This is a genomic window from Pseudoflavonifractor hominis (assembly GCF_014288125.1).
GTDB classification, from domain to species: domain Bacteria; phylum Bacillota; class Clostridia; order Oscillospirales; family Oscillospiraceae; genus Pseudoflavonifractor_A; species Pseudoflavonifractor_A gallinarum.
The window spans coordinates 56,175-112,083 of record NZ_JACOPR010000001.1 but is presented as its reverse complement, the minus strand read 5'-3'; the positions used below and the strand labels follow the sequence as shown (position 1 = coordinate 112,083).

Here is a 55,909-nt window from a genome sequence, read left to right as displayed (position 1 = left end):
AACAGTCCAAGGGATATCGGGCATTCGCCTTTGTCATCCTCTTCCTCCTGGCTGTCTTCTTCATTTTCCCGCTGTACTGGATCATCACCGGTTCCTTCAAGACCGCTGCGGCCATCAATGCCCAGCAGCCCCAGTGGTTCCCGCTGGAGCCCACCCTGATGAACTACACCAAGCTCTTCAGCCAGCCGGCCTTCCAGTGGCTGGCCAACACGGTGATCATGGCCGTGGGCGCCATGGTGCTGACCTGCCTGACTGCCGCTCTGGCCGGCTATGCCCTGGCTAAGAAGCGCTTCTATGGGCGCAAGATCCTCTTCAGCCTGCTGGTGTGCGCCATGGCTCTGCCTAAGCAGGTCATCGTCATCCCCCTGCTGCAGGAGATGAACTTCCTGCACCTGCATGACACCCTCTCGGCCGTCATCCTGCCCACCGTAGGCTGGCCCTTCGGTGTGTTCCTGATGAAGCAGTTCTCCGAGACCATCCCCACCGAGATGCTGGAGGCTGCCCGGGTGGACGGCGCCGGCGAGCTGCGTACCTTCTTCAGCGTGGTATTCCCCATGATCAAGCCCGGCGTGGGTGCGCTGGCCATCTTTACCTTCGTCAACTCCTGGAACGACTACTTCCTGCAGTTGATCATGCTCAACAGCCGCACCCAGTGGACCATCTCCCTCGGTATCGCCAGACTCCAGGGCGAGATGGCCAGCGACTTCGGCCTCATCATGGCCGGTGCTGCTCTGGCGGCTATCCCCATCGTGGCAATCTTCATCGCGTTCCAGAAATACTTCACACAGGGTATTGCCATGGGCGCGGTAAAGGGTTAAGATTACTGTGTTTGGAGTCCCTTTCAGACGATGTCTGATCCGGTTATCCGCAACGTGCTGGAACTGACAGGAGGGCCCGCCCTGCAAAGCGGGGCGGGCCCTGTTTCCTGCCGGCTCACATAATTTATTGGAGTGAATCAAAATGAGCGATCTGAACAAGTACCAGGGTGTTATCCCCGCTTTCTACGCCTGCTATGACGACGAGGGCAATATCTCTCCCGAGCGTGTGCGCGGCCTGACCCGCCACCTGATCAGCAAGGGCGTCAACGGCCTGTATGTGGGCGGCTCCTCCGGTGAGTGCATCTACCAGAGCGTGGCCGAGCGCAAGGTGGTGCTGGAGAACGTCATGGCTGAGGCCAAGGGCAAGGTCGTGGTCATCGCCCACGTGGCCTGCAACAACACCGCCGACAGCCAGGAGCTGGCTGCCCATGCCGAGAGCCTGGGCGTGGACGCGATCGCCTCCATCCCGCCCATCTACTTCCACCTGCCTGAGTACGGCATCGCCCAGTACTGGAACGATATCTCCGCCGCTGCCCCCAACACCGACTTCATCATCTACAACATCCCCCAGCTGGCCGGTGTGGCTCTGACCCCCTCCCTCCTGAAGGAGATGAAGAAGAATCCCCGCGTGATCGGCGTGAAGAACTCCTCCATGCCCACCCAGGACATCCAGATGTGGCGTGACGAGGGCGTTATCGTCTTCAATGGTCCCGATGAGCAGTTCATCTCCGGCCTGGCCATGGGCGCCTGCGCCGGCATCGGCGGCACCTATGCTGTCATGCCCGAGCTCTTCCTGAAGGTGCGCGAGCACTTCCAGAAGGGCGAGATGGAGCCCGCCCGTGAGATCCAGAACGAGATCTGCCGCATCATCTATCAGATGTGCTCCGCCCACGGCAACCTCTACGCCACCATGAAGGCCATCCTGGCCAAGAAGGGCGTGGAGTGCGGCTCCGTCCGCAAGCCTCTGCCCGCTCTGGTGGAGAGCGATCTGGCCATTGTGGACGCCTGCGCGGCCCGGATCGACGCGGCCATTGCCAAATACTGCTGATGGGATGCCTGAGGGCACAACAGGAAGGAAGAGATTATCATGAGAATTTATCTGGCAGAAGATTATAAGTCCATGAGCCGTCGGGCCGCCAACATCATCTCGGCCCAGGTCATCACCAAGCCCGACAGCGTGCTGGGCCTGGCCACCGGCGGGACCCCCGTGGGCGCCTACCAGCAGCTGGTGGAGTGGTACAAGAAGGGCGACCTGAGCTTTGCGGAAGTCAAGTCGGTCAACCTGGACGAGTACTACGGCCTCTCTCCCCGTCATGAGCAGAGCTACCGTTACTTCATGCAGAGCAACCTCTTTGACCATATCGACATCAAGTACGAGAACACCCACGTGCTCAACGGCCTGGCCAAGAGCCCCACGGTGGAGTGCGCCGAGTACAATAAGCTCATCCGGGATCTGGGCGGCATCGACCTGCAGCTGCTGGGCATGGGCCACAACGGCCACATCGCCTTCAACGAGCCCGGCGACGACTTCGGTCTGGAGACCCATCTGGTCAATCTGACCGAGAGCACCATCGAGGCCAACAAGCGCTTCTTTGAGAGCAAGGACGATGTGCCCCGTCAGGCGCTGAGCATGGGCATCAAGAACATCATGCAGGCCCGCCGGATCCTGATCGTGGTCAGCGGTGCGGCCAAGGCCGACATCGTGTACAAGGCCTTCTGCGGCCCGGTCACCAAGGAAGTGCCCGCCTCCATCCTCCAGCTCCACCCCGATGTGACCCTGGTGGGCGATAAGGAAGCGCTGAGCAAACTGGTAGAGGCAGGTGTTCCCGTATGCGGCTGACCGGAGCAAAGGTATTTGACGTCCAGAACGGCTTTGTTTCCCGGGATGTGTGCATTGAGGGAGAACTGCTGGCCGACCACAGCTCCGACGGGAAGAGCGCCGACCTGTCCGGGTACTATCTGATCCCCGGTCTCACCGACGTGCATTTCCACGGCGCCAAGGGCCATGATTTCAGCGATGCGGATCCCGAGGGCCTCCAGGTCATGGCCGACTATGAGCTCTCCCGGGGTGTCACTCAGATCTGCCCCGCCGGCATGACCCTGCTGGAGGAGCAGCTCATCAAGGTCTGCAAGAACGCGGCCCAGCATCGGAAGAACAGCAAGAGCGGCGCTCTGCTGTGCGGCGTCAACCTGGAGGGGCCCTTCCTCTCCCGGGCCAAGAAGGGCGCCCAGAACGGCGATTGGCTCCATGAGCCCGATGTGGCCATGCTCCGCCGCCTGGAGGAGGCCTCCGAGGGTCTGGTGAAGCTGGTCTCGGTCGCCCCGGAGGAGCCCGGCGCGCTGGAGTTCATTAAGGAAGTCGCCGACGAGGTGACGGTCTCCATCGCCCACACCACCGCCGACTATGATACCGCCATGGCGGCCTATGCCGCCGGTGCCCGGCAGGCCACCCATCTCTTCAACGCTATGCCGCCCTTTACCCACCGGGCACCCGGCGTGGTGGGCGCGGCTTTCGACACCCCCGAGTGTATGGCTGAGCTGATCTGCGACGGCGTCCACATCCACGCCAGCGTGGTGCGGGCCGTGTTCCAGCTCTTTGGTGCCAAGCGGGTCATCCTCATCAGCGACACCATGCGGGCCGCCGGTATGCCCGATGGGGACTACACCCTGGGCGGTCAGCCGGTCCAGGTCAAGGGCAAGTACGCCACGCTGGAGGACGGCACCCTGGCCGGCTCGGTCACCGACCTGATGAACTGCATGAAGACCGCCGTCTCCTTCGGGATCCCCCTGGAGGATGCGGTCCGGGCCGCCGCGGTGAACCCCGCCAAGGCCATCGGCATCTATAGCCGCGTGGGCAGCATTGAGAACGGCAAGCTGGCCAACCTGGCCGTGCTGGATGAAAATCTGGAGCTCAAGGCCGTCTTCCTCAAGGGCGAATTGGTCCACGGGACTGTATAAAAGCACAAAAACACCCTTGCAAAAGGCTTGATTCTCTGGCATAATAGAGACAGCGGCGCGGCTGCGCCACCATTCCAGCCACCCTCTCCTACTCCATTTCCATAGGGGAGGGTGAGCGGTAAAAAAGGAGGAAATCCGCCGGACCGGCGGTGCGGCAGTGTGGAGACCTGCCGTAACGTCCCTGGAGTTTTGCTCTCCATGGACGAGGGAGTGCTTGCGGAGGCATCGCTCCTACGGTCCTCAACCTATGGCAACTGTCAGCCTGAAGAATGTCAAGAAGATCTACGACAACAAGGTCACCGCGGTGCACGACTTCAACCTGGAGATTGCGGACAAGGAGTTTATCGTCCTGGTCGGCCCCTCCGGCTGCGGTAAGTCCACCACCCTGCGGATGATCGCCGGCCTGGAGGATATCTCCGAGGGCGATCTCCTCATCGGCGACAAGCGCATGAACGATGTGGAGCCCAAGGACCGCGATATCGCCATGGTCTTCCAGAGCTACGCCCTGTATCCGCACATGACCGTGTATGAGAACATGGCCTTCTCCCTGAAGCTGCGCAAGCTGCCCAAGGCTGAGATCGACAAGCGGGTGAAAGAGGCGGCCGAGATCCTGGATATCACCCAGTACCTCCAGCGCAAGCCCAAGGCCCTCTCCGGCGGCCAGCGCCAGCGCGTGGCCATCGGCCGCGCCATCGTGCGTGAGCCCCAGGTCTTCCTGATGGACGAGCCGCTGTCCAACCTGGACGCCAAGCTCCGCAACCAGATGCGTGCCGAGATCATCAAGCTCCGTCAGCGCATCAACACCACCTTTATCTACGTGACCCATGACCAGACCGAGGCTATGACTCTGGGCGACCGTATCGTCATCATGAAGGACGGCTTCATCCAGCAGATCGGCACGCCTCAGGAGGTCTTTGATCATCCCGCCAACATCTTTGTGGCCGGCTTCATCGGCATGCCTCAGATGAACTTCTTCGACGCCAAGCTGGAGAAGAACGGCGACCAGTATGTGGTCCGCTGCCAGGGCGCTGTGATCACCCCCGGTGAGAAGATCCAGGCCGGTCTGAAGGCCCGGAACGTGGCTCCCATGGACATCACGCTGGGCGTGCGTCCCGAGCACATCTCCTTCGTGTCCGAGCCCTCCGAGACCAGCGTCAAGGGCGTGGTGGACGTGTCCGAGATGATGGGCTCCGAGGTGCACCTGCACGTCAATGCCAGCGGCAAGGACGTGGTGCTGCGTGTTCCCACCACCGACCTGCCCGAGGAGCATCGCGGCGGTATCAACTATGGTACCCAGGTCCACTTCACCTTCCGCAATGACCTGCTGCACCTCTTCAACCCCGAGACCGAGGCCAACCTGCTGGCTCTGGAGTAATAGAGGCGGGCGGACTGCGCATCTTTCAAAAGTGACTGTGTGTTGAGAAATGAGAACCCTGGCCCATTGGGCCAGGGTTCTTTTTGCGTCATGGCTCAATCCAGAAAAACCGTCTCAGCCGCCACACGGGTACAGCCCGCCGGGGCATAGCGCCAGTAGGCCATGCGTCCCTCTGTGATGAAATAGGGGAGGGGGGCAGGTGGCTCCGGAGGCAGATGGTCGATGACGAGAAGCTTGATCTTCATACGGTCGGGGGCAATGGACTTGAGAAAGACCGACACCCGCTCCCCCTCCGTGAGGTCGGTCCGCGCCTCGGCCAGCCCGGAGAGGTTGGGGGTGAGCTCGATAAAGGCCCCGTACTCCTTGATTCCCCGCACGATACCTGGCACCGTCATGCCCGGGTGAAAGGGGCGTACATTCTCCGCCCAGGTGCCCAGCAGCTCCTTGTGGGTGAGGTAGATGCGCTCCCGCTGGGGATCTATGTCCAGCACCACCGCATAGATAGACTGTCCGATGGTAAAGCGCTGTCCCGGATGGGAGATCCGGGAGACTGAGATATTTTCGATGCCGATCATGGAGGTGACCCCGCAGCCCAGGTCCACGAAGGCCCCGAAGGGCTCCAGGTGGGTCACCACTGCGGGAAGTACCATGCCCGGCCGGGCCTGGGTGAGCAGCAGGTCCAGGGCCATGCGCTGGGCTCTGCGCCGGGAGAGGATGGGCCGCCCGCCCGCCTCCGGTATGGAATCCACCAGGAAGGACACCGGCCGCCCGACCCGGGAGAGGATGGCGATGTCCCGGGTGGTCCCCTCCGCGATGCCCAGGGCGGCCTCGGTCCGGGGGATGGTGGCCAGGCGGCCGTTTCCCAGGGAGACCGTCAGGTTGTGTTCGGCGTCACAGAGCAGTGCGGTCCCTTCCAGTACGGTCTTTGTTTCCATGGCACGGCGCAGTCCCTCCGGCGAGGAACAGGCGGCACGGTTCTCTGGCGTGTGCAGGCGATGGCCCTCAGGCAGGAAAAAGCGTGTCAAAACGACCAGATCCTTTCAATATCCAATAGGGGTCTATAGAGCACTATATGCGCCCCGCAACCCGGAATTGACAGAAAAGAACGGGGAATTTATAATAATACCTACGGCTGTGTGGCCGGGAGGCCACGAGAATGGGGCTTGCGTCCGACCGCCTCATGGGATATAATAATGCAGCGAAGTAAAGTAATAAATGGAGAGGATGAACTGCCATGGATGTACGGGTGGGCGATGTGCTGGAGCTGAAGAAGCAGCACCCCTGTGGAAGCCGGGAATGGCTCGTCCTGCGGGTTGGCATGGATTTCAAGCTGCGCTGCGCCGGCTGCGGACATGAACTGATGCTCCCCCGCAGCAAGGCGGAGAAGAATATCAAAAAAATCAAGCGGAATGAGGGGCCGGAGACATGAAAGAATTTTGGAGCAGCCGCATTCGGGACATGGTCCCCTACACGCCGGGGGAGCAGCCCAAGGACCGGACGTTCATCAAGCTCAACACGAATGAAAATCCCTATCCGCCCGCGCCGTGGGCGCTGGAGGCGGCAAAACAGGCCGTGGGGGAGGGGCTGCGCCTGTACCCCGATCCGGAGGCCGGGCAGCTGCGCGCCGCACTGGCGGCCTATCACGGGGTGAAGGCGGAGCAGATTTTTGTGGGCAACGGCTCGGATGAGGTGCTGGCCTTCTGCTTCCAGGGGCTCTTCGATCCGGCGAGGGCCATTTGCTTTCCGGATATCTCGTACAGCTTTTACCCGGTCTACGCCGGACTCTTTGGAATCCCTTACCGGGAGATCCCTCTGCGGGAGGACTTCAACATCCCGGTAGAGGAATTTCTGGGGAACAACGGCGGCGTGATCCTGCCCAATCCCAACGCCCCCACCGGCATTGCTCTGCCTCTGGCGGAGGTGGAGCGGCTGGCCGCAGGCAATCCCACCGCCGCGGTGGTGGTGGACGAGGCCTACGTGGACTTCGGGACAGAGTCGGCCCTCTCCCTGCTGGACCGGTATCCCAATCTGCTGGTGGTGCGCACCATGTCCAAATCCCGCTCTCTGGCAGGGATGCGGGTGGGATATGCGGTGGGCAGCCCCAATCTCATCGCGGCCCTCAACTGTGTGAAAAACTCCTTTAACTCCTATACCCTGGACCGGATCGCCCTGGCGGCGGCCCAGGGCTCGGTGGAGGACGAGGCGTATTTCCAGGAAAACCGCCGCCGCATCATGGACACCCGGGAAAAGACGGCCGCCGCTCTGGAGGAGCTGGGCTTCCGGGTCTGTCCCTCCCAGGCCAACTTCCTCTTTGTCTCCCATCCGGAGCGGGGAGGGAAGGAGCTGCTGGACACCCTGCGGGCACAGGGCATCCTGGTCCGCTGGTGGGGCAAGCCCCGCATTGAGGACTATCTGCGGATTACCATCGGCACCGAAGAGGAGATGGAGCAGCTGATCCAGGTCCTGCGTCAGACACTCGGCCGTGACAAAGCACAGAAATAAGGAGGAAATCCCTTGCGTTACGAAGGAAATATCTACCGTCCCCCCGGAGAGTGGCGGAGCTATCTGCTCCAGGTCACTGTGGGGTGCTCCCATAATAAGTGTACCTTTTGCAGCATGTACAAGGACAAGCAGTTCCACATCCGCCCCATGGCCGATATCTTTGAGGACATCGAGATGGCCCGGGCCTACTATAATCGGATGGGCCGGCCGGTCAAGCGGGTCTTTCTGTGCGACGGCGACGCCGTCATTATGCGGACCGAGCAGCTGCTGGCCATCCTGAAAAAGCTCTATGATACCTTCCCGGAGCTGGAGCGGGTCACCGCCTACGCCGGTCCCCGCTCGGCCCTGACCAAGACCCCGGAAGAGCTGCGTGCCCTGCGGGAGGCCGGACTGTACCGGGTCTATCTGGGGGTGGAGACCGGCTCGGATGAGCTGCTTCACACCATCAAGAAGGGTGTGGGCGCGCAGGAGATGCTGGAGGCCGGCATCCGCCTGCGGGAGGCGGGCCTGGACCTGTGGGTCATGGTTCTGCTGGGACTGGCCGGTCCCGGGGAGCCCTCCCGCCGGCACATCCTGGCCACGGCGGAGATGATGAACCAGATGAAGCCCCGCCATCTCTCGGCTCTCACCTATATGCCTGAGCCGGGCACCGAGATGGGGGAGCAGGTGGAGCGGGGAGAGTTCCAGCTCATCACCGGGCCCCAGGCCCTGGAAGAGACCCGTCTCCTGCTGGAGCACCTGGACGTGGACCCGCTGCACTTTACCTGCGACCACGCTTCCAACTATCTGCCCCTCAAGGGTGGTCTGCCCGAGGACCGGCAGGCCATGCTCTCGGCCATCGATCTGGCCCTGGAGGACCAGGAGCTGCTGCGCAGCGAATACGGCCGCGGACTGTAATCGCTTGAAAAACGCTTCCGGACTTTTGTCCGGAAGCGTTTTTGTCATAGCGGAACCTGGGGATCCGAGGGTGGGGTTTCTCCTGTTACGGAGGAGGCCAGGGAGAGGGCGTCGTGTCCATATTTTCGGCGAACCTGATCCACTGCCCGCTCCAGCCGCTCCAGCCGGTCTCGGCGGGGGAGGGAGTCGGCGGAGAAAAAGTCCAGCTGTTCGGCGGCCTCGTCCTCCGGGATCAGGTGCTGGGCCGTGACCGTGAGGGCCCGCACCGGGGCCTCCGCCCGCCAGACACCCCGGAGCAGGGCAAAGGAGGCGTCCAGCAGCTCCCGGGTGACAAAGGTGGGGGCGTTCAGCCGGCTCTGGCGGCAGATGTCCCGGAAGGAGGGGTCCCGGATCGTGATCTGGACGGTGGTACACTTGAGACCCACCTCCCGCAGCCGTCCGGCCACGCTGTCGCACAGGAGGGCCAGTCCGGAGCGGAGCTCCTCCCAGCCCACCAGATTGTGGGGGAAGGTGATGCCGTTGCCCACTGACTTGGGGGGCGGCATATCCCGCAGCGGGACCACGGGACTGTGCTCCCGGCCGCTGGCATAGGCGTGAAGGGTCACGCCCTGACGGCCCAGGACTCGCACCAGAGCCTCCCGGTCAAATTGGGCCAGATCCCCGATGGTGTGTACGCCGTACTGCTCCAGGGTCCGGGCGGCGGCCCGGCCCACAAAGATGAGATCGGTGACCGGGAGGGGCCAGAGCAGCGTGCGGAAATTTTCGGGGGAGATGACGGTGGTGGCGTCCGGTTTCCGGTAGTCGCTCCCCATTTTGGCAAAGATCTTGTTGAAGGAGACCCCTGCCGAGAGGGTGAGCCCGGTCTCCCGGCGGACCACGGAGCGGATCTCATCGGCCACCGCCTTTCCGTCGCCGCCAAAGAGGTGGAGGGAGCCCGTCATGTCCAGCCAGCTCTCGTCAATGCTGAAGGGTTCCACCAGATCGGTATAGCGCTCATAGATGGCGTTGACGGCCCGGGAAAAGTGCCGGTATTTTTCCCGGTGGGCGGGGAGGAGGATGAGCTGGGGACATTTGCGCCTGGCCTGCCAGATGGTCTCGGCGGTCCGGACCTGGAAGCGCTTGGCGGGCTCATTTTTGGCCAGGATGATTCCGTGGCGGCTCTCCGGATCGCCGCAGACGGCCACCGGTTTTTCCCGGAGCTCCGGGTGGTCCAGAAGCTCCACCGAGGCGTAGAAGCTATTGAGATCACAGTGCAGAATGACCCGGTCCATGGCGCTCCCCCCTTGTTGTTCTGGATTCTATTATAAGAGATTCCGTGTCCTATGTCAAACGAATGTTCTATAACAAAAAAAGAGACGCCGGTCCCTTTTTAGGGGGACCGGCGTCTGGATCTTAGAACTGGTTGTAGTGGGCCCGCTCCTCAAAGGACTTGCGGGGCTTGGGCTCACCCCCCTCGGCGGGAACGCCCAGGGGGAGAATGGTACGCACCGTTTTTCCCTCGGGAACGTGGAGGAGGGAAGCGATGGCCGCACAGGCGGCGGGGGCCTTGGTCATGCCGTCCATCCAGACGGTGGCATAGCCCAGGGCGGTGGCGGCCAGGAGCATATTCTCCACGGAGGCGGCATAATCCTCCACCTCGAAGGCCATACCGCAGGGGGCCACCACGTGCTCACTCAGCACCACCAGGATGACGGGAGCCGTCTGGGTGGCGGGGGTGGAGAGGACCTCGGAGATGCGCTTGCGCAGGTCGGGATCGGTGACCACCACGAAGGACGTGGTCTGGCAATTCTGACCGGAGGGGGCCTGAATACCGGCCTCTACGATCTTGCGGACATCGGCGTCTGGCACGGGCTGGTCCAAAAAGGGCGTCCGGTGGCTGTAACGCTTGGCAACAGTTTCAAAGAATTCCATACAATCACCTCATGACAGAAGCGGCAGTGCCGCATTTAGATACATCCATTTTATACCTTTTTTCTGCAAAATGCAAATAAAAATCTCGGAGGGCCCGGTAAAACCGGACCCTCCGTCTGCTCAGCTATTGAGATACTGCTTCACCAGCTCCTGAAGAAGCTCGTCCCGATCCAGCTTGCGGATCAGCGCACGGGCATTGTTATAGTTGGTGATATAAGTGGGATCTTCCGAGAGGATGTAACCCACGATCTGATTGATGGGGTTATACCCTTTTTCCTGCAGAGAATTATAGACAGAGGTCAGAATGTCCTTGATCTCCTGATCCTTCTCATAATTGAGACTGAATCTGCGTGTATAATCCGTATGCATGACAATCACACCTCCTTATGCTTCTGTCCCCTATTTTAACTGAAAAAACGCGGAGTGTAAAGGGGCCAGACCAAAATTCACGAAACATTAAGAAGTAGTTTGTGGAATAGAAGGCGGTTTATTCTGTTCAGCGGAGCACGGCGCCCAGCTCGGTTTCCAGGGCCTTCAGGATGGCGGCCACATCGGCGTCGGCCTCCTCGGCGGTGAGGGAGCGGTCATCGGCACGGAGGACCAGGCTGAAGGCCACCGATTTCTTGCCCTCGTCTACGCCCTTGCCGCGGTAGATATCAAAGAGGGTGACCTCCTTGAGCAGACCCTTGGCGCCCCGACGGATGGAATCTTCCAGCGCGCCTACGGTGACGGCCTCGTCGCACACCACGGCGATGTCACGGGTGACGGCGGGGAACTTGGGCAGAGGCACATACTGGGGATCGGCCCCCTTGGCGGCAAAGAGAGCGGGGAAGGAGAGCTCTGCACAGTAGAGCTCAGCGTCCACCCCGTAGTTCCGGGCGGTGAGGGGATGGATCTGACCCAGCACGCCCACCTCGCGGCCGTCCACCAGGACCCGGGCACAGCGTCCGGGATGGTAGGAGGGGTTATCCGACACGGCCTCATAGGTCACATGCTCGGCCCGGATCGAGGAGAGGAGGGAATCCACCGCACCCTTGAGGGTGTAGAAGTCCATTCCGCCGCCGTAGGCGCCCAGGGAGAGGACCTTGGGCTCGTCGGCCATGCCGTCCTCCCGCTGGAAGTAGACCCGGCCCAGCTCATACAGGCGGGCGGACTTGTTGCGGTAGTTGTAGTTGCGGGTCAGGATCTCCAGCATGGAGGGGAGAATGGTGGTGCGCATGATGGAGGTATCCTCGCCCAGGGGGTTGCAGATGCGCATGGAGGCACGGCGGGGATCGTCGGGCGCCCAGCGGATCTTGTCATAGTAGGTGGGGCTGATGAAGGAGTAGGTGATGATCTCGTCATAGCCCAGGCTGCGGCAGGTCTGGCCCAGAGAGCGCTCCAGCTCCTGCTCGGGGGAGTAGCCGCCCCGGGTGGTCTGACCCCGCATGAGGGTGGTGGGGATATTGTTGTAGCCGTGGAAACGGGCCACCTCTTCGGCCAGATCGGCCATAGCCTCCACATCGCCGCGCCAGGAGGGGACAGTGACCATGCCGTCCTCCACTCCAAAGTCCAGCTTCTTCAGGATGGAGACCATCTCCTCGCCGGAGATCTCGGTGCCCAGCAGGGCGTTGATCTTGTCGGGCTCCAGGGGGAGAACACGGGGGTGGGGCACATAGTTGAGGATGTCGATGACTCCGTCCAGCACTTCGCCGGCCCCCAGCAGCTCCACCAGCTCACAGGCACGGTCCACGGCGGGGAGGGTATTCATGGGGTCCAGGCCCTTTTCAAACTTGGCGCTGGCCTCGGTACGCATGCCCAGGGCCAGAGCGCCCTTGCGGATGCAGGTGCCGTCGAAATTGGCCGACTCGAACACCACGTCCACCGTGTCGGAGACGATCTCGCTGTTCTCACCGCCCATGATGCCGGCCAGGCCCACGGCGCGATGCTCGTCGGCGATGACCAGGTGATTGGCGTTGAGCTTGCGGACCTGTCCGTCCAGAGTGGTGAGCTCCTCGCCCTCGCTGGCCCGGCGGACGATGATCTTGCCGCCCTTCACATAGCGGTAGTCAAAGGCGTGCATGGGCTGGCCGTACTCCAGCATCACATAGTTGGTGATATCCACGATGTTGTTGATGGGACGCACACCCATGGCGCGCAGCCGCTCCCGCATCCACTTGGGGGAGGGGCCGATCTTCACGTTGCGGACCATCCGGGCAGTGTAGCGGGGGCACAGGTCGGGATCGGGGGTCTCCACATCCAGCAGCTCGATCAGATTGCCGGGGCCGCCGCCCTTCACCACGGGGGTGTGGAGGCGCAGGGGCGCGCCGTAAGTGGCGGCAACCTCCCGGGCCAGGCCGATGACGCTGAGGCAGTCGGGGCGGTTGGGGGTGATCTCAAACTCCACCACCGAGTCGTCCAGACCGATGATACCCTTGATATCGTCGCCCGGCTTGCACTCTTCCCGGAGGATGAAGATGCCGTCGGGGATGCAGTGGGGGAACTCCGCCTGCTGCGCGTGGAGATCCTCCAGCGTGCAGATGGAGCCGGACTTGGTGTTGTAGGCCACCAGATCCGCCTCGTGGAGGTTGGGGCAGGCCGTCGTGGTGTCGGCGGTACCCTCGCCCAGATCCAGAGAGACGCGGAAGCTGCCGTCCGGCTGGGTCTCGCACGCCTGCACCTTGGCGCAGATCACCGGGCCAAAGACCTTGTGGCCGGGCTGGATGTCTGCCGGGATGGAGGGCTTGTCCGCATCCAGGGGATGGTAGTCGTTCAGGAGGGCAGCGGGGGTGATGGCGGCATAGGGGAAGTCCCGCTCCTCCAGACCCAGCTCAGACAGTCCGCAGAGCATGCCGTTGGAGACCACGCCGCGCAGCTTGCCCTTCTCGATCTTCACGCCGCCGGGCAGGGTGGACTTGTGCCGGGCCACGGGGACCAGGTCGCCCACATGGACGTTCCAGGCACCGGTGACGATCTGAACGGGCTCGGCCTCGCCCACGTCGATCTGGCAGACCCACATATGGTCGCTGTTTTCGTGGCGGGCCATGGACAGCACTTTGCCCACCATCACATTGGAGATCTCTGCGCCCAGGTTCTCGGTGGTCTCCACCTTGGAGCCGGACAGGGTCATGGCCTCTGCAAAATCATGATCGGAGGCGTCGACGGTGACAAACTCGCCGAGCCATTTACGAGATAGATTCATATCTTAAAACTCCCTTATCACATCAGGCTTTTCATCGTGGGGACGGCCTCTGACCGCCCCTGCGGCTGCGGAGGGCCGCCTTAGAACTGCTCCAGGAACCGCACGTCGTTTTCGAAGATGAGGCGCAGGTCGGCGATCTTGAAGCGGCGCATGGCGGTGCGCTCCAGCCCGATGCCGAAGGCCCAGCCGGAGTAGACCTCCGGGTCGATGCCGGCCATCTTCAGGACCTTGGGGTGGATCATACCGGCGCCCAGCATCTCGATCCAGCCCTCGCCCTTACAGGTGGGGCAGCCCACGCCGCCGCACTTGTGGCACTGCACGTCCATCTCACAGGAGGGCTCGGTGAAGGGGAAGTGGTGGGGACGGAAGCGGGTCTTGGTGCCCTTGCCGTAGAGCTGCTCCACCACCGTGTTGAGGGTGCCCTTCAGGTCGGCCATGGTGACGCCCTTGTCGATGACCATGCCCTCCACTTGGTGGAACATGGGGGAGTGGGTGGCGTCCACCTCGTCCTTGCGGTACACCCGGCCGGGGGCGATGATGCGGATGGGCAGCTCCATGGTCTCCATGGCGCGGACCTGCATGGGGGAGGTCTGAGAGCGGAGCATCACCCGGCTGTCCTGGTCAAAATAGAAGGTGTCCGACCAGTCGCGGGAGGGATGGCCCTCCTCGGCGTTGAGCTTGTCAAAGTTGTACTCGGCCAGCTCCACCTCGGGGCCGTCCAGCACGGTGAAGCCCATGCCCACAAAGATATCCTTGAGCTCGTCCAGGGCGATATACATGGGGTGACGGTGGCCCAGATGGGGGGCCTTGCCGGGAATGGTCACATCCAGGGCCTCAGCGGCCAGACGCTGGTCGAGAGCCTCCTCCTCCAGGGCAGCCTGACGCTCCTCCAGGGCGGCGGTGAGGGCCTCACGGACCTCGTTGGCCATCTGGCCCACCACAGGACGCTCCTCCGCAGAGAGAGATCCCATCATCTTGAGCACGTTGGTGAGCTCACCCTTTTTTCCCAGGTACTTGACCCGCAGGGCATCCAGGTCCTGGGCGCTGCCGGCCTGGGCAAAGGCGGAGAGCGCCTCCTGGCGGATCTGTTCCAGCTTCTCTTTCATATCGTACGCTCCTTTAAGCATTTGTAGACTGTGAGGGGAAGGGCAGCAAAAAAGCCCTCCGCCCCAAGTTATGGGACGAAAGGCCAACCTTCCGCGGTACCACCCGCATTCCCGCGCACTGCGCGGGCACTCTGACCCCGGTAACGGAGGGAAACCGTCCCTGTCTCCAGGGCCGCTCCGGGGCGAACCAAACGGCGGGACGCCAACATCCGCTTTCAGCCGGTGACGGATGCTCTCTGATGGGTCGAAAACCGTTATTTTCCCCTTCTTTGCATGTAAGATAATATATAGCACGTTTTGGGCTCAATTGCAAGGAGAACTTCCCGCTTTTCCGAAAAAAGGCGAAAAAATCCCGCCGCACCAGCGGTACGGCGGGATGGAAACTTACATACCCTTGTGCAGGATGGGGGAGAGGGACTTGTAGATCAGGAAGCACAGGGCGGCGTCGATGAGGCCCTTGACCAGGGTGAAGGGGGCGTTGAACACGATCAGGCATTCCAGCAGACTGTTGACCGAGGGACGGATGGCCTGGTACATTCCCAGGATGGCGTCGATGGGCATGAAGTTGGAGTAGATGGGATAGGTCACATAGTAGTTGAGGGGGATGGAGAAGAGGGCCATGATGACCGAGCCGATCAGCACGCCGATGAGCGCGCCCTTGCGGGACTTCATCCGGCGGTAGAGGAGTCCGGCGGGGATCACGAAGCTGGCGCCCAGCAGGAAGTTGCACAGCTCACCAGCACCGGCGGTGGAGGTGATCATCAGGTGGATCAGGTTCTTCACCAGGCAGACCACCGTGCCGTAGACCGGGCCAAGGGCGAAAGCGGCCAGCAGAGCGGGCAGCTCAGAAATATCCATCTTGACAAAGCTGGGGATCAGGGGGACCGAGAAGTCCAGGAACATCAGCACAAAGGCGATGGCCGAGAGCATAGCGGTCACGGTGAGGGCGCGGACGCGGGTCAGGCTGCGGCGGGGAAAGACGCCGGCGGTGGTGTTCTGGGGGTTGGACATAAAAAAACACTCCTTTTTGCTAGTAACACCTGAAAGCCCATGTCTTTCAGGTGTCAAACACAAAACAGGAGGTGCGTGTTTGGAAGTGGGGAACCACTTCCCAGCGGACACATCTTCTTTCATCCAGACTTCGCATCCAAAAGGATACGTCACTGTCGGTCCCGGAGTTACACCGGGTCTGCGCAAGCGCGCTCGCGGACTATACCGCCGATCGGGAATTTCACCCTGCCCTGAAGACATCACATTCAGTTGTTCTGTTTTTATTATAGCAGGACATCTCGAAAATGCAACCCCCAAAATGAGAGAAAGAAAAAGAAACTAATGTTCGATAAATAATTGACTTCCGCAGGGGGATATACTAAAATAACAGGCATGGAGATGGGAACAAGAGAGGATCCATCCGATGTCCGGCAGAAGGGAGAAGAAGAATGGACCGCGACACCACGTGTTGTTTTACCGGGCACCGGCCCGAGAAGCTGCCCTGGCGCAATCGGGAGGAGGACCCCCGCTGTCTCGCCCTCAAGGCCCGGATCGACCGGGAACTGGAGGCGGCGTATCGGGACGGATACCGCCACTTTATCTGCGGAATGGCCCAGGGAGCGGACTTCTATTTCTGCGAGGCGGCCCTTGCCCTGCGGGACCGGCGGGCAGGGGTTACGGTAGAGGCCGCCATCCCCTGCGAAGAGCAGTGCGCCCGCTGGAGCGAGGGGGCCAGAAACCGCTATTTTGACCTGGTGGGGCACTGCGACAAGGAGACCATGGTGCAGCGGCACTATGACAAGGGATGCATGCTCCGGCGCAACCGCTACATGGTGGACCGCTCTTCCCGCCTCATCGCCGTGTACGACGGGCTGCTGGGGGGGACCATGTATACCGTCTCCTACGCCATGAAGCAGGGGCTTAAAGTGGTCCTGCTGGACCCGGAGGAGCCGGAAGGATAGAGGGACCGCTCCAACGTTGGAAACAGCCTCCCGGAGAAAAAATATAGACCCGGCGTCTTTTGGGGCCAATTGGGCTCAAAAGACGCCGGGTTTTTCACGTTTTTTCGGGAGTTCCGTTTGGGACAAGTCCCGGAGCGACCCAAAACAGATTAGAACAGGTTGCCGTTCTCATCGAACTCCAGATCATAGGGATCGGAGAGAATCTCGATGTTGGGGTTGGCCTTGGCCTGGGGCAGCAGGCCCTCGGAGATCTCGATATACTCGATGTGGGCGGTGTTGGGAATGCGGATCATCTTCATGTTGTTCTGATCCTCCGCATCCGGGCAGCAGCACAGGGCCAGCTGGAGGGCCTCCCGGTCGTTGTCCATGATCATGGGGATCTTCATCAGGTGAAGGAAGGTGTTGGTCACGCCGGTGGGATAGGTCATCTCCAGCTTCATCTTGTTGTAGAGACGGCGGGTGGTGACCTCAGCCAGACCGATGCCCTGGGCGTTGCCGTGGGTCTCGTCGGTCAGGTCCAGGATGACCACCTTCTCGGCCTCAATGCCGCCGGAGCAGTACTTGGGCTGGACGAAACGGCCGGAGACGTTGGGGTCCATGCCGTCGCCGGAGATGTTCTTGCCGATCTTGTCCACCACCAGCACGTCGCACTTGTCAAAGAGGAGGTGGGCGATGGTCTGATAGGAGATCTCCTTGAGCTTGGGCTCCTCGGTGATGATCTCCTCGGGGCTCAGGCCCTGGATGAGGTAGGTCTCGTCATAGGCGTTCTCGATGATGGCGATACCGCCCAGGATGTTGCAGTTTTTCAGGATGGTCAGGCCGTACTCCTCCACCAGCTCGTGCATGATGGCGGGGCTCTGGTGGTGGATGTTCTCGGCGCCGTGCTGCTTGCCCAGGCCGATGGCCATCATCTTCATCAGACCGCTCTCGTACTTACCGCGGAAGGAGGTGTGGGGCTTGATGCGGTTGAAGAGAAGGATACCGTCGGCAGCGGCAGCGTGCTTGTCGATGCGCACGGGCAGATGACGCACGCCGGACAGACCGATCTCCACGGTGTCCATGCAGCTGACGATGGGGCAGCCCATGTTCTCCTCGGTGATGCCGTAGTCGGCCAGGATCTGGCGCTGACCCTCGGCGGTGGCGCCGCCGTGGCTGCCCATGGCGGCCACGATGAAGGGCTCGGCGCCCTTGGACTTGACAAAGTCCACCATGGCCCGGGCCATGACGGCATAGTGGTTGATGCCGCGGCTGCCGCAGGTGATGGCGATGCGCATACCGGGCTGGATGCGGCTGGCGATGACATCCCGGGAGAGCTGCTCGGTCACGGTCTCAGCGATCTTGTCGGCGGGGATATGGCTCTCGTCATAGCGCTCGCGGATCTTGACCATCTTGGGAATGGGGACATTTTTGATGAGGTCGGTAATGGTTTCCATGGACGATTCCTCCTTAGTCATTACAATGTCTGACCGAATCCGGCGGAAAGGACCTTACAGGGACAAACCGATCTGGTCAAACTGCCGTTGATTCCGATATACGGAATGTATTTCCAATATAAAAAGACAAACCAAATTCAGACATAATACATGTTTATTATGACCCTTTCCGTGTGGATTGTCAAGAGAGAAAGGCCCCGCGCCGCCACTGGCGGCACGGGGCCCTGCGACACCGTTTACTGAGTTTCCAGGCGGATCTGTCCGTCCTGGGCGGTGGCGCGGATCTCGTAGAGAGGATGCAGATAGCTCTCGATGAGCTTGGTGGCAATGCCGTCCTCCAGATCCCGCTGGATCTGGCGGCGGAGGTTGCGGGCACCGTAGGTGAGGGAGTAGGACTTCTCCACCAGGTAATCCAGCAGGGACTCGTCCCAGGAGAAGGTGATGTCCTTCTCCCGCAGGTTGGTCTGGAGCTCGGTGAGCATGATGCTGGCAATGGCCTTGAAGTTCTCCTCAGAGAGCTTGTTGAAGTAGACGATCTCGTCCACGCGGTTGATGAACTCGGGGCGGAGGAAGGACTCCAGCGCCTTCATGACCCGCTCCCGGCCCTGCTCGTTGGCGGTGCGGCCAAAGCCCACGCTGCCGGCTGACTTGGTGTCGCTGCCCGCGTTGGAGGTCATGACGATGACGGTGTTCTCAAAGTTCACGTTCCGGCCCTGGGCGTCGGTGATGTGGCCGTCGTCCAGGATCTGGAGCAGGATGTTGAGCACGTCGGGGTGGGCCTTCTCGATCTCGTCGAAGAGGACCACGCAATAGGGCTTGCGGCGTACCTTCTCGGTGAGCTGTCCGGCCTCGTCGTAGCCCACATAGCCCGGGGGAGAGCCGATGATGCGGCTGACCGCGAACTTCTCCATGAACTCGGACATATCCAGGCGGATGAGAGACTCAGGAGAGTGGAACATGTCCATGGCCAGGCGCTTGACCAGTTCGGTCTTGCCCACGCCGGTGGAGCCCACGAAGAGGAAGGAGACCGGCTTGCGCTTGGAGGCGATGCCCACGCGGCCCCGGCGCACGGCGGCGGCCACAGCCTTTACCGCCTCGTCCTGGCCGATGATGTGCTCCTTGAGGCGGTCCTCCAGCTTGGCCAGGCGCTCATACTCGGCCTCCTGAATCTGGCTGGCCGGGATCTTGGTCCACAGCTCGATGACCCGGGCCAGATGCTCCACCGTGAGGGGCGGGGCGCTCTGGGCTTCCAGCTTGTGGAGCTCCTCCTCCAGCTGGAGCTGGCGGCTCTTCATCTCGGCCAGGCGCTCATACTGATTGCCGTCGGTCTCGGTGGAGAGGGAGATGTGGTCCTTGTTGAGGGCGGAGAGCTCCCGCTGGAGGCGGGCGGCCTCCCGCTCGTTGTCCCGCAGGCCGGCCTCCTGGTCGGGAGCGGCCGAGAGAGCGGCGTGCTCCTCATTGAGCTTACCCAGCTGGCGGCGGAGCTCGGCCTGCTTCTGCTCGTTGGCCTTGAGGCTGTTCTGGCGCTTGTACTCCCGGTCGTTGGACTCGCTGACCATCCGGTCCCGCTCCTTGGAGAGCTCATCCAGCTCCTTGCGGACCTGGGCCTCCCGGGCCAGATTGGTGTTGTGGAGGTTCACGTCGGAGCAGGCCTCGTCAATGAGGTCGATGGCCTTGTCGGGGAGGAAGCGGTCAGTGATGTACCGCTCGCTCATGGTGACGGCCAGGCGGCACATCTGGGGAGAGATGGAGACAAAGTGGTAGTTCTCATAGTAGGGGGCGATGCCCTCGATGATCTTCACCGCGTCGTCAATGGAGGGCTCCTCCACGATGACGGGCTGGAAGCGGCGCTCCAGCGCGGTGTCCTTCTCGATGTGCTTGCGGTACTCGGTGAGCGTGGTGGCGCCGATGACCTGGATCTCGCCCCGGGAGAGAGCGGGCTTGAGGATGTTGGCGGCGTTCATGGAGCCCTCGGCATCACCCGCGCCCACGATGTTGTGGACCTCGTCGATGACCAGGATGATGTTGCCCAGCTTCTTGATTTCTTCAATGAGTCCCTTCATGCGGCTCTCGAACTGGCCGCGGAACTGGGTGCCCGCCACCAGGGCGGTCAGATCCAGGAGATAGACCTCCTTGTCCAGGAGCTTATAGGGGACCTGCCGGTTGTAGATACGCTGGGCCAGGCCCTCGGCGATGGCGGTCTTGCCCACGCCGGGCTCACCGATCAGGCAGGGGTTGTTCTTCTGCCGGCGGTTGAGGATCTGGATGGTGCGCTGGATCTCTTCCTCCCGGCCAATGATATTGTCCAGTTTGCCCTCGGCGGCCTTCTGGGTCAGAGAGATGCAGTAGTTCTCCAAAAATTTCCGCTTGGGGGGACGCTCTCCCTTGCCCTTTTCCTCCCGGTTGGGGCGGGGGCCGTCCATGGAGGGACCACCCGGCTCCTCCTCCGAGCGGGGATTGGAGCCCGCGCCAAAGAGCTTATTGAGGAAGGGGAAGGTGGCGGTCTTGCCGTCCTCCTCGTCGTCCTCCTCGGATTCCGACGGGATGAGACCGGCCAGACTCTCGGGGGAGCCCATGGCGGTCATCATGTCGTTGGAGAGGCTCTCCAGATCCTCGTCGGTGATCCCCATTTTCTGCATCATATCCTGAAGCGGCTGAATGCCGATTTCCTTGGCGCATTTTAGACAGAGGCCCTCTGTCTTGGCCACGCCGTTCTCCATCTTCTGGATGAAGACGACGGCCACATTTTTATGACATCTGGAACAGAGTGTCGGCTGCATGGATGATTTCAACTCCTTTTCCGGCGCGGCTGGACCGCGCGCGGGTGGGCGGACAGAACGCCGCCCTCCAGTTTATTGATTCTAGCCCGAAATTATGAACTGCGTATGAATGTAGGAGAAACAAGTCCCGTTCCGGGCATCAGCTCTTCCGCCGACCGGTGAGGGAGAGGTATTGCAGGAGATAACTCACGAAGGCCAGGATGGTCAGGACCAGGGCCAGGGTGATCAGGCCGGTGGCCCAGGAGGAGGGAATGCCGGGGAAGAGGACCAGTGCGGCACACACCACAAAGAACACGCCGGTGGAGACTTTTCCCAGCCAGTTGGAGGGGATCACGTCCTCTGTCTTATGGTACATGGACAGGGCTCCCACGCCCATGGCGGCCTCCTTCAGGAAGAAGACCACCACAGCCCAGAGGGGGATGATGCCCGCGGCGGTGATACAGACAATGACCGTAAAGGTCATCAGCTTGTCCGCCAGAGGGTCCAGAATGCGGCCCAGACGGGTGACCTGGTGGAAATGGCGGGCGATCCAGCCGTCGGCGATATCGGTGACAAAGGCTAGGGCGTACACTCCGGCAGCCCAGCTGCGGGCGGACGGGTCGGGCAGGAAAAAGACCGCCGCAAAGACCGGCACCATGGCCAGGCGGAGCAGTGAGAGCAGATTTGGTACATTCATACGGATTTACCTCCCAATGGGTGTGAAGCGCCTCATACCGCCAGATCCGTCAGGGCAGTAAGGGGATTGTGCTCCACCAGAGCGCGCAGGAGGGTGGTCTGGGCCACCGTCTCCTCCGGAACGAAATGGCCAAGAGACTGGAGCAGCCAGGTGACCAGAAAGAGCACCAGCAGGGCCTTGACCAGCCCGATGGCGGCACCGCCGGTCTTGTTGAGAAAGTGCAGTCCCGGCAGGCGGGCCACCAGATTGAGTGCCCGGCTCAGCCAGCCCCAGAGGGCCAGGATCAGAGTGAAGGACACCAGGAAGATGATGCGGTAGGCGATGGACTGGGCCATGGCGGCCCCTGCGCTGGCGGCGGCCGAGACCGCCCCGTTCATACCCTCCTCCACGGTGTGCTGGAGGGAGTCCACCAGATTCTCATAGAGCCCCAGATCCTTGAGGACGGAGAGCACGTCGGAGAGGGGGTCCTCGCCGGCGGATACCTCCTCTGCCGGCGGAGGAGCGGAGAGCCCCTCCTCCAGCCGCTCTTCGATGAGCTGGGAGATCTTAGGCTCCAGCGCCTGGCCTACGGCGGGAGAGAGGGTGCGGGCAGCGATCCCCGCTCCGGCGAAAGCTACCAGCACCGCCAGCAGCCCGCACAGGGAGAGGACCAGACCTTTGCGCCATCCCTTCCAGATAAACAGGGCAGCGACCGCTACCACGATCAGATCAAGTAGATAGGGCATGGAAAAAACCTCCTCAGTTGGGAACATAGAGATGGGCCGTGTCGGCGTTCATAAGCATGGTAGAGCCGTCGGAGCGCTGGATGACCCGCCGGGCGCCCTGGGTGGTCTCCAGAGAACGGTAGAGGGTGAGATCCGGGGTGTACAGATCCAGCCGTCCCGCCGAGAGCACCGCAATGTAATTGCCGGCGGCCGAGAGAGAAAAGACCTGGTCATGGAGGGAAGAGGATGCCTTGACCTGGCCGGTATGGTCCAGCACGATGAGGTCGGCGGCGCTTCCGGCCCGGTACTTGCCCAGCAGGAGAACGGCATAGCCTTCCCCGTTCAGGGAAAAGCCCTTGAGGTATTGGCCGGAATAGTCGTAGCTCCCCTTATTCTCGCCACTGGGAGAGACGAGGGTAAAGGATGACTGCCCCAGGACCCAGATTCCGTCCGATTTCCAGGCCAGATCCAGGGGAACGTCATTGCCCAGAGAGCAGGTGTGATCGGGAGAGACGTCCTCTTCGGTCCGGGAGAGCTGATAGAGCTCCAGCGTGCTCTCAAAGGTGCTCCCGTTCACGCCCAGGGTGACCAGAGCCACCGACTTGCCGTCCGGAGAGAGGGTCGCGTCACTCACGAAGCGGCTGGAGAGCTTGATGCGCATGATGGGCTGAAAATCCTGCCCATAGACCGTCACGGTGCCCTTGTATCCGCTCTCCTGGGCGACTACCACCAGGGAGCCCTCCTGGTTGAGGCGGGCCGAGAGAAGAGACTCGTCCTCCTTGAGGGAGAGGGAAAAGACCTGCTCCTTTCCGGAAAAGACAAAGAGATCCTGTCCGCCCGCGTCGTAGACCACGGCGCTGTGCTCGGTGCTGTGGATGACCGGATGCTCCATGGAGATCGTCTGGTCCACATAGAGGGTCCCGCTGCCGGAATAGAGACGGATGGAGGCGGTGGAGCACACCAGCAGCCCGTCGTCCAGGGTGGCAAAGCTGCTGGCGCTTCCGCCGTCGTAGGAAAAGGACTCGGCCTGGCCGCTGTCGCTGCGCTCCAGAGAGCGGTAGTTGAACCAGCGGCGCACCCCGTCCAGATTCAGCTTGTCCCGGTTGGCCACCAGGGCCACCGCCCCGGCCATCAGGGCCAGAGTCACCAAAAAGGCCAGCAGACGCAGCAGGCGGCTGGGGCGTTTTTTGGGTGGGGTTGGCTTTGGTTGCAGCAGTTCCATAGATTGCCTCCTGTTAGGCTCAGCGGAAGGGAACGACCTGTCCCAGGGTGTCCTCCGGATACCAGAGACGGGTCATGTAGAGTCCGCCCGGCGGGACAGTGGGACCCGCCGCCGTGCGGTTGCGGGACTCCAACAGACGGGGGATGTCGTCGGGGGAGAGCTTCCCCTCGGCGGCGTAGACGCAGGTGCCCACCAGAGCCCGCACCATATTGTAGAGAAAACCGTTGGCGCAGACCCGGCAGGTGATGAGGTCCCCCGCCCGGGTGATGTCAAAGTAGTGGATGGTGCGCACCGTGGACTGGACCTCGGTGCCCACCGACTGGACGGCGGCAAAGTCGTGGGTACCCACAAACTGGCTGGCCGCCGCCTGCATCACCTTCTCGTCCAGGGGCTTGGGATAGAACCAGGCCCGGTCCACGAAGAAGGCGTTGCGGATGCGGGAGTTGTAGATGCGGTAGGTGTACTCCTTTTTCAGACAGGAGCCGATGGCGTTGAAGGAGTCGGGCACCTCGGCGGCCCGGACCACCACGATGTCGTCGGGCAGGCGGGTGTTGACCGCCAGGGGGAGCCGCTCACAGGGGATGGAAGAGGTGGTGTGGAAATTGGCCACATAGGTCTCGGCGTGGACCCCGGCATCGGTGCGTCCGGCGCCGGTACACTTGACCGGGTGGCAGACCACGGTGGACAGGGCCTTTTCCAGGGTCTCAGCCACGGTGGTGACCGTCTTCTGCACCTGCCAGCCGTGATAGGCGGTGCCCACATACATCAGTTGCAGCGCGATATTTCTCATAGCAGATCTCATTCACCTTGAAAGTTGATAAGGCCGGAGAATGGGATTCTCCGGCCTGGGAATATTACAGGCCGAAGTGCCGCAGGACGGACACGGCGGCCACCAGGGCGACGCCCAGGACCAGAGCGGCGCAGTCGGCGCGCTGGAAATGGAGCTGACGCATCCGGGTGCGGCCCTCTCCGCCATGGTAGCAGCGGCACTCCATGGCCACCGCCAGCTCATCGGCCCGCCGGAAGGCGGAGATGAACAGGGGCACCAGCAGAGGCACCAGGGCCTGGGCCTTCTGGATCAGATTGCCCGAGTCAAAGTCGGCGCCTCTGGCCCGCTGGGCCGACATGATTTTGTCGGTCTCCTCGATGAGGGTGGGGATGAAGCGCAGGGCAATGGACATCATCATGGCCAGCTCATGGACGGGGAAGCGCAGGTGCTTGAGGGGGGAGAGCAGCTTTTCCAGTCCGTCGGTGAGCAGGATGGGGGAGGTGGTATAGGTGAGCAGGAAGGTACAGGTAATGAGCAGGGTGATGCGCAGCACCATAAAGACGGCGGCCCAGATGCCCTCGACGGTGATCCGGAGGAAGCCCCAGCGCCACAGCTCCTGCCCGGGGGTGTAGAAGAGGTTGAGCACCGCCGTCAGGATGACGATGATGAGCACCGGACGCATCCCGCGGACGATGGATTTGAGGCCCACGTGGGAGATGGCCACGGCCCCTGCCAGCACGGCGATGACCAGGGCGTAGGAGACCACCTGCTTGCACAGGAAGAGGGCCACGATGTAGAGGGTGGTCAGCAGGATCTTGGTGCGGGGGTCCATCCGGTGGAGGATGGTGTGACCGGGGAAATACTGTCCCAGGGTGATGTCTTTCAGAGCCATATCAGACCGCCCCCTTTCTCTTGAGCGCATCCAGCAGGACCTGGCGTGCCTGGGCGATGGTGTAGACCGAGGGGTCGATATCCACGCCCATGGAGCGCAGGCGGTGGAAGACCCGGGTCATCTGGGGCACGCCCAGACCCATGGCCTCCAGCTCCTCCCCATGGCGGAAGACCTCCCGGGGGGGACCCTCAAAGGGAATGGTCCCGTCGTTGACCACCACCAGGCGGTCCACCGTCCGGGCTACCTCCTCCATAGAGTGGGAGACCAGAATGATGGTGGCGTTGTTGGCCTCGTGGTAATCTCGGATGTTCTGGAGGATCTGCTCCACACCCACCGGGTCCAGCCCGGCGGTGGGCTCATCCAGAATGAGGACCTTGGGCTCCATGGCGATGACGCCGGCGATGGCCACCCGGCGCTTCTGACCGCCGGAGAGTTCAAAGGGGGAGCGCTCCAGCAGTTCATCCCGCAGACCCACGAAATGGGCGGCCTCCCGAACCCGGCGGTCGATCTCCTCTTCGGGCAGTCCCATGTTCCGGGGACCGAAGGAGATGTCCTTGTAGATGGTCTCCTCAAAGAGCTGGTACTCGGGATACTGGAACACCAGACCCACCTGGAAACGGGTCTGACGGGTGCGCTCCTTGGTCTCCCAGATGTCCTTTCCCTCAAAGAGGACCTGCCCGCCGGTGGGCTTGAGCAGACCGTTGAGGTGCTGGATGAGGGTGGATTTGCCCGAGCCGGTGTGGCCGATGATCCCCAGGTACTCCCCGGGGTAGGCGGCAAACTCCACGTCCAGCAGGGCAGCCCGCTCAAAGGGCGTGCCCTGGGAGTAGACGTGAGAGAGCTGATGTGTCTGAAGAATGGGTTCCAAATAACTTCATTCCTTTGCGAAAGTGGTGCATCTCCCCGGAGGGATGACGCCCGAAGAAGTGGCGGAGGCTCTCGCGCCTCAGCGGAAGAGTTGGTAGAGGGCCTGAGCGCACTCCTCGTCGCTCAGGGCGTCCAGGGGAACGTCCAGCCCGTCCTGCCGGAGCTGCCAGAGCAGCTCGGTGGTCTCGGGGACGGTGAGGCCCAGGGCCTTGAGCTCCTCCACCCGCTGAAAGACCTCCCGGGGAGCGCCGTCAGCCACCACCTGGCCCTTGGACATGACCACCAGACGGTCGGCCAGGGCGGCCTCGTCCATGTGGTGGGTGATGAGGATTACAGTGACCCCGGAGAGGCGGTTGAGCTTCTGTATGGTCTCCAGGACCTCCCGGCGGCCCACCGGGTCCAGCATGGCGGTGGGTTCGTCCAGCACGATGCAGCGGGGAGCCATGGCGATGACGCCGGCGATGGCGACTCGCTGCTTCTGTCCGCCCGAGAGAAGGTGGGGGGCGTGCTCCCGGAACTCATACATGCCCACGGCCTTGAGGGCCTCGTCCACCCGGCGGCGGATCTCAGCAGGGGGGACCCCCAGGTTTTCCGGGGCGAAGGCCACGTCTTCCTCTACCACATTGGCGACAATCTGGTTGTCCGGATTCTGGAAGACCATGCCCACGGTGCGGCGGATGTCCAGCAGGAGGGACTCGTCAGCGGTGTCCATGCCCGCCACATAGACCGCCCCGCCGCTGGGGAGGAGGATGGCGTTGAGGTGCTTGGCCAGGGTGGATTTGCCCGAACCGTTGTGCCCCAGGACCGCCACGAAGGAGCCCTCCTCAATGGAGAGGTTCACTCCGTTGAGCACCGAGGGGGAGGCGCCCTCCGCCCCGGTGTAGGAAAAGTGCAGATCTCTGGTTTCAATGATGGCGTTGCTCATAGTCGATATCCTCAAATCTCAGAAGGGTGGGTCCCTCAGCGGTCGGCCAGCCAGCGTCCGGTGGCGCCGCAGGGGAGGGCCAGCCCGGTCTCACTGACCCGCAGGCCCAGCTCCTGGCTGTCGGTGTGGCCTCCGTGTTTGGAGGAGACGATGGTCTCCAGGATGTAAGTGAGCACCGAGGGGGCAAGGCCGGTGGTGTAGGAGTTGATGATGACAAAGAGGGGGGTGTCCGAGAGGACGCCCGAGACCAGCTCCACAAAGGGATAGAGGTTCTCCTCCAGCTTCCAGATCTCACCGGAGGGGCCCCGGCCATAGGAGGGAGGGTCCATGATAATGGCGTCATACCGCCGGCCCCGGCGGATCTCCCGCTCCACGAACTTGCCGCAGTCGTCAATGATCCAGCGGATGGGGGCATCCTCCAGCCCGGAGGAGCGGGCATTCTCTCTGGCCCAGCTCACCATGCCCTTGGCCGCGTCCACGTGGCAGACCGAAGCCCCCGCCGCGGCACAGGCCACGGTAGCTCCGCCGGTATAGGCAAAGAGGTTGAGCACCTGGATGGGACGGTTGGCTCGGCGGATCTGCTCCCGGGCCCAGTCCCAGTTGGCGGCCTGCTCAGGGAAGAGGCCGGTGTGCTTGAAATTCATGGGCTTAATATTAAAGGTGAGGTCCCGGTAGTCCACCGTCCAGCGTTCGGGCAGATCCTTCTTCTCCCAGGCGCCCCCGCCGGTGGAGGAGCGGGCATAGCGGGCCTCGTGCTTCTTCCAGCCGGGATGTCTCCGGGGCGTATTCCAGATGGCCTGGGGGTCGGGGCGGACCAGGAGATGCTTCCCCCAGCGTTCCAGTTTTTCCCCACGGCCGCAGTCAATCAGTTCATAGTCTTTCCAGGCGTCGGAAATCCACATAGTGCATTCGCTCCATCTATCAATCTCATCCATCGCAGGGCGATGGAAATGGTACAATCAGGTTATTATATCACCTGGCCCCGGCCAGCGTCAAATAGAATAGGATTGTATTGCCCGCAAAATTGTGATAAAATACCCCTGATTCGAGCAATACCCTGAGAGAAGGAGCGTGTACGTAGATGGAGGCAGCGGACATTCAGTTCCGTACCGCCGCATTGGGCGGGTTCAGTAAGCAGGACGTACTGGACTATATCGAGAAGGCCAATCAGGACCACGCCGCCAAGGTGGAGGGACTTCAGAAAGAGCTCTCCGCCATGACGGAGGAGCGGGACAAACTCAAAGCGCGGGTGGAAGAGGCCGAGGGGCGTCTGGTGGAGCTGTCGGCCCAGGTACAGAAGCTCACCGGCGAGCTGGCCGAGCGGGGTGCCGCTCTAGAGCAGAGCCGGGGCGAGCGGGAGCTCCAGGCAGAGGAGCAAAGCGCCCTCCAGAACCAGCTCTCCGACCTGAAGGAGCGCCTGGAGAAAAGCGAGCAGGGGGCCAGAGCTTACGAGGCCATCAAGGACCGCACGGCCGGCATCGAGCTGGAGGCCCACTGCCGTGCCCAGGGGATCGAGGCGGCCGCCCGGGAGCAGGTGGAGAAGGCCCGCCAGGAGCTGGAACAGTGGATCTACAAAGTGCAGGCCGGCTATGACCGGATGCGCACGGATATTGAGGCCACCATCGCCCACACAGCCGGGGAGCTGGACCGGGTGCGCAAGAGCATGGAGGGACTCACCGCCGAGTTCGGTGACCATGACGCCGAGCTCAAGCTGCTGCTGGAGACCTATGAGGAGGCCATCGGGCCCCGGATGCCCGAGCCTCTGCCGCTGGATGAGGAGTGAGGAGAGATGGAATACCGTCTGCATACACAGGACCTGCGCAGCCACATTCCTGCGCTGAAGGCGGGAGACCGGGTGATCCTGAGCGGGACCATCTACACCGCCCGGGACGCGGCTCACAAGCGCTTTTTTGAGCTTCTGGACCGGGGAGAGGACCTGCCCTTCCCGCTGCGGGACGCGGTGATCTACTATGCCGGCCCCACCCCGGGACAGCAGGGCATGGCGGTGGGAGCCTGCGGCCCCACCACGGCCAGCCGGATGGACGCCTTTGCCCCCCGGCTGCTGGACCTGGGCCTGGGTGCCATGATCGGCAAGGGAGAGCGCAGCCAGGAGGTGGTGGACGCCATCGTCCGCAACGGGGCGTGCTATTTCGCGGCGGTGGGAGGCGCGGGGGCGCTGATCGCCCGCTGCATCAAGGCCGCCGAGGTCATCGCCTTTGATGAGCTGGGCTGTGAGTCGGTGAAGAAGATGACCGTGGAGGACTTCCCCCTGACGGTCGCCATCGACAGCACGGGCGGAAATCTCTTCCGCAGCGGCCGGGCCGAATACGCCGCGAAATAAGATCATCTGAATACGAAAAGCGGACCGGAATTGTTCCGGTCCGCTCTTTTCATATATACGTAAGTGTTTGGCTGTGCTATGGATTGTAGAGATGGCAGGCCACCCGGTGACCGGGCTCCAGCTCCCGGGTCTGGGGCGGCTGCTCCTTGCAGATTCCCATGCAGTGGGGGCAGCGGTCGTGGAAGGCACAGCCGCTGGGGGGATCAGCCGGGCTGGGCACATCGCCCTCCAGATGGATGCGCTCCTTTTCCTCCGACGGATCCCGCTTGGGAATGGCGGAGAGAAGGGCCTTGGTGTAGGGATGGAGAGGATTGCGGTAGACATCCTCGGTGCTGCCCGTCTCCACCAGACGACCCAGATACATCACACCCACCCGGTTGCTGATGTGGCGCACCACGTTCAGATCGTGGGAGATGAAAAGATAGGAGAGCTTCAGATCCTGCTGAAGTCCCATGAGCAGGTTGAGGATCTGGGACTGGATGGACACGTCCAGCGCGGAGACCGGCTCGTCAGCCACCACGAAGCGGGGCTTGCAGATGAGGGCCCGGGCGATGGCGATGCGCTGACGCTGCCCGCCGGAGAACTGATGGGGATAGCGCTCCAGATGCTCCGCCGTGATGCCCACAGCCTGAGCGATCCACTGGATCTGCTCCTCCCGCTCCTTGGGGGAGAGATGGAAGTGGGTGAGCAGCGGCTCCTCCAACAGCTTATGTACCGTCATGCGGGGGTTGAGGGAGGCATAGGGGTCCTGGAAGATGAGCTGCATGTCCCGCCGCTTCAGCCGCAGCTGCTCCCGGCTCAGGGTACACAGGTCGGTGCCGTCAAAGAGGACCTTTCCGCCAGTTGGCTCGATGAGGCGGAGGATGCTCCGGCCGGTGGTGGACTTGCCGCAGCCCGACTCGCCCACCAGGCCGAAGGTCTCCTGCTCCCGGATCTGGAAGGAGACATCCTCCACCGCATGGACATGGCCTACGGCCTTGCGCATCACGCCGCCCCGGATGGGAAAGTAGGTTTTCAGATGCTGGACGTCCAGCAGAATGTTTTCCTGACTCATCGTGCCGCCTCCTTCTCTGCGCCGCCGGCGTGGAGCCAGCAGCGGCACTGGTGCCCGGGGGCCACCTCGGTCAGCGGCGGAACCGCCTCCCGGCAGCGGGCCGTGCAGTGTTCGCACCGGTCGGCAAAGCGGCAGCCGGAAGAGAACTGCCCGGCGGTGGGCACGGTGCCCTGGATGGTATAGAGCTCCTTCTGCTCTCCGCCCAGAGAGGTCACCGAGCGCAGCAGTCCGCTGGTATAGGGGTGGGCTGTGTGGTGGAAGATGTCGTCCACGCTGGCCTGCTCCACTACCTGGCCGGCATAAAAGACCGCCACCTGTTCACAGGTCTCGGCGATGACGCCCAGGTCATGGGTGATCATGATGACCGAGGTGTCATAGCTCTCCCGCAGTTCGTTCATCAGGTCCAGAATCTGGGCCTGAATGGTCACGTCCAGGGCGGTGGTGGGCTCATCGGCGATGAGGAGCCGGGGATTGTTGATGAGGGCAATGGCGATCATGACTCGCTGAAGCATGCCGCCGGAGAGGTGGTGGGGATACTCCTTCAGGATCTCCTCTGCCCGGGGGATCTTGACCTTGCGGAGCATCTCCAGGGCGGCCTCCCGCATGGCGGAGCGGCTGAGATCGGTGTGGAAGCGGAGGGACTCCACGATCTGGTCTTCGATGGTATACATGGGGTCCAGGGCGGTCATGGGCTCCTGAAAGATCATGGAGATCTCCTTGCCCCGCAGCTGCTGCATCTGCTTTTTCGGAAGGGAGAGCAGCTCGGTATCGGTCCCATTCTCCCGCTGGAAGCGGATGCTGCTCCCTGCACCTACGGAAAGAGGGAAGGAGAGCAGTCCCATGATGGAGGAACAGGTGATGCTCTTCCCGCAGCCGGACTCGCCCACGATGCCGAAATTCTGTTTTTTATCAATGTTGAGGTCAATTCCCTCCACCAGCTTGACCGGAGGCGTCCGCCGTCCCCGGTACAGGTCGATGGAGAGATTGCGCATTTCCAAGAGATGATCCATGTCGGCAGTCCTCCCATCAGGTTTTGAGCTTGGGGTCCAGCACGTCGCGGAGGCTGTCGCCCAGGATGTTGAAGAGCAGGATGGTCACAATGATGAAGAGTGCGGGGAAGATGGCCATCCAGGGGGCCTGCTCCATAAAGGTGCGGGCCTCGGAGAGCATGGAGCCCCAGGAGGGATCGGGGGGCTGGATGCCCAGGCCCAGGAAGCTCATGGAGGCCTCGGTGAGAATGGCGCTGGAGAGGGCCAGGGTAGCCTGCACGGTAAAGGGCGCCACCACGTTGGGGGAGATGTGCCGCACCAGGATGGCGCCCGTCCGGACGCCCACGCTCCGGGCGTTGGAGACATACTCCAGGCCCTTGGCCGAGATGACCGCCGCCCGCACGGTCCGGGCAAAGACGGGAATGTTGACGATGCCAATGGCGATCATGGTGTTGACCAGGCCCCGTCCCAGCACCGCCGAGATGAAGATGGCCAGCAGGATGGAGGGGAAGGCAAAGAGGATATCCATCACACACATGATGACCCGGTCCACCCAGCCCTCAAAATAGCCCGCCAGCAGGCCCAGGATGTAGCCGGCCACCGCGCCGATACCCACGGCGATGATGCCCACCTCCAGAGAGACCCGGGCGCCGTAGAGGATGCGGCTGAAGATGTCCCGGCCGTAGTTGTCGGTGCCGAACCAATAGTCGGCGCTGGGGGCGGATTTGGGCATGGCCACCATCTTGTCCGGCTCAAAGGGAGCAGCCAGGGGGGCAAAGATGGCCACTAGGATGACCAGCAGAATGCCGATCATGCCGATGCGCCCCATGGGATCCTTCCACAGATCCCGGATCGTCTGTCCAAGTCGTTTCATGGTAATCCTCCTGCCGTCAGTCGTAAGAGATACGGGGGTCAATGTAGGCGTACAGCAGGTCGGTCACCACATTGACCAGTACGTACACAAAGGCGATAAAGAGCACGCAGCCCTGCACCACGGGGTAATCCCGCTGGTTGATGCCGGTCAGGGTCATCTGGCCCAGGCCGGGGAGGGAAAAGATCTGCTCCACGATGACCGCGCCGCCCAGCAGGGAGCCGATCTGCATGCCCACCAGTGTGACGATGGGGATGAGGGCGCTGCGCAGGACGTGCTTGAAGATGGCCACCCGCTCACTGGCGCCCTTGGCCCGGACGGTGCGGACAAAGTCCTGCCGCAGGACCTCCAGCACCGACGAGCGGGTCATACGCATGACGGAGCCCGAGATGGAGATGCCCAGGATCGAGGCCGGGAGGATCATGATCTGAAGGTTGCGCAGGGGGTCCTCAAAAAAGCCCACATAGCCCAGGGGGGAGAAGTAACCGAAGGCCAGGGAGAGGAAGAGGATCAGCAGGATGGACAGGGCAAAGCCGGGGACCGAGACGCCCAGCAGGGCAAAGACCCGGATCAGCCGGTCGGCCATGGAGTTGCGCTTGACCGCGGCGAGGATGCCCAGAGGGATGGCCACGAACCAGGAGATAACGGCGGCCAGGATGGTGAGCTCAGCGGTCACCTGAAAGCGGGTGAGGATCTGGGGCAGGATGGGCTCCGCCGTGCGGATGGATTCCCCGAAATCGCCCCGGAGCACGCCGCCGATCCAGTCCAGATACTGTACGATATAGGGGCGGTCCAGGCCGTATTTGGCGGCCAGCTGAGCCCGCAGCTCAGGCGTGGCCTCCACGCCCAGGATACCCGAGATCACGTCGCCGGGGATCATCTTCATGACGGCGAAGATCAGAATACTGATGCCCAGCAAGACCGGAATGAGCTGAAGGATGCGGCGAATGGTGTATTGTTTCATCGTGTCACACTCCCTTTCGAACGGTGCCTTGGATTGAGGATTGACCGCCACCCGCCCGGGAAGGGGGGCGGAGAGCGGTCAGTCCTCAATCAGGAGAAGCGCGGGGGGAGCGGGGGCAATTTTGCCCCCGTCTCCCCGCGGAAGATCGATTTTACTGGGTCAGATAGGTGTCCCGGAAGTCGCTGGCATCAGCGGCGGAGGGGGCGAAGCCCTGCACGCTGGTGCTGGAGACGAAGTACTTCATGGGGCTTGCGATGCAGATCTTGGTGGAGTCCTCCACGCAGATCTCCTGGGCCTCGTTGTAGTACTCCTCCCGCTTGGCCTCGTCGGTGGTGGCGATGCCCAGGGCGCACAGCTCGTCCACACGCTCATTGGAGAAGCCAAAGACGTTGGCGCTGGAACCAGTACCGAAGAAGAAGGAGATGGCACGGTTGGGATCGGTGCCGGCGCCGTCGCTGACCACCATCAGGTCAAAGCCGGCCTCGGGGGTGCTCATCTTGCCCCAGATGTCCACGTACTCGCCGGACTCCAGGTTGGTGATCTCCACGTCGATGTAGATCTCGGAGAGCTGCTGCTGGATGACCACGGCGGCCTGGCGGAGGGAGTCCATCAGACCGGCGGCCAGCTTCAGGCTCAGACGGTTGCTGTCGCTGTACCCGGCGGCCTCCATCAGCTCCTTGGCCTTGTCCAGGTTGAACTGGTAGAGGTCAAAGGAATCGGCGCCCAGAGACCAGTGGCCCATGGCGGGGGGCATCATGGTGCTGACCTGGGCCTGGCCGTTAAAGACCACGTTGATGAGGGTCTGGCGGTCCAGGGCGTAGCTCATGGCCTGACGGACGTTCTGATCCTGGAGCGCGGGGGTGGAGAGGTTGCAGCCTATGGCGATGTAGTCGTTGGTCTGGTAACCCAGAACGCTCAGGTTGCTCTCCTTCTCGGCGGCGGTCACGTTGGTGGAGGAGAGGTTGGCGATGTTGATCTCACCGGTGCGCAGGGCGGCCAGACGGGCGGCCTCGTCGCCAATGAGGTAGTAGGTGATGCCGCCCAGCTTGACCCGGTCGGCCTCCCAGTACTCCTCAAACTTGGGCAGCTCCACGTAGTTGTCGGGGAGCCACTCGCCCAGCATGAAGGGACCGGTGCCGCCATCGGCACGCATCAGGTCGCCGTTCTCCGCGATGACATCCTTGTCCACGATGGCGCCATAGTTGCTGGTGAGGTTGCCCAGGAAGGCGGCGTTGGGCTCCTTGAGGGTGAACTTGACGGTGTAATCGTCCACCGCCTCCACGCTCTCGATGCCGCCATAGTAGCTGTCCTTGCTGCCCAGGGCGCCGATGTCGCCGGCCTCGGTCTTGCCCAGGACACGGTCAAAGGAGTAGACCACGTCGTCCGCAGTCATCTCCCGGCCGGAGTGGAACTTCACGCCCTTGCGGAGATAGAAGATGTAGGTCACGTCGTCGGGGATCTCCCAGCTCTCGGCCAGCTGACCATAGTAGGTCATGTCGGCGTTGGTAGCAACCAGAGTCTCATAGAGCTGGTTGATGATCCGGAGGGAGGCCTCCTCGGAGACGGTGTGGGGATCAAAGCCGGTGGGCTCGGAGTCCGTACCGTACTTGAGGATGCCGCCCTCCACCGGGGTGGTGGAGACCGGAGCGCTGGGGGCGGAGGATGCGGGAGGCGTATTCCCGCCGCCGCATCCGGCCAGCAGACCCGTAAGCAGGACGCCGGCCAGGGAGAGGGATAGCCACTTTTTTGCGTTCTTCACAGTAAGTACCTCTTTTCCATTCAGATTTCGTATGTCACAGGCCAGCGCCTGCGGATACCGGTCAGACGGGAACGGGGGGTGTTCGTCCCAGCAGAGCATAGTGGACCGCCCGGCGGAAGTCGTTGGAGGATCCGGGCGGCTCCCCCTCCATACGGTAGAATTTGTTGGTGAGGATGACCGCGCCTATGTGATGGGCACGGCTGATCCACAGACTGGTGCCGGTAAAACCGTTGTGTCCGCAACCATCCGGGAAGACGTCACACCGGTCAAAGCCCAGGCCACGCTCCTCCACACAGGTCTCCATGGCCCGGAGGAACCAGGGGCGGTCGGTGGAGAGATAGAACTGCCCCAGAGCGGAGAGGGCGTCCGCCGTAGCGAAGATTCCGGCATGTCCGCTGGCGCCGTTCCAGTAATAGAAGGCGTTCCCGTCGTTGCAGGTGCCCCGCACCTCCACGCCGTTGGGCCGCCAGCCGTCAAAGGAGAGGCCCCGCTGGGCGCACATGCGCTGTTCGATCTGATTTCCGTAGCAGGTGGGCACGGCCAGAGCGGGATCGATGGGACCATAGGCCATATCCGAGATACCAAGGGGAGTTTTGACGTAGCGCTCCAGCGCCTGCCGGAGGGGAAGACCGGAGACCGCCTCCACCACCAGGCCCAGGAGCATGAAGTTCAGATCGCTGTATGCCATGCCGGTCTCGGGCTCCGTGGTGGCCAGAACGTGTTCCAGCACCGTGTAGAAGTCCCGCCCATCGGCGTAGAAGGGATACCACGGTACGATACCGGAGGTGTGGGTCATGAGCTGTCCCACGGTCACCTTCTCCAACCGCCGCCGGGTGACCGGGCCGGGGGCATGGGCGGGCAGGAGGGAGAGCACAGGTGTCTCCGGGGTGAAGCGTCCCTCCTCCATAAGCGAGAGGAGCATCGTGGTACACACCAGTTTGCTGACCGAGGCCAGGTCAAACCAGGCGCTGAGCTCCACTCCGCCCACGGCCCGGCGGTACAGGATCTCTTTCTCGTTGAATACCTGGCAGACCGCGGAAGGGTAATACCCTTCCTGCCGGTAGGTCTCCAATATGGTGTCAAGCTGTGACAGTTCCATCTGCCGCACCTCCATTGGAAAAATGATATGGTTCACGCAGGAAGAGCGCTCAGTCCTGCTGGAGGGAGCGTATGAGCTCCCTGGTCTGGGAGAGGCTCTTCCGGGTATGGTCGAAGTCGTGCTTGGCGATCCCAAGATAGAGCAGGTCCAGCAGGAGCAGGCCGGAGATCCGGGAGGTCATGGCCCCCATGCGGAACTCCCCCTCCTCGCTGGGGATGTAGAGGGGATAGTCGGCCAGGCGGGAGAGCGAGTTGTGGTTGGCCTGGGTGATGGCGATGACTCTGCATCCCCGCTCCTTGGCGGCCCGGGCGGCTAGAACGGTCTCCCGGGTCTCGCCGCTGTAGCTGATGGCAATGACAATGTCGCTCTCATCCAGCAGAGCGGCGGTGGCCAGATTGGTGTGGGCGTCGGCGTGATAGAAGGCGGGGATGCCGATGCGGGAGGATTTGTAGAGGAAATCCATTGCCAGCAGGCCGGAGGCCCCGATACCGAAGAGATGGATGCGCCGTCCGGCACAGATCTCCTCCACCGCTTGGTTGAGGACCGACACATTGACCATGCGATAGGTCAGGGAGGTGTTCTTGAGATGGATGAGCTCCGCCTTCTGGAGAATGGTGTCCAGGTCGTCGTGCTCCTGGATGACGGTCTGAAACTCGTCCAGTGCCTCGGCACCAGATTCTTTGGCTAGGTCCAGCTTTAATTCGGTAAAGCCTTTGAAACCGAGCTTCTGGGAGAAGCGCACCACCGCCGCCGGGGAGGAGCCGCAGGCGGCGGCAAACTCCTTGGCGTTCATGCGGGTGACCTCCCCGCTGTGGGACAGAAGGTAGTCGGCAAGACGCCGTTCGGTCTCAGTCAGCGAGGCGAGGCCTTCTTTGATCAAAAGTGTGCATCCCACGGCGACAACCTCCTCTCTTTTTGTAGATATTATAGCAAAGCGTGAGAGGCAAGTCCAGAGGGTTTGAAATATAATTTCATGAATCTTGCAAAAAAGATGAAATAATATTGTGTTGACAGAGTGAGAGGGATGCGGTAGGCTAGAAGCAAACAGACAGGAGGTGTGCGCATGGACGACTATCTGGCAGGCCTGAGCACAGAGGGGATCAACGAGGAGACCCGGCGGATCGACACCTGTTCCACAGAGGAGATGGTGCGGCTCATCAACCAACAGGATGCACGGGTGGCAGCGGCAGTGGCCAAGGAGACGGACAAGATCGCCGCGGCGGTGGATCTGATCTATGAGCGGTTCCGTGCAGGAGGGAGACTCATCTATCTGGGCGCGGGGACATCGGGGCGTTTGGGAGTGCTGGACGCGTCGGAGTGCGTGCCCACCTTCGGCGTGGACTCGGACATGGTGCAGGGCTACATCGCGGGAGGCGACACTGCGCTGCGTCACCCGGTGGAGGGCTGTGAGGACCGGGAAGAGGACGGCATCCGCCTGGTGGAGGAGCTGAAGGTAGGCCCCAAAGACGCGGTGGTGGGCATCACCGCCAGCGGCAGCGCCCCCTACGTACTGGCGGCCGTCCGCCGGGCGGGAGAGCTGGGCGCCGCGGTGATCGGGCTTTGCACCAATGCAAACTCCAAGCTGGAGCGGGTCTGTCAGGTGTGCATCGCCCCTCAGGTGGGGCCCGAGGTGATCTCTGGGTCCACCCGTATGAAGTCGGGAACGGCCCAGAAAATGGTGCTCAATATGCTCACCACCTGTTCCATGATCAAGCTGGGCAAAGTCTACGGCAATCTGATGGTGGATCTGAAGGTGAGCAACCGCAAGCTGGAGGACCGGGCCAAGCGCCTGATCGTCCACGCCACCGGGACCGACCCGGATACGGCGGCGGAATATCTGACCCGGGCGGACGGCCACGCCAAGCTGGCCATCCTGATGCTGGAGAGCGGTCTGGACCGGGAGGAAGCCAAGGCGCTGCTGACGCGCTGTGAGGACCATCTGGGCCGGGCCATTTGCCAGGCCAGGGAAGAAGGAGGCGGGGCGTAATGCTCTGGAGCGGAACGGACAAACCGGTGCGCCGGATCGTGGGCATGATGTCGGGCACCTCGGTGGACGGGGTGGACGCCGCTTTGGTGGAGGTCCGGGGCACGGGCGACCGCTGTCAGGTGAAGCTGCTGGCCTTTGAGAACCGGCCCTATCCGGAGACGGTGCGGGAGGAGATTTTTACCCTCTTTCAGCCGGAGCAGGCCACGGTGGACCGGGTGGGACGAATGAACGTTTTGCTGGGAGAGCTCTATGCCCGCAGCGCCCGCTCGGTGGTGGAGGGGGCCGGACTGCGTCTGGAGGATGTGGATCTCATCGGTTCCCACGGACAGACCATCTGGCACAGCCCCCAGACCGTGTGGGAGGAGGGCTTCCCCATCCATTACACCGTGCAGATCGGGGAGGGAGCCGTGATCGCTGCCCGCACCGGTGTGCCCACGGTGTCGGACTTCCGGGTGGCGGATATGGCGGTGGGCGGACAGGGCGCGCCCCTGGTGCCCTTCACGGAGTACCTCCTCTACCGGAGGGAAGAGGAGACCATTCTTCTCCAGAACATCGGCGGGATCGGAAATATGACCATCCTGCCCGCCGGAGCGGGACCGGAGGAAGTCTATGCCTTTGATACCGGGCCGGGCAATATGATCATTGACGCGGCGGTCTCCGCCCTGACCGGGAGGGAGCAGACCTATGACGTGGACGGGGCCATGGCGGCGGCGGGCCGGGTCAATGCGGACCTGTTGGCCTGGCTCCAGCAGGAGCCCTATTACAGCCGTCCCTTGCCCAAGACCACCGGACGGGAGGAGTTCGGCACCCAGTACACCGAGCGTGTGCTGGAGCGGGGCAGGGAGCTGGGCCTCTCATCCCAGGACATCGTGGCCACGGTGACTGACCTGACCGCCTGGAGCATTGCCGACGCCTACGGGCGGTATGTCCAGCCCCGTTACCGGGCCTCCCGCCTGGTGGTGGGCGGCGGTGGGAGCTATAACCCCACTCTGTTGGCCTTCCTCTCCCGTCGTCTGGGGGAGTATGGTGTCGCGGTGCAGACCCAGGAGGATCTGGGATGGAGCAGCGATGCCAAGGAGGCGGTGGCCTTTGCGGTACTGGCCGACCGGTGCGCCATGGGAGAGGCCAACAGCCTGCCCGGCGTCACCGGGGCGGAGCGGGCCGCGGTCATGGGGAAAATCTCCCTTCCGCCCCGTGGATCGGGAAAGGGGGAGCATCGATGAAGCTGGAATTGCGCAAAGGGACGGAGCAGGACGTGGAGGCCTGTCTTCCAGTCTTTCTGGACAGCGCCATCTATGAGCGTTATTTCCGGGGAGACGACCGGCTGGAGCGCTCCCTGCGGGGGGCGGCCGGACGGGGAGAGCTCTATCTGGCGGTCACCGAGCAGGGAGAGATCGCCGGAGCCATGCGGGTGGTCCTGCGTGGCTTCTGCGGGCTGTATCCCTATCTGAGCCTGCTGGGTGTCAAGGCCTCCTTCCGGGGGCAGCAGGTGGGAAGCTGGCTCATGGAGCAGCTGGAGGAGATGGCCCGGGCATCCGGGGCCTCCCGCGTGACGCTGATGGTCAGCGACTTCAACACCGGCGCCCAGAAATTCTACGCCGGGCGGGGCTACTGGACGCTGGGAAGCCTGCCCGACGCGGCCAAGAAGGGCATCACCGAGCTGGTGCTGGTCAAAGAGGTATGAAAAAAGGCCGTCCGGAGCATATATGCTCCGGACGGCCTTTCTGCGTCCGTGACAGATTTCCGTTAGAAGGCCCGGCCGATGTCGGTGCGGAACTGCATCCCCTCAAAATGGATGTGTTCGGCCGAGGCATATGCGCCCCGGATGGCCTCGTCCAGATCCCCGCCCACGGCGGTGACACCCAGTACGCGGCCGCCGCCGGTGACCAGCTCGCCGGAGTCGTTCCGGGCCGTGCCCGCGTGGAAGACCACGGCGGTCTTGCCGGCCTCCTCCAGGCCGGTGATGGGCAGTCCCTTCCGGTAGGAGCCGGGATAACCCCCGGAGGCCAGCACCAGACAGCAGGCCGCACCCGCTTTCCAGCGGATCTCGGTCTGATCCAGGGTGCCGTTGCGGCAGGCCAGGAGAATGTCCATCAGGTCGCTCTCCAGCAGGGAGAGGACGGACTGGCACTCGGGGTCGCCGAAGCGGGAGTTGTACTCCACCACCTTGGGGCCCTGGGGGGTGAGCATGAGGCCGAAGTAGAGCACGCCCTGGAAGGGACGGCCCTCGGCGGCCATGGCATCTACCGTGGGCTGGAAGATGGTCTCCATGCACACCTGGGCCAGATCGGGGGTGTAGCAGGCCACCGGGGCGATGGAGCCCATGCCGCCGGTGTTGGGGCCCTGGTTGCCGTCAAAGGCCCGCTTGTGGTCCTGGGAGGCGGGCATGGGAACCAGGTGCTTCCCGTCGCAGAAGGCCAGCACGGTGACCTCGGGACCGGTCATGCACTCCTCAATGACCACCTTGGCGCCCGCCTCGCCGAACTTTTTGTCGGCCATCATGGCGCGGACGGCATCCTCGGCCTCCTCCACACTCTGGGCCACGATGACGCCCTTGCCCAGGGCCAGGCCGTCGGCCTTGACCACAATGGGGGCGCCCTGCTCCCGGACATAGGCGAGGGCGGCCTCCAGCTCGGTGAAGGTCTGATAGCGGGCGGTGGGGATGTGATACTTGGCCATCAGATCCTTGGAGAAGGCCTTGCTGGCCTCGATGACGGCGGCGTTGGCCCGGGGACCGAAGGCGGGGATGCCAGCGGCCTCCAGGGCATCCACCATGCCCAGGGCCAGGGGATCATCGGGGGCGACCATGACGAAGTCCACAGCGTTCTCCCGGGCCCAGGCCACCATGCCCTCCACGTCGGTGGCTTTCACCGGGACGCACTGGGCCAGGGCAGCGATCCCGGCGTTGCCGGGGGCGCAGGAGAGTTTCGTTACCTTGGGGCTCTTGGACAGGGCCCAGACAATGGCGTGCTCGCGGCCGCCGCCGCCAACCACTAAAACATGCATAGAGATGACCTCCAAATCACAATAAAGTCAGGAGAGCAGGGCGCTCAGTCCGGCCAGCAGGACCAGGTGCCCCGGATAGAACCAGTAGAAGAACCAGCGGCTCCCGTTGCCCCGCTTCCCATTGTAGCGGGAGAGGGGCACCAGGGAGAGGCAGGCAAAGGCCGACATCAGCAGGGAGTAGGGCAGATAGAAGCGCTGGAAATAGGGGAGCCGTCCTCCCATGTCTACCAGGAACCGTGCCCACCCCTCGGTGGGGAGGATGGAGAGAGTGGGCACGCCCCAGTAGGCCCAGAGGCTGCCGGCCAGATAGTAGCACAGCAGGCACAGGGCAAGCATCCGGAGCTGGCGGGCGCGGTCCTCTCCGCAGAAATAGAGGATGACCACGGTGAGGCAGCCGATCCAGCCGTAATCCCCGTGAAGGGGCTGGGCCAGAAAGACGCACACACCGCCCAGCAGGATTCCCAGAACAGGATAGCCCTTTTCCTGAAAGTGCCGGTAGAGACCGATGGCCAGAGAGGCGAGGAAAAAGGTGGTGATGACGCTGCGCCCATCCTCCGGCATGACAAAATAGAGGGGGATCTGGGTGAGGTCGGCGAAGCAGAAGAGCCGCCGCAGATAAGCGGCATAGTGCCTGGTTTTCCGGCAGCCCTCCGCCACGAAGAAGGCGAAGATGGGAAAGGCCAGCCGCCCCACATACCGAAAGAGATAAAACCACAGGGAGTCGGGCGGGAAGAAAGGGGCCATGGGCTCAAAGAACATCCCCACATGGTCGATGACCATGAAGAGGGCGGCCAGATATTTGAGCTGAGTCCCGCTGAGACCGCCGCTCCGTTCCAGGGCGGACACCGCTTAGTGGTGGAACAGGCGCACACCGGTGAAGGCCATGACCATGCCGTGCTTGTCGGCAGTGGCGATGACCTGGTCGTCCCGGATGGAGCCGCCGGGCTGGACAATGTAATGCACACCGGACTTATGGGCGCGCTCCACGTTGTCCCCGAAGGGGAAGAAGGCGTCGGAGCCCACGGTCACGTCGGAGAGCTGGGCGATCCACTCCTGCTTCTCCTGGGCGGTGAGAACCTCAGGCTTGACCTGGAAGATGGTCTGCCACACGCCCTCGGCCAGCACGTCGTCGTGCTCCTCGGAGATGTACAGGTCAATGGCGTTGTCCCGGTCGGGGCGGCGAATGCCCTCCACGAACTGGAGACCCAGGACCTTGGGATGCTGGCGCAGCCACCAGATGTCCGCCTTGTTGCCGGCCAGACGGGTGCAGTGGATGCGGCTCTGCTGTCCGGCGCCCACGCCGATGGTCATGCCATTTTTCACATAGCAGACCGAGTTGGACTGGGTGTACTTGAGGGTGATGAGGGAGAGGAGCATATCGTGCTTGGCCTGCTGGGGGAGCTCTTTGTTGGCGGTAACGATGTTCTGGAGCATCTCCTCCGAGATGTCCAGATCGTTATAGCCCTGCTCAAAGGTGATGCCGAAGATGTTGCGCCGCTCGATGGGGGCGGGGGTGTAGTCGGGATCGATGGCCACCACGTTGTAGCCGCCCTTGCGCTTGGTCTTGAGGATCTCCAGAGCCTCGTCGGTGTAGCCGGGGGCGATGATGCCGTCGGAGACCTCACCGGCCAGGAAGCGGGCGGTGTCAGCGTCGCACACGTCGGAGAGGGCGGCCCAGTCGCCGAAGGAGCACAGACGGTCCGCGCCCCGGGCCCGGATGTAGGCGCAGGCGATGGGGGAGAGCTCCCCCTCGGGGGCAAAGTAGATCTTCCGCTCCACCTCAGTGAGGGGGAGACCCAGAGCAGCTCCGGCGGGGGAGACGTGCTTGAAGGAGGAGGCGGCGGGCAGGCCGGTGGCCTTCTTCAGGGCCTTGACCAGCTGCCAGGAGTTGAGGGCGTCCATGAAATTGATGTAGCCGGGGCGGCCGTTGAGGACCTGGAGGGGGAGCTCTCCCTCCTCCATATAGATGCGGGCGGGCTTCTGGTTGGGGTTGCAGCCGTATTTCAGTTCCAGTTCAGTCATGTGAGAGCCTCCGTTTGTTGGTATGTAGTGGTGAAATTACTGATGCTTGTTCAGAATGACGGTGTCGCTCTTTCCGCTCTCCAGATCGGTGTAGCGGACGAAGAGGGAGACCTTGTTGTCCTCGTTGAGGCTCTCCCACAGCTCCCGGGCCAGGGTCTGGGCGTCGGGGGCGGTGATGGCGACCTGACGGGGCTCTCCCTCAAAGGAGGGCAGGGGGTCCCGGTTCTCCTGATAGGTGTGGATGAAGTGGCCCTGTCCGGCCAGGGGGTGCTCATAGCCGAAGAAGTAGCGGCGGCAGGAGGAGGGATCGCCGTTGGCGCTCTTCAGGATGGAGAGGGCATAGCTGCCGTCCTTGTGGAGCAGGCCGGAGATCCGGGGGGTGTAGTTGGGGCCATCGGGCTCAAACTCCCGGGTGCGCAGGGACTGGGCAAAGACCTTGCCCTCCAGCAGGCCGCCCCGGACGGTGTCGGTCTGATCGCCGTTGGTGACCACGGTGTCGTCGCCCACCACCCGGACGGGATGGTAGATGATGAGGGAGGGATCGGTCATCTTGCTCTCGTCAAAGGCCTTGGTGCGGATGCCGTCCTCGGTGACCTCGAAGATGCGGTTGCGGCTGTTCTCGCTGCGGCCCATGATGAAATAGGCGATGACGCTGTGTCTGCCGTCGGCAGACTTGCCCAGCAGGATGCCCCGACCGGGGTAGGGATGGGACTGGAGCAGCTCACAGAGATTCAAGGTGTTCATGAAAGATTCCTCCTGACAATGAAGTGGATGAAAAAAGAAAATGGGCGCACCAAAAACAGGTGCGCCCAGACGGTCGGCATAACAAAAGCTGTACTCCATGTGGTAAGCCCACGGTTCCGTCAGTCATACAGCTTTTTTAGGATAGCATATCCCCAGCGGCCTTGTCAAGACGCCTGTCGGAAGGGCGGGGAATTTAGGGGAGAATGTGCACGTGCCGGCCCTCTACCGCCAGCTTATCCTGGCAGAAGAGCGAAACGGCCTGGGGGAGGAGCTTCCACTCGGCCTCCTCCATGACCCGGCGCTGGAGGATCTCCGGGGTGTCACCCTCCCGGATCTCCACCGCCTTCTGGAGCACGATGGGGCCGCCGTCGGCCTCCTCATTGACGAAGTGGACGGTAGCGCCCGTGACCTTCACGCCGTAGGAGAGGGCCATCTCATGGACGTGGAGCCCGTAGGCCCCCTTGCCGCAGAAGGAGGGAATGAGGGCCGGATGGACGTTCAGAATGGCGTTGGGGAAGGCCTCCACCATCTCTTCGGTGAGGATGTGCATAAAGCCGGCCAGCACCACCAGATCGATGGAGAGGGCCTTGAGCTTCTCCACCAGAGCGATGGTCATGGCCTGAGGGGAGGGGTAGTCCTTCCGGGCCACCACATAGCCGGGGATACCGGCTTTTTCGGCCCGCTCCAGGGCATAGGCGTCTGCCCGGGAGGAGAGGACGGCGGCCAGCACGCCGCCCCCCAGCTCTCCCCGGCCCTGGGCGTCGATGAGGGCCTGAAGATTGGTTCCGCCGCCCGAGACCAGAACGGCGATGCGTTTTTCCGCCATGGCCTTACACCAGCTCTACGCCGGCGTCGCCCCGGACCACGGAGCCCACGGCGTAGGCGCTCTCTCCGGCGGCACGGAGGATCTCCAGAGCCTTCTCGGCCTCCCCGGCGGGGACGGCCAGGAGCATGCCCAGGCCCATGTTGAAGGTGTTGTACATGTCCCGCTCGGGGATGTTGCCCTTCTTCTGGATCAGGTCGAAGATGGGCAGGCGGGGGAAGGAGGAGAGCTCGATGCGGGCGGTGAGACCCTCAGTCATCATGCGGGGGACGTTCTCATAGAAGCCGCCGCCGGTGATGTGGCTGATGGCGTGGATGTCCACGCCGGCCTTCAGGAGAGCCTTGACCGCCTTGACATAGATGCGGGTGGGGGTGAGGAGGGTCTCACCCAGGCTCTTGCCGCCCAGCTCGTCCACGGGGGCGTTCAGATCGGCGTGCTCCACGTCAAAGACCTTGCGCACCAGGGAGAAGCCGTTGGAGTGAACGCCGGTGGAGGCCAGACCGATGAGGGCGTCGCCCTCGCTCAGGCGCTTGCCGTCGATGATCTTCTCCTCGTCCACGATACCCACCGAGAAACCGGCCACGTCATAGTCCTCATCGGGCATGACGACGGGGTGCTCAGCGGTCTCGCCTCCCACCAGGGCGCACTCGGACTGGCGGCAGCCCTCGGTGATGCCGGCGACGATCTCGGCGATGCGCACGGGATCATTCTTGCCGCAGGCGATGTAGTCCAGGAAGAAGAGGGGGGATGCGCCGCCGCAGATGATATCGTTGACGCACATGGCCACGCAGTCGATGCCGATGGTGTCGTGCTTGTTCAGCAGCAGGGCCAGGCGGAGCTTGGTGCCCACGCCGTCGGTGCCGGAGACCAGCACAGGGCGCTTCATCCCGGCCAGGTCGGGGGCGAACATGCCGCCGAAGCCGCCCAGGGTGCCCAGCACGCCGGGGATGTAGGTGGATTCCACCATGGGCTTGATACGCTTGACCGCCTCATAGCCGGCGGTCACGTCCACGCCGGCAGCGGCGTAGGAAGCGGAATGAGAGTTTTCCATACGAACCTCCAAAAAAATAGTGGGGGAACGGCCTTACTCTTTGCCGGTCCAGCAGTAGGTACATACCTTGCAGGGCTCCAGTCCGATGGCCTTCATGAGGCCCTCCAGGGACTGATAACCCAGAGAAGTGAAGTGGAGCTTTTTGCAGATGGCCTCCAGCATGCACTGGCCGCGCTCGGTGGTGGGATCGGCGTACTCATCCAGATGGGCCTCGCCCTCCTCGCCCTCCAGCTCCTGGACAGTGCGGCGGGTGATGAGCTCCATCTCGGATTTGCTGGAAGAGAAGTTCAGGTACTTGCAGCCGTACATGATGGGGGGACAGGCCGAGCGGATGTGGACCTCTTTGGCGCCCGACTCATAGAGGAAATCCACGGTCTCCCGCATCTGGGTGCCGCGGACGATGGAGTCGTCGATCATCAGCAGCTTCTTGCCCTGGATGAGCTCGGGCACGGGGATCTGCTTCATCTTGGCCACCTGGTTGCGGACCTTCTGGTTGTCAGGCATGAAGGAGCGGGGCCAGGTGGGGGTGTACTTGACGAAGGGACGGGCAAAGGGCTTGCCGCTGCGGTTGGCGTAACCGATGGCATGGGGGATGCCCGAGTCGGGAACGCCTGCCACATAATCCACGTCCTGGGCGATACCCCGCTCCCGGTCGGCGTCGGCCATGATCTCGCCGTTGTGGTAGCGCATGACCTCCACGTTGACGCCCTCATAGTTGGAGTTGGGGTAGCCGTAATAGGTCCACAGGAAGGCACAGATCTTCATCTCGGTGCCGGGGGCAGAGAGCTGCTCCACCCCATCGGTGGTGACCCGGACGATCTCCCGGGGGCCCAGTTCGTAATAGTCGTGATAGCCCAGCTTGTGGTAGGCGAAGGACTCGAAGGAGATGCAGCAGCCGTCCTCGTCCCGGCCCACCAGAACGGGGAGGCGGCCCACCTTGTCCCGGGCAGCGATGATCTCGTTGTCGGGGGTGAGGATGAGGATGGTAGCCGAGCCGTCCACCACATCCTGGGCGTGGCGGATGCCGTCCACCAGGTTGTCCTTCTGGTTGATGAGGGCGGCGATGAGCTCGGTGGAGTTGACCTTGCCGGAGCTCATGGCCATGAACTGGGTGCCCACACCGGCGTCAAAGTACTGCTTCACCAGCTCCTCGGCGTTGTTGATGATGCCCACGGTGGTGATGGCAAAGAGGCCCAGATGGGAGCGCACCAGCAGGGGCTGGGGGTCTGTGTCGCTGATGCAGCCGATGCCGCTGTGTCCGGCAAAATCGGACAGGTCCTTCTCGAACTTGGTCCGGAAGGGAGTGTTTTTGATGTTGTGGATTTGGCGCTGGAACCCCTTGTCCCGGTCATAGATGACCATGCCGCCCCGGCTGGTGCCCAGGTGGGAGTGATAGTCCACGCCGAAAAAGATGTCAAGTACGCAGTCCCGCTTGGAGACCGCACCAAAGAAACCGCCCAAAGTCTTTCCTCCAATAGAAATGTGGGGGCGGGCCGGCGCGGGGCCGGTCCGCCAAGTCAGATGATAACGGAAACCGGGAGAGGTTTACTCTCCCATGAGGCGGCGCATGACCTCCTCATAGGCCTCCTCCGCGCCGCCCAGATCCCGGCGGAAGCGGTCCTTGTCCAGCTTCTCATGGGTCTTCTCGTCCCACAGGCGGCAGGTGTCGGGGGAGATCTCGTCAGCCAGAACGATCTGGCCGTCGGCGGTCTTGCCGAACTCCAGCTTGAAGTCCACCAGATCGATGCCGATCTCCTTCATGAAGCCCTTGAGCAGGTCGTTGACCATGAAGGCGTACTTCTTGATGAGCTCGATCTCCTCCCGGGTGGCCAGCTTCAGGGCCAGGGCGTGGTAGGAGTTGAGCAGGGGATCACCCAGGTCGTCGTTCTTGTAAGAGAACTCGATGGTGGGCTCGTCAAAGACGATGCCCTCCTCCACGCCGTAGCGCTTGGCGAAAGAGCCGGCGGAGATGTTGCGGACAATGACCTCCAGGGGCACAATGGAGACCTTCTTGACTACGGTCTCCCGGTCGCTGAGCTCCTCCACAAAGTGGGTGGGGACCCCCTTGGCCTCCAGGCGGCGCATGAGGTTGTTGGTCATGCGGTTGTTGATGGCGCCCTTGCCGGTGATGGTGCCCTTCTTGAGGCCGTTGAAGGCGGTGGCGTCATCCTTGTAGGACACGATGACCAGATTGGGGTCCTCGGTGGCATAGACCTTCTTGGCCTTGCCCTCATAGAGCTGCGTTGTTTTTTCCATAGTTCACATTCCCCTTGCACACATTAGGATATTGATAGCAATTGATAGCAGAGATGATTACTGGGCGAAGAAAAGCTTGGAGAGGGTCATGGGATCCACATACTTGCCGTCCTTGTACACCCGCATGTTGCCGGAGGCCACCTCGTCGATGAGCATGACGTTGCCGTCGGCATCGTAACCGAACTCAAACTTGATGTCGTACAGGACCAGACCGCGGGCCTTGAGCTCGTCCGCCACGATCTGGGTGATCTGCTGGGTCTGGGCCTTCATGTCGTCGTACTGCTTCTCGGTCATGACGCCCAGAACCACCAGGCCGTCCTTGGTGACCAGAGGGTCGCCCTTCTCGTCGTTCTTGAAGGTGGTCTCCACATAGGCGGGCAGATCAGCGCCCTCCTCGATGTACTCGCCGTACCGGCGCAGGAAGCTGCCCACGGCCTTGTGGCGGCAGATGACCTCCAGACCATGGCCGAACACCTTGGCGGGAAGGACCTCCATGGTGGTGTTCTCCAGGTCGGCGCTGACATAGTGAGTCTTGATCCCGGCGGCGTTGATCTTCTCAAAGAAATAGATGGACATGCGCAGGTTCACGTCGCCCACACCGTCGATGGTCAGGCCCACGGAGTTTTCACCGGGATCGAACACACCGTCCTTGCCGGTGCAGTCGTCTTTGAACTTCAGCAGGTAGTTGCCGTTGTCCAAGGCAAACACGTCTTTGGTCTTTCCGGTGTAAACCAGTTTCTTTTCCATGTGGATCATCCTCCAGAACAAAGATTAGTAGATCAGTTTATCGGGCAGCGGGTACGCTTACTGGGCCAGCTCGGCCTGAAGCTTGGCTTCCTTCTCGGCGATCTGCCGGGCCATCTTGACCCGGGCCTCATCCAGCCGGGCAGCCAGATCGTCATCGCTGACGGCCAGGATCTGAGCGGCCAGGACGGCGGCATTTTTGGCGCCGTTGATGGCCACCGTGGCGACGGGGATGCCGCTGGGCATCTGGACGGTAGCCAGCAGGGCGTCCAGACCGTCCATGGCGCCCCCCTTCATGGGGATGCCGATGACGGGCAGGGTGGAGTTGCCGGCAAAGGCGCCCGCCAGATGTGCGGCCATACCGGCGGCACAGATGAGCACGCCGAAGCCGTTCTTCCGGGCATCCCGGGCAAACTCGGCCGCCTGGACGGGGGTACGGTGAGCGCTGAGGATATGGGCCTCGTAGGGGATGTGGAACTCGTCCAGCTGGGTGCAGGCGGCCTTGACCACCGGCCAGTCGCTGTCGGAGCCCATGATGATGGCAACTTTCTTCACAGGAATGACCTCCTCGTTCATCTTGGGAAGGGAGACGGAACCAAACAAAAAGTTAGGTCGGTACAAAATAAATCAGGGTATCCGTTATACGGATACCCTTCCTAATCAAACCGCTATTTTGGACGCATTGGGACCCTGAGACAGGCGCTTATGTGCAGTAATCTTCCAGTTCAGCATCCGATCCACGTCCGTTCCCCCTTATCAAAGAAAGAATGCTTATACTATATCGGCTCTTCTGTCGCTTTGCAAGTGCAGAGGTGGATTTTTGTATGCTTATACAAGGGGAGCGGGGGGAAGAACGGCGCATTTTGCCATACCCGGCAGTGCAGTGTCGAAAAGGGGTTGACAGAACCAATTTGTCATACTATACTTCAAATAGTAATACTAATAGACGGTATGTATCACAAATAGTGGTACGGAAAGAGAGGAAGATAAGATGACACGACCGATGCGGACGCCGGATGAGCCCTATGCCCAGGGGAAGGTGACGCTTCTGCGTCTCATCTCCCAGTCGGTCAAAGAGGGGACGGAGAAGCTGCCGTCCGAGGAAGAGCTGGCAAAGCTGGCCGGAGTGAGCCGGGTGGTGATCCGGGATGTGCTGAGCGAACTGGAGTCCAGGGGGTATCTCACCCGCTGGCGGGGCCGGGGCACCCTCATCAATGCGCCGATCTGCACCGCACAGCCCCGCATCGACGAGGAATTCAGCTTTCAGGAGCTCTTTGCCGCCCGGGGAATGACACCTGCGGTGCGCCTTCTGGAGGACCGCTGGATCTCCCCTGAAGAGGCGGAGCTGCCCCTTGGAGCGGAGATTGGCCAGGGGGAGGAGCGGCTTTTGATGCTGGAGCGGGTGTTCCTGGGGGACGGCGTTCCCATGATCCACAGCAAGGTCTATTTCCGGGGCAGCAACCTGGAGTTTGACTATCAGAGCTGGAAGAATTTTGCCGAGCTTACCCTGAACGAATTTCTGGAGCTCTTCTGCATCCGGCAGCCGGTGGTCACACTGGCAGAGCAGACGGTAGAGACGGCGGATGCCGCCCTGGCCTCCAAACTGGAGGTGGCAGAGGGGGCCCCGCTGCTCCGGATGGACGATGTCCGATACGGTGTGGGCAGCTTGGAGCTCCTGCGCGGCACCGCCTGCTTCTGCAAGGACATCCTGCCGCTGCGCCTGGTCCGCAGAAGATAAGATACAACGATTTCACAGCGCCATAGACTGCATCCATACGAAACACCCATATGTTTTCCGTTATCCCTGGAGCCGGGGGCTCCATTTTGAGATAGGAGGAAACAGATATGAAGGAATGTCTCAGAAAGCAGATTTTCCTATGGACCGCTTCCGCCCTTTTGATGGGCGGCCTGGCCGCGTGCGGCGGGGGAGGAGAGGGCGCCCCCGCCGATTCTTCCGGAACACCGGAGGGAGAAAGTGAGATCAAAATCGGCATCCTCATTCCCGGTTCCCCCACGGATGGCGGCTTCTCCCAGCAGGCGGCCGAGGCCGGCGCGCTGCTGGAGGAGCAGTTTAGCTGTGAAGTAGCCGTTGTAGAGGCGGCCACAGCAGACGCGATCAAGAGCGAGGGCGAGTCCATGGCTGCCGAGGGCTACAAGATCGTATTCGGCCATGGGGGACAGTGCTCTACGCCTCTGGCCGAGATCAGTAAGGATTACCCGGACACCTGGTTCGTCACAACAGGAGGAACCGAGGTAAGAGAGAACCAATTTCCAGTTTCTCTCTGCCTGGAGCAGAGCACTTATGTGGCCGGTGTTGTAGCGGGAATGATGACAGAAAGCAACATGCTTGGCTGTTCAGTGGGAGGAGATTATCCGGCATATACAAAGACGACAAATGCCTTCGAGCTGGGGGCTAAGAGTGTTAATCCAGATGTAAAAATTTTATTTAATGTGCTCAGTTCAACAGATCCGACAGAGGGATACGAAGTCACCATGAATCAAATTAAGATGGGCGCAGATTTTATTTACAGCAACAGCAACGAAGCGCAGTCAGGATCAATAAAGGCGGCGGCAGAAAGCGAAGGGGTCTATGCTTTTGGAACATTAGGAGATTTTATTCCTCAGGCCCCGGAGACTGTGCTTGCAAATACCATGGGTGACTGGTCCAAGGCATTTATCAACGCCACCGAGGCCATCCTGAATGATGAGGTGGGCGAGCCGGAGATTATGTATCTGGATACATCCAATGATTCCGTCTCTTTCGAGTGGAACGAGGAGCTCAAAAAGGAGGTCCCCCAGGAAGTGCTGGATAAGGTGGACGAGACCATTCAGGCCATTGCGGATGGCACCATCCACGTTCCCAATGAGTACGAGCTGGGCTGATAGAAGAGCAGAAAGGAGAAGGACGCCATGGAAATGAGCGGAAAGGTCGCGGTAATCACCGGCGGAACCTCTGGAATCGGAAGGAGCACCGCAGAAAAGCTGCTGGAGCGGGGGGCCACTGTCCTAGTCCTGGGCCGCAGCCGGGAGCGGGGCGCGGAAATGGAGCAGCTTGGGAATTGCCATTTCTACCCCTGTGATATGGCCTGCCCGGAGGAGATCGCAGAGACCTGTGATGCCATCCTGCGGGACTATCCGGAGATCGACATTCTGGTCAACAACGCGGGCATGTCCATTGACGGAACGGTAGAGACACTGTCTCTGGAGGAGTGGAACCAGATCTTTGCCGTCAATGTGACCAGCGTTTACCTGATGAGCAAGTATCTGATTCCGGCCATCCGCAAGCGAGGCGGGGGACGCATCATCAACATCGCCTCCACCGCGGGCACGGTGGGAGCCCCTGGGCTGGACGCCTATGCCTCCACCAAGGGAGCGGTCATCCAGCTCACCCGCAGCATGGCGGCGGATTATGCCGCGGAGGGGATTTTGGTCAACGCGGTTTGCCCCGGAGGGACCCTTACGCCCCTGATGTGCGGGATCGAGGCCAACGGCAGCCTGGACGACTTCGCCAGTCTCTTCCCCATCAAGCGCCTGGCCCAGCCGGAGGAGATCGCCGCCATGATCGTATTCCTGGCCAGCGACGCGGCCAGCTTTATGGCGGGGAGCACCGTGCTGGTAGACGGAGGATTTACCTGTATTTAAGGGCGGAAAAGCCGCCTGGGAAAGCGGGAGCGCGCGCACTCCATATGGAGGGGCGGGGCGCTCCCGCTCTTTCTGTCCCGGAGCGAAAAAATAGGCTTAGACAAAGGACAGGGGACGTGCTAGAATAGGGGCTGAATCACACAGCGCATGGATCGGACCGGGCTGTCTCGCCTGTCAAGAGAGGGGGCAGACAGCGGAGAAGGCCGGCCGTGCAGCCGTTTCAGCGGAGGAAGAGAGTATATGAAGATCGCAACAGCCCAACAGATGCGGGAGATGGACCGCGCGGCCATTCAGGAGCGGGGGATCGCGTCCACCTTGCTCATGGAAAATGCGGCCCGGGCAGTGGCGCGTGCCGCTGTCAGCGTGGCGGAGGCGCGGCCGGAGCGTCCGGGAAGACCCCGCCGGGCGGTTTGCTTCTGCGGCGCGGGCAACAATGGCGGGGACGGCGTGGCCGCGGCCCGCTTTCTGATGGAGGCGGGGATGGAGGTCCGGGCGGTCCTGGTGGGCCGGCGGGAGAAGATGACCTCTGACTGCCGGGAGATGGAACGCCGTCTGGAGGCCAAGGGTGGCTCTCTGGAGGATTTCACCCCCGATGACCCGGACTTTGCCTGCTGGTGCCTGGAGGCCGACGTGATGGTGGACGCCCTGTTTGGGATTGGGCTGAATACCCCCCTGCGGGGGGATCCCCTGATGGCGGTGCAGATGATGAACACCTGCGACATCCCGGTGGTGTCCGCAGACATCGCCAGCGGTGTGGAGGCCGATACCGGACGGATCCTGGGGGATGCCGTCCAGGCCGATGTGACGGTGACCTTCTCCCTGCCCAAGGCCGGACATTTCCTGGGAGAGGGCGGCCTGCGCACCGGACGGCTGACGGTGGCCGAGATCGGCATCCCGCTGGATCTGGTGCTGTGGACGGAGAGCAATTTTTACTCCGTGTGTGAAAATGACGTCTACCTGCCCCGCCGGGAGCGGGACGCCTACAAGGGGAATTTCGGGCGGGACTATATCCTGGGCGGATCGGTGGGTTATACCGGAGCCCCTGTCCTGGCGGCCCGGGCCGCCGTCCGCGCGGGCGCGGGCCTGGTGTCGGTGGGTGTGCCGGAGCCCATCTGGCCTGTGGTGGCCATGAAGCTGGATGAGGCCATGCCCAGCCCGCTGCCTGCGGGTAAAACGGGAATGCTCTCGCTGGAGGCCACGGAGCAGATCCTGGCCCGGATGAATTCCAGTGACGTCTGCCTGATCGGACCCGGGCTGGGCCGGGGGAACGGCGTGGCGTCGGTGGTGCGGCATCTGCTGCGCTCGGCCCATACTGCTGTGATCCTGGATGCGGACGGCATAAATGCGCTGGAAGGGCATATAGATGTGTTGGAGGCCCGGCGGGGCGTGGTCACCATCCTGACCCCCCATGACGGGGAATTCCTCCGCCTGGGCGGAGATCTGAGCAGCGGGGACCGGCTGGCCGCCGCCCGCTCCTTTGCACAGGAGCACGGCTGCTGTCTGGTACTCAAGGGACACCGCACGATCACGGCGTTCCCCGACGGCTCGGCCTATGTCAATACCACCGGAAATCCGGGTATGGCCAAGGGCGGCAGCGGAGATGTCCTGGGCGGCATCATTCTGGCCCTGCTGGGGCAGGGGATGTCCTGCCGGGAGGCGGTGCCCATGGCCGTGTGGCTTCACGGCCGGGCGGGGGACCTATGCGCCGAAGAGATCGGCGAATACGGCATGACCCCCGGAGATCTGATCGAACGGCTCCCCCGTGTCCTGCGGGAGTGCGAGGGAAAGATCCGGGAACTGGGACCCCAATAAAGAAGGAGGGACGGGTGTGCGCCATCGCTGGATGTGTGCACCGATGATAGCCCTGTGTCTGCTGCTGCCGTCCTGCGGCGGGGAGACAGGTAATGAGGCCGAACAGCTGGCGCTTGATATCCGGACGGAATATCTGGCCATGCAGAGCTGTGCCGCCCACGTGGAACTGACCGCAGATTATGGCCAGCGGGTGTATACCTACGGGCTGGACCTCTCCTATGTGCGGGAGGAGGAAATGACCCTCACCATCACCGAACCGGAGCATATCGCGGGGATTATGGCCCATATCCGGGAGGGGGAGACCACGCTGGAATATGAGGGAGTGCGGGTGGAGACCGGGCCCCTGAACGAGGCGGGGCTGAGTCCTATGAACGCCCTTCCGGTTTTGCTGACCGGCATACAGGAGGGCTTTTTGGCCGAGAGTGTGCTGGAGGGAGGCGGAGAAGAGCCGGAGACCCTCCACATCACCATCCGGGACCCGGAGGCAGAGGCGGGCAGCGGAACCGAGCTTCAGATCTGGTTTGACCTTGCGACCCATGCCATGCTGCGGGGGGAGATCAGCCAGGACGGCTTTACCGTGGTCCAATGTGTCCTTTCGGGATTCTCCATGACGTAAATTCAGAATAAGAAAAGGAGCTGCCGGATGGCAGCTCCTTTTTGCAGACGGTCGCGGAAGGGTATTTCTGCGATTTTTGCGGCAAGAGCCTCGCAGAGTTCTGCCGTCCGCAGACGGCAGAATCAAATTAAATGGTGTTTTCCGGCGGCGTGTACGTCGGAAAACGCTCCTCTCAGGCCGCAAGTGTGCGAGCGTCAGCGAGTGCATGCGGCGGCCTGTATCTCCTCGAAAAAATGCTTGCATTTTTGAGAAGCGTGTCGAAGTTTTTCGACACGCTGAAAGGAGCTGCCGGATGGCAGCTCCTTTTTGGGATTACTGGTCCTGTTCGTCTTCGCAGCAGTCGCAGTGAGGACAGGGAATCTCGGTCACATTGTCGGCCGGAGCGGCTTCCGCCGCTTCCCGGGCGGCCTCCTCGGCCTGACGCTCCAGCTCATCCAGCTCGTCCAGACGGCGGCGCAGCGCGTCCCGCTCCTGGGCGGTCATGGCCTCAAGCATCTCCTGGAACTGCTGCTCCCGGCGCTCTTTGGCAGCCTGTCTGCCCTTTTCCTGGAGCTCTTCACTGATCTGCCGTCCCTGTTCCGCGGCGATCTCGCCCTTTTCGACCAGAACTTTGCCCAGTTCACCGGCTTTTTCCGCTGCGATGGCGGCGGCGCCCACACCGGCATAGGCCACATTGGTCAGCGTATCGGTCAGTTTATCCCACATAGAGAGACACCTCCTGAATTAGATTGATCCTGGGATGTGCGATTGGTTTGGATGTCACGACGGGAGATGTTCTCCCTCCGATGCTCTATATTATACCCGAACCCGGGCAAAATGTCTTTGAGTTTCTTTAAAGGGAAGATTAAAAACGGATGAAAGAACCGGCAAAGAGTCCAGAACCCGCAGGAAACGGCAGTTCGTGGGGAAATTCCCGGAAGTTGCCCGGCTTCCCTTGTGAGAAGGTACGGTTTGTGCTATGATAATGTCTGCACGCATGAAAATCAATGGTGTCTATGGTGAACGGGAAAGAAGGCAGGTTACATGGAGAGCAGGCAGAAGCGCACCTGGGCCGAGATCGACCTGGGCGCTCTGGAGCATAATTACCGGGTGCTGCGGGGGATGCTGTCCCCTGGCTGCCGCTTTTTGGGGGTGGTCAAGGCCAACGCATACGGCCACGGT

General features: G+C 62.2%; 55 protein-coding genes and 2 riboswitches (2 of these 57 only partly in view). Of the genes, 20 read left to right on the top strand and 35 right to left on the bottom strand.

Going from position 1 to position 55,909, the window contains the following annotated elements; all coding sequences use genetic code 11:
• From H8S34_RS00555 to H8S34_RS00535, 5 genes are all read left to right on the top strand, one after another.
• Nucleotides 1-818 carry the 3' portion of a carbohydrate ABC transporter permease gene (locus H8S34_RS00555; RefSeq protein WP_101693432.1) on the top strand. 22 nt of this gene lie to the left of the window's left edge, so the window shows 818 of its 840 coding nt (coding positions 23-840); its start codon lies off the left edge, out of view; it ends in the stop codon at nt 816-818.
• Nucleotides 819-960: 142 nt separating this feature from the next.
• Nucleotides 961-1,866, top strand: coding sequence for a dihydrodipicolinate synthase family protein (locus H8S34_RS00550; protein WP_101693431.1), 906 nt, complete (start codon nt 961-963; stop codon nt 1,864-1,866).
• Nucleotides 1,867-1,905: 39 nt separating this feature from the next.
• Complete coding sequence (gene nagB, locus H8S34_RS00545) at nt 1,906-2,658, top strand: glucosamine-6-phosphate deaminase (RefSeq protein ID WP_101693430.1); 753 nt, start codon at nt 1,906-1,908, stop codon at nt 2,656-2,658.
• Nucleotides 2,649-3,776 (top strand): N-acetylglucosamine-6-phosphate deacetylase, encoded by a 1,128-nt coding sequence (gene nagA, locus H8S34_RS00540; RefSeq protein ID WP_101693429.1) that lies wholly within the window; start codon nt 2,649-2,651, stop codon nt 3,774-3,776. The genes nagB and nagA overlap by 10 nt, the downstream gene beginning before the upstream one ends.
• A gap of 247 nt (nt 3,777-4,023) precedes the next feature.
• Nucleotides 4,024-5,151, top strand: coding sequence for an ABC transporter ATP-binding protein (locus H8S34_RS00535; protein ID WP_101693428.1), 1,128 nt, complete (start codon nt 4,024-4,026; stop codon nt 5,149-5,151).
• A 95-nt stretch (nt 5,152-5,246) separates the two neighbouring features.
• Here H8S34_RS00535 and H8S34_RS00530 read toward each other — a convergent pair whose 3' ends face one another.
• On the bottom strand, nt 5,247-6,176 hold the full coding sequence (locus tag H8S34_RS00530; protein WP_243207862.1) for a S1 RNA-binding domain-containing protein: 930 nt from the start codon (nt 6,174-6,176) through the stop codon (nt 5,247-5,249).
• 209 nt (nt 6,177-6,385) lie between these two features.
• Here H8S34_RS00530 and H8S34_RS00525 point away from each other — a divergent pair, with 209 nt between their 5' ends.
• The 3 genes from H8S34_RS00525 to H8S34_RS00515 are packed head-to-tail and all read left to right on the top strand — an operon-like array spanning nt 6,386 to nt 8,550.
• A complete protein-coding gene (locus tag H8S34_RS00525) occupies nt 6,386-6,580 on the top strand; it encodes a DUF951 domain-containing protein (RefSeq protein WP_101693426.1) in 195 nt (64 codons plus the stop codon).
• Nucleotides 6,577-7,653, top strand: coding sequence for a histidinol-phosphate transaminase (hisC, locus tag H8S34_RS00520; protein WP_101693425.1), 1,077 nt, complete (start codon nt 6,577-6,579; stop codon nt 7,651-7,653). The genes H8S34_RS00525 and hisC overlap by 4 nt, the downstream gene beginning before the upstream one ends.
• A gap of 12 nt (nt 7,654-7,665) precedes the next feature.
• A complete protein-coding gene (locus tag H8S34_RS00515; RefSeq protein ID WP_101693424.1) occupies nt 7,666-8,550 on the top strand; it encodes a radical SAM protein in 885 nt (294 codons plus the stop codon).
• 44 nt (nt 8,551-8,594) lie between these two features.
• On the opposite strand, the gene dinB is transcribed toward H8S34_RS00515, so the two are convergent.
• The 6 genes from dinB to H8S34_RS00485 form a co-directional block, all read right to left on the bottom strand.
• The gene (gene dinB / locus H8S34_RS00510; RefSeq protein ID WP_101693423.1) at nt 8,595-9,821 is read right to left on the bottom strand and encodes a DNA polymerase IV; all 1,227 of its coding nucleotides are present in this window, start codon (nt 9,819-9,821) and stop codon (nt 8,595-8,597) included.
• A gap of 121 nt (nt 9,822-9,942) precedes the next feature.
• Complete coding sequence (locus H8S34_RS00505) at nt 9,943-10,461, bottom strand: nitroreductase family protein (RefSeq protein WP_186962765.1); 519 nt, start codon at nt 10,459-10,461, stop codon at nt 9,943-9,945.
• Nucleotides 10,462-10,581: 120 nt separating this feature from the next.
• Nucleotides 10,582-10,830, bottom strand: coding sequence for an IreB family regulatory phosphoprotein (locus H8S34_RS00500; RefSeq protein ID WP_101693421.1), 249 nt, complete (start codon nt 10,828-10,830; stop codon nt 10,582-10,584).
• Between the two features lie 127 nt (nt 10,831-10,957).
• Complete coding sequence (pheT, locus tag H8S34_RS00495; RefSeq protein ID WP_101693420.1) at nt 10,958-13,642, bottom strand: phenylalanine--tRNA ligase subunit beta; 2,685 nt, start codon at nt 13,640-13,642, stop codon at nt 10,958-10,960.
• Between the two features lie 80 nt (nt 13,643-13,722).
• Nucleotides 13,723-14,748 carry a phenylalanine--tRNA ligase subunit alpha gene (gene pheS, locus H8S34_RS00490; RefSeq protein WP_186962764.1) on the bottom strand — a complete coding sequence of 342 codons (1,026 nt, stop codon included), beginning with the start codon at nt 14,746-14,748 and terminating at the stop codon, nt 13,723-13,725.
• Between the two features lie 384 nt (nt 14,749-15,132).
• The gene (locus H8S34_RS00485; protein WP_101693418.1) at nt 15,133-15,759 is read right to left on the bottom strand and encodes an ECF transporter S component; all 627 of its coding nucleotides are present in this window, start codon (nt 15,757-15,759) and stop codon (nt 15,133-15,135) included.
• A 107-nt stretch (nt 15,760-15,866) separates the two neighbouring features.
• Nucleotides 15,867-16,001: riboswitch (FMN riboswitch) on the bottom strand.
• A gap of 186 nt (nt 16,002-16,187) precedes the next feature.
• On the opposite strand from H8S34_RS00485, the gene H8S34_RS00480 reads away from it, so the two are divergent.
• Nucleotides 16,188-16,700 carry an SLOG family protein gene (locus H8S34_RS00480; RefSeq protein ID WP_101693417.1) on the top strand — a complete coding sequence of 171 codons (513 nt, stop codon included), beginning with the start codon at nt 16,188-16,190 and terminating at the stop codon, nt 16,698-16,700.
• A gap of 149 nt (nt 16,701-16,849) precedes the next feature.
• Here the strand turns inward: H8S34_RS00480 and H8S34_RS00475 are convergent, their stop codons facing one another.
• The 10 genes from H8S34_RS00475 to H8S34_RS00430 all read right to left on the bottom strand — a co-directional run bounded on the left by H8S34_RS00475 (nt 16,850) and on the right by H8S34_RS00430 (nt 27,870).
• The gene (locus H8S34_RS00475) at nt 16,850-18,133 is read right to left on the bottom strand and encodes a nickel pincer cofactor-dependent isomerase, group 22 (RefSeq protein ID WP_186962763.1); all 1,284 of its coding nucleotides are present in this window, start codon (nt 18,131-18,133) and stop codon (nt 16,850-16,852) included.
• 236 nt (nt 18,134-18,369) lie between these two features.
• Nucleotides 18,370-20,913, bottom strand: a complete 2,544-nt coding sequence (locus H8S34_RS00470) for an ATP-dependent Clp protease ATP-binding subunit (RefSeq protein ID WP_186962762.1) — start codon at nt 20,911-20,913, stop codon at nt 18,370-18,372.
• Between the two features lie 139 nt (nt 20,914-21,052).
• On the bottom strand, nt 21,053-21,589 hold the full coding sequence (gene pgsA / locus H8S34_RS00465; protein WP_101693414.1) for a CDP-diacylglycerol--glycerol-3-phosphate 3-phosphatidyltransferase: 537 nt from the start codon (nt 21,587-21,589) through the stop codon (nt 21,053-21,055).
• Between the two features lie 32 nt (nt 21,590-21,621).
• Nucleotides 21,622-22,314 carry a CvpA family protein gene (locus tag H8S34_RS00460; RefSeq protein ID WP_186962761.1) on the bottom strand — a complete coding sequence of 231 codons (693 nt, stop codon included), beginning with the start codon at nt 22,312-22,314 and terminating at the stop codon, nt 21,622-21,624.
• Nucleotides 22,315-22,327: 13 nt separating this feature from the next.
• Nucleotides 22,328-23,515, bottom strand: coding sequence for a DUF5711 family protein (locus H8S34_RS00455; protein WP_186962760.1), 1,188 nt, complete (start codon nt 23,513-23,515; stop codon nt 22,328-22,330).
• A gap of 19 nt (nt 23,516-23,534) precedes the next feature.
• Entirely contained in the window at nt 23,535-24,305 is a 771-nt protein-coding gene (gene truA, locus H8S34_RS00450; protein WP_101693411.1) for a tRNA pseudouridine(38-40) synthase TruA, read from the bottom strand.
• Between the two features lie 64 nt (nt 24,306-24,369).
• Nucleotides 24,370-25,176, bottom strand: a complete 807-nt coding sequence (locus tag H8S34_RS00445) for an energy-coupling factor transporter transmembrane component T family protein (RefSeq protein ID WP_101693410.1) — start codon at nt 25,174-25,176, stop codon at nt 24,370-24,372.
• 1 nt (nt 25,177) lies between these two features.
• Nucleotides 25,178-26,044 carry an energy-coupling factor transporter ATPase gene (locus H8S34_RS00440; protein WP_186962759.1) on the bottom strand — a complete coding sequence of 289 codons (867 nt, stop codon included), beginning with the start codon at nt 26,042-26,044 and terminating at the stop codon, nt 25,178-25,180.
• 78 nt (nt 26,045-26,122) lie between these two features.
• A complete protein-coding gene (locus H8S34_RS00435; protein ID WP_186962758.1) occupies nt 26,123-26,968 on the bottom strand; it encodes an energy-coupling factor transporter ATPase in 846 nt (281 codons plus the stop codon).
• A gap of 35 nt (nt 26,969-27,003) precedes the next feature.
• Nucleotides 27,004-27,870, bottom strand: a complete 867-nt coding sequence (locus H8S34_RS00430; protein WP_186962757.1) for a class I SAM-dependent methyltransferase — start codon at nt 27,868-27,870, stop codon at nt 27,004-27,006.
• A 179-nt stretch (nt 27,871-28,049) separates the two neighbouring features.
• Here H8S34_RS00430 and H8S34_RS00425 point away from each other — a divergent pair, with 179 nt between their 5' ends.
• A complete protein-coding gene (locus H8S34_RS00425; RefSeq protein WP_101693406.1) occupies nt 28,050-28,751 on the top strand; it encodes a coiled-coil domain-containing protein in 702 nt (233 codons plus the stop codon).
• A gap of 6 nt (nt 28,752-28,757) precedes the next feature.
• Nucleotides 28,758-29,309 carry a Fe-S-containing hydro-lyase gene (locus H8S34_RS00420; RefSeq protein WP_186962756.1) on the top strand — a complete coding sequence of 184 codons (552 nt, stop codon included), beginning with the start codon at nt 28,758-28,760 and terminating at the stop codon, nt 29,307-29,309.
• A gap of 76 nt (nt 29,310-29,385) precedes the next feature.
• Here H8S34_RS00420 and H8S34_RS00415 read toward each other — a convergent pair whose 3' ends face one another.
• The 7 genes from H8S34_RS00415 to H8S34_RS00385 form a co-directional block, all read right to left on the bottom strand.
• Nucleotides 29,386-30,363: an ABC transporter ATP-binding protein gene (locus H8S34_RS00415; RefSeq protein WP_186962755.1), complete on the bottom strand. Its 978-nt coding sequence runs from the start codon at nt 30,361-30,363 to the stop codon at nt 29,386-29,388.
• On the bottom strand, nt 30,360-31,373 hold the full coding sequence (locus H8S34_RS00410; RefSeq protein ID WP_186962754.1) for an ABC transporter ATP-binding protein: 1,014 nt from the start codon (nt 31,371-31,373) through the stop codon (nt 30,360-30,362). The genes H8S34_RS00415 and H8S34_RS00410 overlap by 4 nt, the downstream gene beginning before the upstream one ends.
• Nucleotides 31,374-31,389: 16 nt before the next feature.
• The gene (locus H8S34_RS00405; RefSeq protein WP_101693402.1) at nt 31,390-32,226 is read right to left on the bottom strand and encodes an ABC transporter permease; all 837 of its coding nucleotides are present in this window, start codon (nt 32,224-32,226) and stop codon (nt 31,390-31,392) included.
• A 16-nt stretch (nt 32,227-32,242) separates the two neighbouring features.
• Nucleotides 32,243-33,187, bottom strand: coding sequence for an ABC transporter permease (locus H8S34_RS00400; RefSeq protein ID WP_101693401.1), 945 nt, complete (start codon nt 33,185-33,187; stop codon nt 32,243-32,245).
• Between the two features lie 151 nt (nt 33,188-33,338).
• The gene (locus H8S34_RS00395) at nt 33,339-34,946 is read right to left on the bottom strand and encodes an ABC transporter substrate-binding protein (protein WP_180956881.1); all 1,608 of its coding nucleotides are present in this window, start codon (nt 34,944-34,946) and stop codon (nt 33,339-33,341) included.
• A 61-nt stretch (nt 34,947-35,007) separates the two neighbouring features.
• A complete protein-coding gene (locus H8S34_RS00390) occupies nt 35,008-36,045 on the bottom strand; it encodes a serine hydrolase domain-containing protein (protein ID WP_180956880.1) in 1,038 nt (345 codons plus the stop codon).
• A gap of 49 nt (nt 36,046-36,094) precedes the next feature.
• Nucleotides 36,095-36,925, bottom strand: coding sequence for a MurR/RpiR family transcriptional regulator (locus tag H8S34_RS00385; protein ID WP_186962753.1), 831 nt, complete (start codon nt 36,923-36,925; stop codon nt 36,095-36,097).
• Between the two features lie 183 nt (nt 36,926-37,108).
• Between H8S34_RS00385 and murQ the strand changes: the two genes are divergently transcribed.
• From murQ to H8S34_RS00370, 3 genes are read left to right on the top strand one after another with little or no spacing between them, the layout of a single operon-like run.
• Complete coding sequence (gene murQ / locus H8S34_RS00380; RefSeq protein ID WP_101693398.1) at nt 37,109-38,032, top strand: N-acetylmuramic acid 6-phosphate etherase; 924 nt, start codon at nt 37,109-37,111, stop codon at nt 38,030-38,032.
• Complete coding sequence (locus H8S34_RS00375) at nt 38,032-39,255, top strand: anhydro-N-acetylmuramic acid kinase (protein WP_186962752.1); 1,224 nt, start codon at nt 38,032-38,034, stop codon at nt 39,253-39,255. The genes murQ and H8S34_RS00375 overlap by 1 nt, the downstream gene beginning before the upstream one ends.
• A complete protein-coding gene (locus H8S34_RS00370) occupies nt 39,252-39,716 on the top strand; it encodes a GNAT family N-acetyltransferase (protein WP_186962751.1) in 465 nt (154 codons plus the stop codon). Before H8S34_RS00375 ends, H8S34_RS00370 begins: the two co-directional genes overlap by 4 nt.
• 62 nt (nt 39,717-39,778) lie before the next feature.
• On the opposite strand, the gene purD is transcribed toward H8S34_RS00370, so the two are convergent.
• From purD to purE, 10 genes are all read right to left on the bottom strand, one after another.
• A complete protein-coding gene (purD, locus tag H8S34_RS00365; protein ID WP_186962750.1) occupies nt 39,779-41,038 on the bottom strand; it encodes a phosphoribosylamine--glycine ligase in 1,260 nt (419 codons plus the stop codon).
• Nucleotides 41,039-41,065: 27 nt separating this feature from the next.
• Nucleotides 41,066-41,884 (bottom strand): TraX family protein, encoded by an 819-nt coding sequence (locus tag H8S34_RS00360; RefSeq protein WP_186962749.1) that lies wholly within the window; start codon nt 41,882-41,884, stop codon nt 41,066-41,068.
• A 3-nt stretch (nt 41,885-41,887) separates the two neighbouring features.
• Nucleotides 41,888-43,060: a phosphoribosylaminoimidazolecarboxamide formyltransferase gene (locus tag H8S34_RS00355; RefSeq protein ID WP_186962748.1), complete on the bottom strand. Its 1,173-nt coding sequence runs from the start codon at nt 43,058-43,060 to the stop codon at nt 41,888-41,890.
• A 36-nt stretch (nt 43,061-43,096) separates the two neighbouring features.
• Nucleotides 43,097-43,804, bottom strand: coding sequence for an IMP cyclohydrolase (locus tag H8S34_RS00350; protein WP_186962747.1), 708 nt, complete (start codon nt 43,802-43,804; stop codon nt 43,097-43,099).
• Nucleotides 43,805-43,860: 56 nt separating this feature from the next.
• Nucleotides 43,861-43,941, bottom strand: a riboswitch (ZMP/ZTP riboswitch).
• A gap of 56 nt (nt 43,942-43,997) precedes the next feature.
• Nucleotides 43,998-44,630, bottom strand: a complete 633-nt coding sequence (gene purN / locus H8S34_RS00345) for a phosphoribosylglycinamide formyltransferase (protein ID WP_101693391.1) — start codon at nt 44,628-44,630, stop codon at nt 43,998-44,000.
• Between the two features lie 4 nt (nt 44,631-44,634).
• Nucleotides 44,635-45,678 carry a phosphoribosylformylglycinamidine cyclo-ligase gene (gene purM / locus H8S34_RS00340; protein ID WP_186962746.1) on the bottom strand — a complete coding sequence of 348 codons (1,044 nt, stop codon included), beginning with the start codon at nt 45,676-45,678 and terminating at the stop codon, nt 44,635-44,637.
• 33 nt (nt 45,679-45,711) lie between these two features.
• Nucleotides 45,712-47,139 (bottom strand): amidophosphoribosyltransferase, encoded by a 1,428-nt coding sequence (locus tag H8S34_RS00335; protein ID WP_101693389.1) that lies wholly within the window; start codon nt 47,137-47,139, stop codon nt 45,712-45,714.
• Nucleotides 47,140-47,223: 84 nt separating this feature from the next.
• Nucleotides 47,224-47,934, bottom strand: coding sequence for a phosphoribosylaminoimidazolesuccinocarboxamide synthase (gene purC, locus H8S34_RS00330; RefSeq protein ID WP_101693388.1), 711 nt, complete (start codon nt 47,932-47,934; stop codon nt 47,224-47,226).
• A 57-nt stretch (nt 47,935-47,991) separates the two neighbouring features.
• Entirely contained in the window at nt 47,992-48,681 is a 690-nt protein-coding gene (locus H8S34_RS00325; protein ID WP_101693387.1) for a phosphoribosylaminoimidazolesuccinocarboxamide synthase, read from the bottom strand.
• Between the two features lie 57 nt (nt 48,682-48,738).
• Nucleotides 48,739-49,254 carry a 5-(carboxyamino)imidazole ribonucleotide mutase gene (purE, locus tag H8S34_RS00320; protein WP_101693998.1) on the bottom strand — a complete coding sequence of 172 codons (516 nt, stop codon included), beginning with the start codon at nt 49,252-49,254 and terminating at the stop codon, nt 48,739-48,741.
• A 415-nt stretch (nt 49,255-49,669) separates the two neighbouring features.
• Here purE and H8S34_RS00315 point away from each other — a divergent pair, with 415 nt between their 5' ends.
• The 5 genes from H8S34_RS00315 (at nt 49,670) to H8S34_RS00295 (ending at nt 54,748) form a co-directional block, all read left to right on the top strand.
• A complete protein-coding gene (locus H8S34_RS00315; protein WP_186962745.1) occupies nt 49,670-50,416 on the top strand; it encodes a GntR family transcriptional regulator in 747 nt (248 codons plus the stop codon).
• A 107-nt stretch (nt 50,417-50,523) separates the two neighbouring features.
• Nucleotides 50,524-51,561 carry a BMP family lipoprotein gene (locus H8S34_RS00310; RefSeq protein ID WP_186962744.1) on the top strand — a complete coding sequence of 346 codons (1,038 nt, stop codon included), beginning with the start codon at nt 50,524-50,526 and terminating at the stop codon, nt 51,559-51,561.
• A gap of 27 nt (nt 51,562-51,588) precedes the next feature.
• Nucleotides 51,589-52,320, top strand: a complete 732-nt coding sequence (locus H8S34_RS00305) for an SDR family NAD(P)-dependent oxidoreductase (RefSeq protein ID WP_186962743.1) — start codon at nt 51,589-51,591, stop codon at nt 52,318-52,320.
• 240 nt (nt 52,321-52,560) lie between these two features.
• Nucleotides 52,561-54,132 carry an NAD(P)H-hydrate dehydratase gene (locus H8S34_RS00300; protein WP_186962742.1) on the top strand — a complete coding sequence of 524 codons (1,572 nt, stop codon included), beginning with the start codon at nt 52,561-52,563 and terminating at the stop codon, nt 54,130-54,132.
• Between the two features lie 16 nt (nt 54,133-54,148).
• A complete protein-coding gene (locus H8S34_RS00295; RefSeq protein WP_366485509.1) occupies nt 54,149-54,748 on the top strand; it encodes a hypothetical protein in 600 nt (199 codons plus the stop codon).
• Between the two features lie 312 nt (nt 54,749-55,060).
• Here H8S34_RS00295 and H8S34_RS00290 read toward each other — a convergent pair whose 3' ends face one another.
• Nucleotides 55,061-55,453, bottom strand: coding sequence for a hypothetical protein (locus tag H8S34_RS00290; RefSeq protein WP_186962741.1), 393 nt, complete (start codon nt 55,451-55,453; stop codon nt 55,061-55,063).
• Nucleotides 55,454-55,771: 318 nt separating this feature from the next.
• Between H8S34_RS00290 and alr the strand changes: the two genes are divergently transcribed.
• A protein-coding gene (gene alr / locus H8S34_RS00285) for an alanine racemase (protein WP_186962740.1) crosses the window boundary here: on the top strand, nt 55,772-55,909 show its beginning. 987 nt of this gene lie beyond the right edge of the window; the window shows 138 of its 1,125 coding nt (coding positions 1-138); the start codon lies at nt 55,772-55,774; its stop codon lies beyond the right edge, outside the window.

Bases quoted from the DNA above. Each gene is read 5' to 3' on its own strand.
- H8S34_RS00550 (WP_101693431.1), top strand. From the start codon at position 961: ATGAGCGATCTGAACAAGTACCAGGGTGTTATCCCCGCTTTCTACGCC.
- nagB (WP_101693430.1), top strand. From the start codon at position 1,906: ATGAGAATTTATCTGGCAGAAGATTATAAGTCCATGAGCCGTCGGGCC.
- nagA (WP_101693429.1), top strand. From the start codon at position 2,649: ATGCGGCTGACCGGAGCAAAGGTATTTGACGTCCAGAACGGCTTTGTT.
- H8S34_RS00535 (WP_101693428.1), top strand. From the start codon at position 4,024: ATGGCAACTGTCAGCCTGAAGAATGTCAAGAAGATCTACGACAACAAG.
- H8S34_RS00525 (WP_101693426.1), top strand. From the start codon at position 6,386: ATGGATGTACGGGTGGGCGATGTGCTGGAGCTGAAGAAGCAGCACCCC.
- hisC (WP_101693425.1), top strand. From the start codon at position 6,577: ATGAAAGAATTTTGGAGCAGCCGCATTCGGGACATGGTCCCCTACACG.
- dinB (WP_101693423.1), bottom strand. From the start codon at position 9,821: ATGGACCGGGTCATTCTGCACTGTGATCTCAATAGCTTCTACGCCTCG.
- H8S34_RS00505 (WP_186962765.1), bottom strand. From the start codon at position 10,461: ATGGAATTCTTTGAAACTGTTGCCAAGCGTTACAGCCACCGGACGCCC.
- H8S34_RS00500 (WP_101693421.1), bottom strand. From the start codon at position 10,830: ATGCATACGGATTATACACGCAGATTCAGTCTCAATTATGAGAAGGAT.
- pheT (WP_101693420.1), bottom strand. From the start codon at position 13,642: ATGAATCTATCTCGTAAATGGCTCGGCGAGTTTGTCACCGTCGACGCC.
- pheS (WP_186962764.1), bottom strand. From the start codon at position 14,748: ATGAAAGAGAAGCTGGAACAGATCCGCCAGGAGGCGCTCTCCGCCTTT.
- H8S34_RS00485 (WP_101693418.1), bottom strand. From the start codon at position 15,759: ATGTCCAACCCCCAGAACACCACCGCCGGCGTCTTTCCCCGCCGCAGC.
- H8S34_RS00480 (WP_101693417.1), top strand. From the start codon at position 16,188: ATGGACCGCGACACCACGTGTTGTTTTACCGGGCACCGGCCCGAGAAG.
- H8S34_RS00475 (WP_186962763.1), bottom strand. From the start codon at position 18,133: ATGGAAACCATTACCGACCTCATCAAAAATGTCCCCATTCCCAAGATG.
- H8S34_RS00470 (WP_186962762.1), bottom strand. From the start codon at position 20,913: ATGCAGCCGACACTCTGTTCCAGATGTCATAAAAATGTGGCCGTCGTC.
- pgsA (WP_101693414.1), bottom strand. From the start codon at position 21,589: ATGAATGTACCAAATCTGCTCTCACTGCTCCGCCTGGCCATGGTGCCG.
- H8S34_RS00460 (WP_186962761.1), bottom strand. From the start codon at position 22,314: ATGCCCTATCTACTTGATCTGATCGTGGTAGCGGTCGCTGCCCTGTTT.
- H8S34_RS00455 (WP_186962760.1), bottom strand. From the start codon at position 23,515: ATGGAACTGCTGCAACCAAAGCCAACCCCACCCAAAAAACGCCCCAGC.
- truA (WP_101693411.1), bottom strand. From the start codon at position 24,305: ATGAGAAATATCGCGCTGCAACTGATGTATGTGGGCACCGCCTATCAC.
- H8S34_RS00445 (WP_101693410.1), bottom strand. From the start codon at position 25,176: ATGGCTCTGAAAGACATCACCCTGGGACAGTATTTCCCCGGTCACACC.
- H8S34_RS00435 (WP_186962758.1), bottom strand. From the start codon at position 26,968: ATGAGCAACGCCATCATTGAAACCAGAGATCTGCACTTTTCCTACACC.
- H8S34_RS00430 (WP_186962757.1), bottom strand. From the start codon at position 27,870: ATGTGGATTTCCGACGCCTGGAAAGACTATGAACTGATTGACTGCGGC.
- H8S34_RS00425 (WP_101693406.1), top strand. From the start codon at position 28,050: ATGGAGGCAGCGGACATTCAGTTCCGTACCGCCGCATTGGGCGGGTTC.
- H8S34_RS00420 (WP_186962756.1), top strand. From the start codon at position 28,758: ATGGAATACCGTCTGCATACACAGGACCTGCGCAGCCACATTCCTGCG.
- H8S34_RS00415 (WP_186962755.1), bottom strand. From the start codon at position 30,363: ATGAGTCAGGAAAACATTCTGCTGGACGTCCAGCATCTGAAAACCTAC.
- H8S34_RS00410 (WP_186962754.1), bottom strand. From the start codon at position 31,373: ATGGATCATCTCTTGGAAATGCGCAATCTCTCCATCGACCTGTACCGG.
- H8S34_RS00405 (WP_101693402.1), bottom strand. From the start codon at position 32,226: ATGAAACGACTTGGACAGACGATCCGGGATCTGTGGAAGGATCCCATG.
- H8S34_RS00400 (WP_101693401.1), bottom strand. From the start codon at position 33,187: ATGAAACAATACACCATTCGCCGCATCCTTCAGCTCATTCCGGTCTTG.
- H8S34_RS00390 (WP_180956880.1), bottom strand. From the start codon at position 36,045: ATGGAACTGTCACAGCTTGACACCATATTGGAGACCTACCGGCAGGAA.
- murQ (WP_101693398.1), top strand. From the start codon at position 37,109: ATGGACGACTATCTGGCAGGCCTGAGCACAGAGGGGATCAACGAGGAG.
- H8S34_RS00375 (WP_186962752.1), top strand. From the start codon at position 38,032: ATGCTCTGGAGCGGAACGGACAAACCGGTGCGCCGGATCGTGGGCATG.
- H8S34_RS00370 (WP_186962751.1), top strand. From the start codon at position 39,252: ATGAAGCTGGAATTGCGCAAAGGGACGGAGCAGGACGTGGAGGCCTGT.
- purD (WP_186962750.1), bottom strand. From the start codon at position 41,038: ATGCATGTTTTAGTGGTTGGCGGCGGCGGCCGCGAGCACGCCATTGTC.
- H8S34_RS00355 (WP_186962748.1), bottom strand. From the start codon at position 43,060: ATGACTGAACTGGAACTGAAATACGGCTGCAACCCCAACCAGAAGCCC.
- H8S34_RS00350 (WP_186962747.1), bottom strand. From the start codon at position 43,804: ATGAACACCTTGAATCTCTGTGAGCTGCTCCAGTCCCATCCCTACCCC.
- purN (WP_101693391.1), bottom strand. From the start codon at position 44,630: ATGGCGGAAAAACGCATCGCCGTTCTGGTCTCGGGCGGCGGAACCAAT.
- purM (WP_186962746.1), bottom strand. From the start codon at position 45,678: ATGGAAAACTCTCATTCCGCTTCCTACGCCGCTGCCGGCGTGGACGTG.
- purC (WP_101693388.1), bottom strand. From the start codon at position 47,934: ATGGAAAAAACAACGCAGCTCTATGAGGGCAAGGCCAAGAAGGTCTAT.
- H8S34_RS00325 (WP_101693387.1), bottom strand. From the start codon at position 48,681: ATGGAAAAGAAACTGGTTTACACCGGAAAGACCAAAGACGTGTTTGCC.
- purE (WP_101693998.1), bottom strand. From the start codon at position 49,254: ATGAACGAGGAGGTCATTCCTGTGAAGAAAGTTGCCATCATCATGGGC.
- H8S34_RS00315 (WP_186962745.1), top strand. From the start codon at position 49,670: ATGACACGACCGATGCGGACGCCGGATGAGCCCTATGCCCAGGGGAAG.
- H8S34_RS00310 (WP_186962744.1), top strand. From the start codon at position 50,524: ATGAAGGAATGTCTCAGAAAGCAGATTTTCCTATGGACCGCTTCCGCC.
- H8S34_RS00305 (WP_186962743.1), top strand. From the start codon at position 51,589: ATGGAAATGAGCGGAAAGGTCGCGGTAATCACCGGCGGAACCTCTGGA.
- H8S34_RS00300 (WP_186962742.1), top strand. From the start codon at position 52,561: ATGAAGATCGCAACAGCCCAACAGATGCGGGAGATGGACCGCGCGGCC.
- H8S34_RS00290 (WP_186962741.1), bottom strand. From the start codon at position 55,453: ATGTGGGATAAACTGACCGATACGCTGACCAATGTGGCCTATGCCGGT.